Below are 56044 nucleotides of genomic sequence, written 5' to 3'. Positions count from 1 at the left end.
GCCGCTCGCTGGCCGAGGGCAACGGCAGCCAGATCCACGGCATCGAGCGGGCGCTGGGCATCGACATCGAGCACGCGGTGAACCACGCCGTCGTGAACACGCCGTGGCTGGAGGCGTTCTTCAACTTCTACTACACTTCCTTCCACTTCGTGGTCCCGCTGACGATCCTGGCGGTCCTGTACTGGCGGCGCCCCGGCGACTACCGCTGGGCCCGCGCCTCCCTGGGCCTGGCCACCGTCCTCGCGCTCGTCGGCTTCTGGCTCTACCCGCTCGCCCCGCCGCGCCTGATGCCCGGACTCGACTTCATCGACACCGTGCACGGACCGCAGGACCTGGCCAACCCGTCGTACGGGGCGATGACCGCGATCTCCAACCAGTACGCGGCGATGCCCTCGCTGCACTTCGGCTGGTCGCTGTGGTGCGGGATCGTGATCGTCGTGCTGGCACCGAAGGGCTGGCAGAAGCTGCTCGGGGCGCTGCACCCGCTGATCACGGTGTGCGCGATCGTCGCCACCGCGAACCACTGGGTGCTGGACGCGGTGGGCGGGGCGGTCGTCGTGACCGCCGGCTTCGGGCTCGTGTACGCGCTGTCGGGGCCGCGGGGGCTCCAGGTGAAGCTGCCGGTGCAGCGGGCCGCCGCGGGTGCGGAGGAGGAGCCCGCCGTACGGGTTCCGCCGGCGCGCGTCAGCTCGTAGCACCCCGGTCCTGAATGGCGCGGCACATCCGCCGCGCGCATCATGGGATGGGCGCGCCAAGGCCGTTCCCCGGTTCGGGGAGCGTGCGGACCAGGCCTCGGGGAGAGATGAGAATCTCCATGAGGAAGCGCACTCGCAGCACTCACACCCGTACCGGGCGCATCCGGCGTACCCGCACGCCGTACGTCCGGGCCGCGTTGTCGGTCGCCGCGGCGGGCGTGCTGACCGTCTCGCTCGTCCCGGTGGCCACGGCCACGGCTGCGGCCGTCGCCCAGCCGTGGCCGCACTGCGCGGAGGCGAGCGCCGACTCGTACGACAAACCGCCCCCCGCCGACCCGGGCCGTTTCGGGTACGGGGTGCTGCCCGCCACCGAGGGCATCACCTGCCTCATCAACCAGGAGCGCCAACGGCTGGGCCTCCAGCCGCTCTCGGACTCCGCCGAGCTGAGGGAAGCGGCGAACAAGCACGTGACCGCCGCGCTGGCCCAGAAGTGGTGGGGCGACGGCAAGGATCCGCACCAGAACCCGCAGGTCTCCGGTACCGGTCAGGAGCAGATCGTGGCCCGCATCAGGGCCGCCGGGTACTGCGCGAACGGCACGTCGTGGAGCGGCCACGAGATCGCCTACGACGGGTGGGGCGGAAACGGCACTCCGCGAGCGGCCGTCAAATGGTGGCTGGAGAGCCCGCCCCACGCCGAGATCATTCGCAATCCCTCGCTGACCGAGTTCGGCATCGCACCGAGGGGCGGCGCGGCCGAGCCGGCGGGGGCGGGGGCGGGCGACGCGGGGACCTACGTGGTCACCCTCGGCCGATGCGAGAAGTGACGGTGAGGACGGCTGAGCGAAGCCGTGGCCATGCCTTCAGGTTACGGCCGCAACGGCCGGTCCACTCGTCTGGCCGACGAAACCGCCCATCACTCTGTGTCACCGTGGTGGTGCGCCGTGGAGCGGAGCGCGCGGCGCCACCTCGGGTTCCCGGCCATACAGGAGTGGTGGACGATGGCGCAGAGTAACCAGGTTGAATCGACGGGCGACAGCGGGGGAGAGGTCGAAGCCCACCGGAGAGGCTTTCGGCTCCTGCTCGCTGCGAACCCCAACTACTTCGACACCTTCCCCGACATCGGCATCGAGCCGGTGTTCCCGCTCAAGGGCAACACGTCCTACGAGTCGCTGTCCTGCGTGGCCTACAGCCCGGAGCGCGACCGGCTGGAGGCGACGGTCGAGCTGCGCCGCCCCTCCGGCTACTCGGGCGGGCTGTGCACTCCCGGCTCCTACGAGTACGTCCGGTTCTTCGTCAGCTACGACGAGGGCGCCACCTTCGCCGACGCGGGCCTCGCCGCCGTGAACGTGCACGACCTGCCGGTCGAGCCGGACTGCCGCGACAAACCGTCGCACCCGCTCTCGTACACCGTCGGAGTGGACTACACGCCGCACCGGAACTTCTGCGGGCTGCCGGTGCTGCCGCTGGTCCGGGCCATCCTGTCCTGGGAGCAGGTGCCCGACCCGGGCAACCCGGACTTTCCCGTGGTCTGGGGCAACCGCCTCGACTGCCACGTCCAGGTCCGCCCGCGCCGCTTCTTCCTGCCGGACATCATCCCGGAGCTCCCGAAGGACATCGTCAAGAAGCTCCCGCCGCTGGTCGTGCACGAGGTTCCGGACCCGAAGCCGGATCCCGGGCCGTTCACCGAGCTCACCCTGAGCGAGCTGGCCCGGGAGTACCGCCAGGTGAAGGTGCCGGAGCACCGCTTCGCCCTGCCGCACCTGCTGGCTTCGGCCGGGGCGCCCGTGCTGACGGCGTCCTCCATGACCGGACCGGCCGTCATCGCCAAGGACCTCGGCATCGACCTGGGCAAGATCATCGGCGCGCTGGAGGAGACCAGCGGCGACGTCACCTACGAGGAACTGCGCTGCGTCGGGCTCGACGGGAACGCGGGGCAGCTGGTCGCCAGCTTCCAGGTGAAGCAGTCCAGCGGCTACTCCGGCGGGCCCTGCACCAAGGGCAGCGTGGAGTACGTCGCCTTCTGGGCGGACTTCGGTACGGACTGCACGTACAGCTATCTCGGTACCGCGCAGGTGAGCACGCACGATTACGAGGAGATCCCCCGTGGCGGGCTTCGTTACGCCGCGATCCTGCCGGTGGATCTGGCCGACTTCCGTGAGGAGTGCGAGATCCCGGTCTACGGGCGGATCCGGGCCGTGCTCTCCTGGGGCACGCCGCCGTCGACCACCGATCCCGACGCGCTGCCGGTCTGGGGCAACCGTGTCGACACCCATGTGCAGCTGGCGCCCGGGCCCGTCTACGACGGCAACGCGCGGTTCACGATCGTCGGTGGTGTGGAGGCCGCCAAGGTGAACGCCACCACCGGCGTCACCGACCCGGGCGGTCACCTCAACAGCGGTCCCGTGCCGGACGGGTGCCCGTTCGCAGGTCAGGTGAACCTGCACGGTCCGAGCGACCCGGCGCTGGCGGGGTTCTCGTACCGGATCTCGGTCCGCAACCTCACCTTGGGCACCCCGTTCGTGCCGCTCACCGACTCCTTCGTCAAGGTGGACGCGGGCGGCTTCGCGACGACGGTCACCCCGGCACCCGACGGCCAGTTGCCGTGGCCGACCTGGGCCGACAACACCCTTGGCCAGCTGGGCCGGTTCACACCGGGCGGGAACGACCTGTGGCAGCTCCAGCTCGAACTCATCGGCATCGGTGTGGTGGAGACGCGCAACGTCCTGATGGACAACCTGGTGCGCGGGGTGGTCGACCCCGCCGACCCGCTCAACGCCGGTGATCTGCACCTGGACACGGGCGGGGCGTGCCGGGTGCCTCGTGGCACGCTGACCGGCCGGTTCGTGGCGCGCGACGAGCACTTCCTCGCCTGGGGCATCTCGGTCCACGGCGGGCCGTCCTCCACGGTTCCGCCCACTCCGCTGACCGTCGCGATCAGCCCGACCACTCAGACCGGCCTGGCCGGTGAGTCCTTCTCGCTGGATACCAGCGCGCTCGAAGCGTGCGGCTACGTCGTCAGGCTCACGGTCACCGACCGGGCGATCGTGAACAGCGGGACTCTCGGCCACGGGGTCGCGATCGAGCGGGGTGTGTGCCTCGAGTAGCGTCGCAGCCTCGCAGCCTCGCAGCCTCCGTGCAGGCCGAAGGGGCGCCGGGCACAGGTGGCCCGGCGCCCCTTCGGGGGGATCGTCGCTGACTGTCAGGATCACCCGGTTCGGGGTGGGCCGCCACTCGAATGGGTGCCGCGCCGTGGCCGGGGGCTCTGCCCCCGGACCCCCGCGCCTCAAACGCCGGCGAGGCTGAAAGAGCGCCTCAAACGCCGGCGGGGGCTGGGAGCGCACCTGGCGGGGCCGGGAGTGTGCCGGGCGAGGCTGGAGGAGCGGCCGGGAACGGGTTTTTTGGGCCAGCGGGCGGCAGGGGCCGGGGGCGTGGGAGGAAGGCGGCCCCTGCCGCCCTGGGTCGCGGGTCAGCCGTGGCTGACCCGGAGTTCCTTGATGCCGTTGAGCCAGGCCGCGCGCAGGCGGCGCGGGGCCTCGCCGGACAGGCGCAGGTCGGGCAGGGTGTCGGCCAGCGCGTTGAAGATCAGGTCGATCTCCATGACGGCCAGGGACTTGCCGAGGCAGAAGTGCGGGCCGCCGCCGCCGAAGCCGAGGTGCGGGTTCGGGTCGCGGGTGATGTCGAAGACGTCCGGGTTCTCGAAGACCTCGGGGTCGTGGTTGGCGGAGGAGTAGAACATCCCCACCCGATCGCCCGCCTTGATCTTCTGGCCGCCCAGTTCGGTGTCCTGGGTGGCGGTGCGCTGGAAGGACACCACCGGGGTGGCCCAGCGCACGATCTCCTCCGCGGCGGTGGAGGGCCGGGTGCTCTTGTAGAGCTCCCACTGGTCGGGGTGGGTGAGGAAGGCGTGCATGCCGTGGCTGATGGCGTTGCGCGTGGTCTCGTTGCCCGCGACCGCCAAGAGGAGTACGAAGAAGCCGAATTCGTCGGACCCGAGGTTGCCCTGGCCCTCGGCCGCCACCAGCTGCGTGACGATGTCCTTGGCCGGGCACTCCTTGCGCTGCGCCGACAGGTTCATCGCGTAGCCGATGAGCTCCATCGCCGCGTTGGAGCCGACCTCCTCGGTGATCGCGTACTCCGGGTCGTCGTAGGCGATCATCTTGTTCGACCAGTCGAAGATCTTGGCGCGGTCCTTCTGCGGTACGCCGATCAGTTCGGCGATGGCCTGGAGCGGGAGCTCGCACGCCACCTGCGTGACGAAGTCGAAGCTGCCGTCGGCGGCCGCCTCCGAGGCCTCCTCGGCGATCTTCCGGGCCCGGTCGCGCAGCGCCTCCTCCAGCCCGCGGATGGCCCGCGGGGTGAATCCGCGCTGCACGATCTGGCGTACGCGCGTGTGTTCCGGCGGGTCCATGTTCAGCATGATCAGCCGCTGGGCATCAATGGCATCACGCGGGATGTGCTCGTTGAAGCGGATGATCGCCGTGTTGGTGGTGGAGGAGAAGAGTTCGGGGTGCGTGGAGACGTACTTGACGTCCGCGTGCCGGGTCACGGCCCAGTAGCCCTCGTCGTCGAAGCCGGTGACGCCGCGCCGCTGCGGGCACCACCACACGGGTGCCGTCTGCCGCAGTTGCGCGAACTCCGGTAGCGGGACCCGGCTTTGGAGCAGGTCGGGGTCAGTGGCGTCGAAGCCTTCGGGCAGCGCGGGGCAGGACATCGGGCGACTCCAAGGTCTGACGGCCCATCAGATGTTGGCTTGAAGGTAGTAACGAGTTCTAGAAGTGACAAGGGCCGCAGCGCCAACTGTTGCGTGTGGAATCCGTGCAGGCCGCGTGCAAGACCCTTGCGTGCCGGGGCGTGAGGTCATAAGACTGCGGGGAGAACTAGAACGCGTACTAGTTCGGGCGGGGCGCCGGGACGGCCCGCCGCGCCGGCACAGTGCAGGAGAGGACGAGCTCATGGCCGCGGAACCCGTCATCGTCGAAGCCGTACGCACCCCCATCGGCAAGCGCGGGGGCGCGCTCGCCAACCTCCATCCCGCCTACCTGCTCGGTGAGACCTACCGCGAACTGCTGGCCCGTACCGGAATCCAGCCCGACTGCGTCGAGCAGATCGTCGGCGGCACCGTCACCCACGCCGGCGAGCAGTCGATGAACCCCGCCCGCAACGCCTGGCTCGCCATGGGACTCCCGTACGAGACCGCCGCGACGACGGTGGACTGCCAGTGCGGCAGCTCGCAGCAGGCCAACCACATGGTCGCCAACATGATCTCCGGCGGCGTCATGGACATCGGCATCGCCTGCGGGGTCGAGGCCATGAGCCGCGTGCCGCTGGGCTCGGGATCCAAGCACGGCCCGGGCAAGCCCTTCCCGGACGAGTGGAACGTCGACCTGCCCAACCAGTTCGAGGCCGCCGAGCGGATCGCCCGCAACCGGGGCCTCACCCGCGAGGACGTCGACAGGCTGGGCGTGCTCTCGCAGGAGCGGGCCAGGGCCGCCTGGGCCGAGGAGCGGTTCAAGCGCGAGACCTTCGCCGTCCAGGTGCCGACCACGGAGGAGGAGCAGGCCGCCGGGCAGGGCATGTGGCGCCTGGTCGACCGGGACGAGGGCCTGCGGGACACGAGCATGGAGGGCCTGGCCCGGCTCAAGCCGGTCATGCCCACCGCCGTGCACACCGCCGGGAACTCCTCGCAGATATCCGACGGCGCCGCCGCCGTGATGTGGGCCTCCCGCAAGATGGCGCGCGCCCTCAAGCTGCGGCCGCGCGCCCGGATCGTCGCCCAGACCCTCGTCGGCGCCGACCCCCACTACCACCTGGACGGGCCGATCGACGCGACCCGGGCCGTGCTCGGCAAGGCCGGGATGTCGCTGAAGGACATCGACCTCGTCGAGATCAACGAGGCCTTCGCCTCCGTCGTCCTCAGCTGGGCCCAGGTCTTCGACCAGGACCTGGAGAAGGTCAACGTCAACGGCGGCGGCATCGCGCTCGGCCACCCCGTCGGCGCCACCGGCGCCCGGCTGATCACCACCGCGCTCCACGAGCTGGAGCGCCGCGACAAGGAGTTCGCGCTGATCACCATGTGCGCGGGGGGCGCGCTGGCGACCGGCACGATCATCCAGCGCCTGTGAGCCCTGTGGGCGGGCGCCTCTGAACCCCGTGGGATGGGATGCAGAAGGCCCCGGTGGCCGGACCTGGGGAGGCCGGCCACCGGGGCCTTCGTATGCGTACTGCTGCTCGTGCGTACTGCTGCTCGCGGCGGCTTAGTACCAGTGGTTGGCGGACCAGAAGTTCCAGGCCTCGACCGGGCTGCCGTAGCGCTCGTTCATGTAGTCCAGGCCCCACTTGATCTGGGTGGCCGGGTTGGTCTTCCAGTCCGAGCCCGCGGAGGACATCTTCGACGCCGGCAGGGCCTGCATCAGACCGTACGCACCGGAGGAGGAGTTGGTGGCGGTGTAGTCCCAGCCACTCTCGTGCTTGACGATCCGGTCGAAGGCGGCGAACTGGGCCGGGTCCTTGATCATCTGCTGGGCGATCGCCTTGGCGCTCATCGGGGCGGCCTGCGCGGGAACCGCGGCCAGCATGGAACCGGCGACGCCCAGGGCGAGGACGGTACCCGCGAGGGTCTTCTTGGAAGCGGCGATGCGGCGGATGACGGCGTTGGACACGGATGGACCTTCCGAAGGGGACAAGGACGGTCGCGGGCATGCCGAAGACATGCGTGAGCCACTCACGCGGAGGAGAGGGGTTCGTCGGCGGCGGGTGAAGCACCCGTGCCGCCTTGCGACTCATCCAGTTCTACAGACCCCCGGACGGCCTGGCAAAGACCCCGCTTACTAGTGGTCCTCGCAGTCGGGGCCGGGCGGCCCCCCGCCGCCGCGATCAACGTCCGTGCAGGTGGGAGCCGCTCTGAGGGGGCGGATGCGGACCGCTCAGGGGCTACTAGCCCGGGTCGTATGTGACCTGGGTCCTGTGGGGCGGGTCACCGCTCAGGGCCCTGAATGTCACCCTCTGTCGCCTTCGGTACCCCGTTTGGGACAGGGTCGGGGCCGAGCGCGACCCCCGAATCGAAGGAAACGGGCGCGTCGAAGGCAGCTTTTCGAGTCGCCCGCCGCAGCGCCTTCAGCAGCGTGGCCCCGAGCGTGAGCGTCAGTACGACGGTCAGCGCGGCCCGGCCCAGATCCCAGCCCACCGAGGTCGCCAGGCAGTACGCGACGAACCGCGCGAGATTCGCCGCGACGGGGTCCCCCGGGTGGAAGGAGATGCCCTGGCCCATGCCCTGAAGGATCACCCAGCCCTGGAGATTCATGATCGTGCCGTACGCGAACGAACCCGCGAAGCCGTACGCGGCCAGCATCAGCAGCTCCGCCCGGCCCCGGATCCGCTCCGGGCCCGGCAGCAGCCCGGCGCCCAGCGAGAACCAGCCCATGGCCAGCATCTGGAACGGCATCCACGGCCCGACCCCGCCGGTCAGCAGGGCGGACGCGAACATCGTGACGGAGCCGAGGACGAACCCGAAGCCCGGCCCGAGGACGCGGCCGCTGAGCACCATCAGGAAGAACATGGGCTCCAGCCCGGCCGTGCCGGCGCCCAGCGGTCTGAGCGCCGCCCCGACGGCGGCGAGCACGCCCAGCATCGCCACCGCCTTGGCGTCCATGCCGTTGTCGGCGATGGTCGCGACGACGACGGCGACGAGGAGGGGCAGGAGCGCGGCGAAGAGCCAGGGGGCGTCCTGGGAGTGGGCGAGGCCCGACTGCCGGTCGGCGAGCAGCGGCCAGCCGAAGGCCGCGATGCCGATGAGGGTGACGAGGACCAGGGCGGCGGCGGCCCGGGGGCCGATCCGGACGGGGCGGGTGGCGCGGGCGGGGCGGACGGGGCGGCTGGCGCGGCCGGCGCGGCTGGGCCGGAGGGGGCGGCGGCTCACCGGGGTTCCGCCAGGGCTTCGGCGACCTGGCTCACGGTGAGCCAGTGGCCCGGGGCCAGGATCTTCGCCACCTGGGGCGCGAAGGCGGGGGAGGAGACGACGACCTCGGCGGTCGGGCCGTCCGCGACGATCTCCCCGCCGGCCAGGATCACCACGCGGTGGGCCAGCTCGGCGGCGAGCTCCACGTCATGGGTGGCCAGGACGATGGCGTGGCCGTCGGCGGCGAGGGCGCGGAGGATCTCGATGAGGCGGACCTTGGCGGCGTAGTCCAGGCCGCGGGTGGGTTCGTCGAGGAGGAGCAGGGCGGGGCGGCCGGTGAGGACCAGGGCGAGGGCCAGGGCCAGGCGCTGGCCCTCGGAGAGGTCGCGGGGGTGGATGTCGTCGGAGACGTCCGGAAGCAGGGCGGAGACGAGACCCCGGCAGGTGCCGGGGGCCGCGCCGGCGTCGGAGTCGGCGGCGGCGCACTCGGCGGCGACGGTGTCGGCGTAGAGGAGGTCGCGGGGCTCCTGCGGGACGAGGCCGACACGGCGCACCATCTCGGCCGGGGCCGTGCGGTGGGGGGTGCGGCCGCCGACGGTCACCTGACCGGTGGTGGGGGCGAGGGTGCCGACCAGGGTCGAGAGCAGGGTGGACTTGCCGGCGCCGTTGCGGCCCATGAGGGCGACGGTCTCGCCGGTCGCTACCGCGAGGTTGATGCCGTGTAGCACTTCGGCGCGGCCGCGTCGGAGCCCGAGGTCGCGTGCCTCGACCGGTTCCCCGCCGGGGGTGGTGGCGGGGGTCGGCTTGCGCCTGCGGAGCAGGCGCGTGAGCAGGCCGGGTGCGGCGCCGCTCCTGGGGGCTCCGCCCCCAGACCCCCGCGCCTCAAACGCCGGCGGGGCTGACATATCCAGCCCCTCCGGCGTTTGAGGAGCGGGGTCCGGGGCGGAGCCCCGGGAGACGGCGCCGCGGGCGGGCCCGGACAGCGGGTACGCGGGGTTTGGCGCGGGCGCCGGGGCCGCGCCCGAGCCCGAGGTAGCGGGGTGAGCGGGGTCCGGCGCGGGCGCCGGGGCCGAGCTCGGGGTAGCGGGGTGCGCGGGGTCCGGGGCGGGCGCCGGGGTCGAGCTCGGGGTAGCGGGGTGCGCGGGGTCCGGGGCGGGCGCCGGGGTCGAGCTCGGGGTAGCGGGGGGTACGGGGTTTCCCGGGGCCGGGGCCGGGCTCAGGGAAGTGGGGTGCGCGGGGGTCACGCCCGCGGGGTCCGCGGCGGCCGAGAGGCGGGCGTGGAGGGGGGCGGCCAGGCGGCGGGCGTCGCGGACCGACAGGGGGAGGGGGGTCCAGCCCGCGAGGCGGCCCAAGGAGACCACCGGGGGGTGGACCGGGGAGATCGCCATGATGGAGGAAGGGGGACCGAGGACAGGGGCCGCGCCCGGCGACGGCAGGAGGAGCACCTGGTCCGCGTACTGGACCACCCGCTCCAGCCGGTGCTCCGCCATCAAGACGGTCGTGCCGAGGTCGTGGACCAGGCGCTGGAGCACCGCCAGGACCTCCTCCGCCGCCGCCGGGTCGAGGGCCGAGGTGGGTTCGTCCAGGACCAGGACCTTGGGGTGCGGGGTCAGGACCGAGCCGATCGCGACACGCTGCTGCTGGCCGCCGGACAGGGTGGCGATGGGGCGGTCGCGCAGTTCGTTCAGGCCGAGGAGGTCGAGGGTCTCCTCCACCCGGCGGCGCATCACGGCCGGGGCCAGCCCGAGGGACTCCATGCCGTAGGCGAGCTCGTCCTCCACCACGTCCGTCACGAAGTGCGCGAGGGGATCCTGGCCGACCGTGCCCACCACGTCCGCGAGCTCGCGCGGCTTGTGCGTGCGCGTGTCCCGGCCCGCGACCGTGACCCGGCCGCGCAGGGTGCCGCCCGTGAAGTGCGGGACCAGCCCGGAGACGGCCCCCAGCAGGGTGGACTTGCCGACCCCCGACGGGCCGACGAGGAGGGTCAGCTCCCCTTCGGGGATCACCAGGTCGACGCCCTGGAGGGAGGGGGCGGCCGCGCCCTCGTAGGTGACCGACACCTGCTCGAAGCGGATCACTGCGACGCCTCCTTGGGCGGTACGGGTGCCACAAAGGCGGGCAGCAGGCCGATCAGGATCGCGGCGGCCGGCCACAGCGGGAGCGTGGGTGCGACGAGCGGCACCACGCCCGGATGCATGGCGGCGGGGTCGCGCGTGCCCGCGTAGATGAGGAGCGCGGCGACGGCCGCGCCCGAACCGGCGACCAGCCAGGCGCGCGGCCCCCAGCGGTCGGGCCGGTAGCGGGTCCGCACCGAGCGGCGCCCGCCGAGGCGCAGGCCCGCGAGGGCCAGGGCCGCACCGATGCCGAGCACGGGGAGCCCGTACGCGGCGCCCTGCGCGGCGAGCAGCCCGTACGTGCCCGCGCACATGCCGAGCAGACCGCCGAGAGTGAGGGCGTTGGTGGTGTGCCGGACGGCGGGCGGGACCTGCGCCGTGCGGCCGTACCCGCGGGCGTCCATCGACGCGGCGATGGCGACGGAGCGCTCCAGGGCGCCCTCCAGGACCGGCAGGCCGATCTGGAGGACGGCCTTCACCCCGCCGGTGGGGCGGCCGCGCAGCCGGCGGGCGGTCCGCAGGCGGACGACGTCGGCGACCATGTTCGGCGCGAACGTCATGGCGACGACGACCGCGACCCCGGCCTCGTACAGGGCGGCCGGGAGGGACTTCAGCAGCCGGGCCGGATTGGCGAGGGCGTTCGCGGCGCCGACGCAGACCAGCAGGGTGGCCAGCTTCGCGCCGTCGTAGAAGGCGAAGACGAGCTGCTCGGCGGTGACCTTGCCGCCGAAGCGGATGCCCTGCGCCCAGGCGGGGAGCGGGACCTCCGGGAGGGTGAACAGGGTGTGCGAGCCGGGGATGGGGGACCCGAGGAGCATGGAGAAGAGGAGGCGCAGGCCGATGACGAAGAGGCCGAGCTTGAGGAACGCCCCGTAGGAACGGGCCCAGGGGGCGGAGGTGCGGCGGGCCGCGACCACGTACCCGGCGACGCCGATGATCAGCCCGAGGAGGAGGGGGTTGGTGGTCCGGGACGCGGCGGTGGCGAGCCCGAGGGCCCACAGCCACCAGGCGCCGGCGTGCAGGGCCGTCGCCCGGCTGGCGTGCGGGGGGCTCCACCTTTTTTTGTACGTCGACCGGTGCGGGAGGTCCGACGCTGCGGGGCGGCTCCGCCCGGCCGGTGGTGTGTCGCCGGGTGCGGCGCCGTGTCCGGGGGCGCTGCCCCCGGACCCCCGCGCCTCAAACGCCGGCGGGGCTGGATGGGTCGCCGGCGGGGCTGCAAAACCCAGCCCCTCCGGCGTTTGAGGAGCGGGGTCCGGGGCGGAGCCCCGGGAAACGGCCGTCATCGGGTGCGGCGGCGGGACTGCCAGATGCCGGCCGCCGCCAGGGCCGCCACCGCCGCGATGCCTGCCAGCAGGCCCGCCGACGGGCCGCCGTCGTCCCCGGCGGGCTGCGCCGAGGGTTGTGCCGAGGGTTGTGCCGAGGGTTGTGCCGAGGGCTGTGCGGGGGCGTCCGCGATCGGTTCGCCGCAGCCCTGCTTCGGGTAGCCCGAGATCGCGCACAGCAGCGCCGCGCCGTTGTAGCGCAGCGGCTTCGCCACCGACGCCAGTGCCTCCGCCGCCGTGGCCTCCGGGGCCACCTGGGCGCAGGCCGTGCGGGGGGCCTCCTGCGGCGGGGTCTCGCCCGCCGGGGCGTCCGCCGGGACGCCGAAGTCGATGACCAGGGCCACCCGCTTCTTCCCGTCGGCCGCCGGGGTCGCCCCGCAGACCGCCGCGAAGTCCGCCGCCGCCCGCGGCTGGGCCGCCTCGGCCCCCGCGTCCTTGCTCACCGCGAAGCGGAAGCCCTGCACGGAGCCGTCCGCCGGGCGGGCCATCGAGGGGCCCATGGTGGCGTACGTCCACGTCCCGCCGCCCGCGCCGCCGTCCCAGAACGACCAGTAGCGGTAGCTCGAAGCCAGGGCCGGACCGGCCGCCAGCACGGCCAAGGCCATGCCGAGGGCCAGGGCCAGGGCCAGGGCCAGGGCCAAGGTCACGGCGGACAGGCGGCGGCGGCGCATCAGAGCTGGTTCTTCTTGCGGCGGCCGCTCAGCAGGATGCCGATGCCCATACCGGCCGCGGCGCCCGCACCGATGATCCACCAGATGTTCTGGCCGCCGGACGGCTTGTCCTTCTCGCCGTCCACGCTGGTCGCGTCCGTGTCCGCGCCCTCCGGGGCCGGGCCCGTCGCGTTCAGCGCCGCGACCAGGTCGGTGCCGCCGAAGGACTTCGGGTCGGCGCCCGTGGCGTGCGCGGCCAGGACCAGGGTGCCCAGGCCCGCCGGGCTGTCCTTGGCCCAGGCGGCAGAGTTGGCCTTGAGCCACTCCAGCGCGCCCGCCGCCGACTGCTTGTGCCCGGCCGCGGCCAGGGCGATCACCGCGTCGGCGGTGTTGCCGGTGTCCGGGGACGGCTGGTCCGCGCCCGGGGTGACGGCCGTGAGGTGGCCGTCCTTCTTCAGCGCCTCGGCCAGGTAGCCGGCCGCGCCCTGGGCGGCGGCCGCCGGGTCGGCGGGGTCCGCCGCCGGGCAGGTCAGTGCCGCGGCGGGGGTGTCCGCACCGGTCGGGACGACGGCCGCGCCCTTGCCGAGGCCGGCCAGCGCCGCCGCGGCCGTCGCGTCGGCGTTGGCGAGCAGCTTGCCGTCGACCGGCTGGTACGCGAAGGCGCCCCGGTCGGCGGCCGGCTCGGCGGTGCAGCCCAGCTGGAAGGAGAGCAGGCCCTCGTACGCCGACTTGCCGGCCTTGGACTTGACCTCGGCCGGCTTCTCGCCCGCCACGGCCAGCGCGCTGATCACCACGGCCGTGGAGTTGGCGTCGCTGGGGGAGCCGGGCACGTAGCTCCAGCCGCCGTCCTCGTTCTGGACGGACTTCAGCCAGTCCACGCTCTTCTTGACGGCCGGGTCCTGGCCGCCGAGCGCCTTCAGCGCCTGCACGGCCGCCGCGGTCGCGTTCGTGTCGTACATCGTCTTCGCGTCGCACGTCACGCCGGCGTTCGGGCGGAAGGAGGGGAAGCCGCCGGTCTCGCACTGCTGGCCGAGCAGCCAGATCACGGCCTGCCGGGCGGGCTTGACGCCGACGGTGTGCTGGGCGAGCAGCGCGAAGGACTGCCGCCACACGCCGTCGTAGGTGGGGTCGTTCTTGCCGTAGAGCCCGGAGGGGATGACCGGGGGTGCGGAGGGGGAGGGCGGCGCGGTGTCGGCGAGGGCTGCGGGGGCGGCGCCCACACAGAGCACGGCGGAGGCGGCGAGCGCGGCGGCGCTGCGGCGGACGTTCATGGGGGCGGGTGCCTCTCCTGCTGGGGAACCGGAGGCAGGCACGCACAGGCACCGGGCTCCGGCTCCGTTTACCTCGACGGTGCCGGCCGCCGGGGACCCCGGCGGCACGAGCCGCGCACTCCACTACGGGGCATTCCGGCTTCCCGCCCGGACGGTGCCGGAGTGGGTCACGGTTGCGGGTCAGCGCCGGATTCGCACCGGCTTCCCCCCGTACGGAAGTGTGGACGACGGCCTCACTGTACCGGCCCGTAGCCGGCGTGCACGGTGGCGCCGGGTGCCTGTGCCCCTTACCCCGCTCGTTGCCCCGATCCTTGCCCCGCTCCTTGCCCCACCGGTTGCCCCGCCCCTTGCCGGCGCTCTTACAAGGCCCGGTACGTCACCGGGTCGGTGCCCGGGACCGCCTCCGCGCGGCCCTGCTTCACCAGCCGGCGCAGGTGGGCTTCCGCTTCCGAGACGGCGATGTTGCGGGAGCCGTACGGGATCTGCTCCCAGGGCCGGTTCCACTCCATCCGCTCCGCCAGCCCCCACGGGGTCAGCGGCTCGGCCAGCAGGGTCCACAGCCCGGTCAGCCGCTCCTCGTGGTGGTCCAGGAGCTCCCGTACGCGGGCGGGGGCGTCGGTGAAGGCGTGCTGGTGGGCCGGGAGCACCTCGGCGGGCCCCAGGCGGCCGATGCGTTCGAGGGAGTCGAGGTAGTCGCCGAGGGGGTCGGTGACGTGGGCGTCCTCCGGGGCCTCGTACAGGCCGATGTGCGGGGAGATCCCGGGCAGCAGGTGGTCCCCGGAGAAGAGCCGGCCGTTGCCCGGGAGGTTCGCGGGGTGCTGCTCCTCCAGGTGCAGGCAGACGTGGCCGGGGGTGTGGCCGGGGGTCCAGATCGCGCGCAGCCGGCGCCCGGCGAGGGGGAGCAGCTCGGCGGGGACGATCTCCCGGTCGGGGACGGCGGCGCGCAGGCCGGGCAGGGTCCGCATGCGGCCGCTCGCGCGGGCGGCGCGCAGCGGCGCGAGGTGTTCCTCGGGGGCTCCGGCGGCGGCGAGCTTCGCGCTCATGTAGTCGAACCAGACGCCGGGCTCCGAGGAGCGGGTCCGTACGACGACCTCGGTGTCGGCGGCGTGCATGGCGATCCAGGCGCCGGAGGCCTCGCGGACCTGCCCGGACAGTCCGTGGTGGTCGGGGTGGTGGTGGGTGATGACCACGCCGTGGACGTCGGCGACGGGGATGCCGAGCGCGGCGAGACCGGCGACGAGGGTGTCCCAGGACTCGGGGTCGTCCCAGCCGGTGTCGACGAGGACCGGGCCGCGGTCGGTGTCGAGGACGTGGACGAGGGTGTGCCCGAGGGGGTTGTCGGGGATGGGCACCTTGATCCCCCAGACGCCTCCACCGTGATCGGTGACCTGTGCCGTGTCCTCTGGCATGCGCCGTCCCCCTGCCTCTGAAGAACCTCTACAAGAACGTGTTTCAGTAGTAGCCCAAGTCGACCACCTCCGAGGCTTTCTGACTAGTCGTTGGATCTTCCGCACTCTTGTGTCCTGTCCGTGGACTCCTCGAACTAGAACTGGTATCAGTTCTGGAACGCCAAGCCGCAGGAGGCCTCAGCCATGACCGAGCTCGTGGAACACGGACAACTGTTCATCGGCGGGGAGTGGACGGATCCGCTGGGCACCGACACGATCCGGATCGTCTCCCCCCACACCGAGCAGGTCATCGGCTCCGTCCCGCACGCCTCGAAGGCGGACGTCGACCGCGCCGTCGCCGTCGCGCGCAAGGCGTTCGACGAGGGCCCCTGGCCGCGGATGACGCTGGACGAGCGGATCGCCGTCGTCACCCGCATCAAGGACGCCATAGCCGTCCGGCACGAGGAGATCGCCCGCTCGATCAGCTCCCAGAACGGATCCCCGTACTCCTGGAGCATCCTCGCCCAGGCGCTGGGCCCGATGATGGTCTACGACGCCGCGATCACCGTCGCGCGCGCCTACCCGTACGAGGAGCACCGCGCGGGCGTCCTCGGCCCGATCCTCGTACGCCGCGAGCCCGTCGGCGTCGTCGCCGCCGTCATCCCGTGGAACGTCCCGCAGTTCGTGGCCGCGGCCAAGCTCGCGCCGGCGCTGCTCACCGGCTCGACGGTGATCCTCAAGCCGTCCCCGGAAGCCCCGCTCGACTCCTACATCCTCGCCGACATCGTCCGGGAGGCCGGTCTGCCCGAGGGCGTGCTGTCGATCCTGCCCGCCGACCGCGAGGTCAGCGAGTACCTGGTCGGCCACCCGGGCGTCGACAAGGTCGCCTTCACCGGCTCGGTCGCCGCCGGCAGGCGCGTGATGGAGGTGGCCGCGCGCAACCTCACCCGGGTCACCCTCGAACTCGGCGGCAAGTCCGCCGCCGTGATCCTGCCCGATGCGGACCTCGACACGACCATCGCCGGGATCGTCCCGGCCGCCTGGATGAACAACGGCCAGGCGTGCGTGGCCCAGACCCGCGTCCTCGCCCCGCGCAGCCGCTACGCGGAGGTGGCCGAGGCGCTCGCCGCCGCGGCCGGGGCGCTGGTGGTGGGTGACCCGCTGGACCCCGCGACGCAGCTCGGGCCGCTGGTCGCCAAGCGGCAGCAGCAGCGGTCGCTGGACTACATCCGCATCGGCCAGGAGGAGGGCGCCAAGGTACTCTCGGGCGGCGGCCGTCCGGCGGGGCTGGAGCGGGGCTGGTACGTGGAGCCCACCCTCTTCGGAGACGTCGACAACTCCATGCGGATCGCCCGCGAGGAGATCTTCGGGCCGGTCGTGTGCCTGATCCCGTACGGGGACGAGGCGGAGGCGGTACGGGTGGCCAACGACTCGGAGTTCGGGCTGAGCGGCAGCGTGTGGACGGGGGACGTCGAGCACGGCATCGACTTCGCCCGGCAGGTGCGGACGGGCACCTTCAACGTGAACACCTTCAGCCTGGACATGCTGGGGCCGTTCGGCGGCTACAAGAACAGCGGCGTGGGCCGGGAGTTCGGCCCGGAGGGCCTGGGCGAGTACCTGGAGCACAAGATGATCCACCTGCCGGCCGGGTATTCATCGGGCGCCGACGTGGCGGGTGCCGACGTGGCGGGTGCCGACCCGGTGGGTGACTGATGGGTGACCGCTGGCAGGTCGAGGTGGACCGGGGCGTCTGCATCGGCTCGGGCATGTGCGTCAACCACGCCCCGGACGGCTTCGTCCTGGACTCGGCGCGCCAGTCCCACCCCCGCGCCCCGCAGTCGGACGCGAACGAACCGATCCTGACGGCGGCGGAGGGCTGCCCGGTGGAGGCCATCCTGATCACCTTGGCCGCGACGGGCGAACCGGTCTTTCCACCGGAGGACTGACCGGGCCGCCAGCCCCCGACTCCCCTTGCGGCGGCCGCCGGAGATCGGCCACCTCGTATGGGTGAACGGGGGCTGCCGCAGGCGCGCGGGCTTCGGGGAGACGTCAGTCTGAGTGGAGGACGTCAGTGCGGCTGTGGGTGGGGAGGGGGGCTTGTGGCACGCGGTGGGGACAGGCGGAAGCGCGTACTGCGCACGCTGGCTGGTCCGTTCACTGTGTCGGCTCCTGCGGGTGCGCGGATCCGGGATCGTCTGCGCCCCTCTGCCCGTGATGGCGAGGTCTTGCGGTTCGTCGGCGAACTTCTCGGCGGGCACGCGCGTGCTGATCTGGCCGAGCGGGTGCGGATCGGGATGGTGCCGGTCAAGGCGAATCGTCGGGCGGAGCGCAAGCGCGCACTGACGGGGGTGTCGTCGTCGCGGTGGGCGGGTTCGATCACTCGTGCGTCCGAGGATCAGTACCAGCTCTCCCTGCGCTGTCTGTTCGATGAGCGGGCGTCCTTGCGCCGGTCCGTCGCGAAGATCCGTACGCGTCTGGCGGTGCCGTGCGGTCGGCGTGTGGGCGGTGTGCGCGGTTACCCGAGCCGGGCCGAGCGTGCGCAGAAGCAGTGCCGGTTGCAGGTGCTGACCGCCCGTCTGGCCGAGGTGGAGCGGCGTATCGAGGCCGGGCATCCGGCGATCGTCGTCGGCGACCGCCGGCTGGCGAAGGTGAGGCACAACCTCGCCGACGCCGGTCTCACCGAGACCGGGTGGCGCGAGCATTGGGATGCGCAGCGGATGTTCCTGACCGCTGACGGCGAGTCCGGCGCGCCACACGGGAACTACACGATCAGCGTGGACCCGGCTGACGGCGCGGTCACGATGGTCCTGCCCGAACCGTTGCGGCACCTGGCAAACGCCCCGCGCGGCCGCTACCGGCTCGCTTGCACCGTCACTTTCCATCACCGCCGCGAGGAGTGGCTGGACCGCGTCGGGGCCAACAGGTCAGTGCGCTACGACATCACCCACGACCCCATGCGTGGCCGCTGGTACCTGGATGCTTCCTGGTCCACCGAGAAGGCTGTGCTGCCCACGCCCGTCGAGCTGGCCACCGCAGGTGTCCGGCTGCTGGCCGTGGACCTCAACGCGGACCATTTCGCCGCGTGCGTGGTGGACGCTCACGGCAATCCGGTCGGCGAACCGTTCACCATCGCCACTGACCTGACCGGTCCCGCATCCCAGCGCGACGGCCGCCTGCGGGCCGCGATCACCGAGCTGATCGACCTCGCCCAGGCGAACGGCTGCGCAGGTCTGGCGATTGAGAACCTGAGCTTTGGCGACGCCCGCGCCACCGGTCGCGAAACCATGGGACGCGGGAAACGAGGCAAGGCGTTCCGGCGCACCGTCGCCGGACTCCCCACCGCACGGTTCCGGGAACGCCTGCGCGGCATGGCCTACCACCGTGGACTCGTTGTGGTCGCGGTCGATCCGGCCTACACCTCGCGCTGGGGCGGCCGGTACTGGCAGGCCCCGCTTCAGCAGCAATCAAAGACCACTGTCACTGGGCATCACGGTGCCTCGGTGGCGATCGGCAGGCGTGCCCTCGGACACGGGATACGGCGTCGGCCAGGTGTGACCCGCAGCGTCCAGAGGAACGCCGGCGGGAGAGCTACCGGCCAGACCGTCCCCCACCCGAGGGCATGCGGGACCACGAGCCCGCCAAGGACCACAGGCACGCCCCACCAGGGCACCAAGACCTGCGGGGACCGAAGTGACCAGCTCGCGCTGTTCCCAGTCTCCCAAGACCGTCCGGGGAGACAACCGGCAAGCCCGGTACACAGCGATTCGGCCAACAGTGGCCAATATCGCTAGGAACGGTTCAGGACTTTTCTGGCGACGTCAGGTCGATCAGGCGGCAGACCGTTTCGATGTCGATCTTGACCTGGGCGATGGAGGCGCGGCCCGAGAGCCACGTGATCAGCGCCGAGTGCCAGGTGTGCTCGATGACCCGGACCGCCGAGAGCTGTTGCGCCGTCGGCGGGGCCTCCAGGCCCATCGCGTCCAGGATGATCGCCGTGGTCAGTCGGGACACCGTGTCGACCTCGGGGCTCACGCTGCGGTCCGCGAAGGTCAGGGCCCGCACCATCGCGTCGGCCAGCTGCGGTTCCCGCTGGAGGGCGCGGAAGGCCCTCATCAGGGTCTCCGCGACCCGGGCCGCCGGGTCGTCCCCGGCCGGCGGGCGCTTGCGCAGCGTGGTGTGCATGTGCTGGAGCTGGTCCTGCATGGTGGCCACCAGCAGGTGCACCTTGGACGGGAAGTAGCGGTACAGCGTGCCCAGCGCGACGCTGGAGGACTCCGCGACCTCGCGCATCTGGACGGCGTCGAACCCGCCCCGGCTGGCCAGCTGGGCGCTGGCGTGCAGGATCCGGCGGCGGCGTGCTTCCTGGCGCTCCGTCAGGGGAGGCGACGCCGGTGTGGTGACGGCCTTCACTTCCGCTGTCATGTGTCCCGTTCCGTGTCGTTGCGGAGCTGGTTCCGGAGCCAGCATGGCAGGCGTCGCATCCGTGGCGCGAATCACCTGCTCCACCTCTTACGGTGTGGTTTCCGGCCGGTAGATTCAATGGTCTTCGACGGATCAAGTCTGAAACTTGTTCTACATTATCCGAGCGGTTACGCTCCGGCGAAAGTGCAGCGAAAAGGGGGCGCGAGAGTGACCGCTGAGGCCATGGTGACGAGCCCTTTCGCGGGTTCCGCCACCGACGGCGACCGCCCGCTCCGCATCGCGCTCCTCACGTACAAGGGGAACCCGTTCTGCGGCGGCCAGGGCGTCTACGTCCGCCACCTCTCGCGTGAGCTCGTCCGTCTGGGCCACTCCGTCGAGGTCATCGGCGCGCAGCCCTACCCCGTGCTCGACACCGGCGCCACGCTCACCGAGCTCCCGAGCCTGGACCTGTACCGCAGCCCGGACCCCTTCCGTACGCCGAAGCGCGACGAGTACCGGGACTGGATCGACGCCCTCGAGGTCGCCACCATGTGGACCGGCGGCTTCCCCGAACCCCTGACCTTCTCGCTGCGGGCCCGGCGCCATCTCGCCGCCCGCGCGGGTGAGTTCGACGTCATCCACGACAACCAGACCCTGGGATACGGCCTGCTCGGCGATCTCGGCGCGCCGCTGGTGACGACCATTCACCACCCCATCACCGTCGACCGGCAGCTCGACCTCGACGCCGCGAAGGACCGCAAGAAGCGGCTCTCCGTGCGCCGCTGGTACGCCTTCACCCGCATGCAGGGCCGCGTGGCCCGCCGGCTGCCGTCCGTGCTCACCGTCTCCGGATCCTCCAAGCAGGAGATCGCCCAGCACCTGGGCGTCCGCGACGAGCGCATCCACGTCGTGCACATCGGCGCCGACACGGACCTGTGGTCGCCGGACCCCTCCGTCGAAGAGGTGCCGGGGCGGATCGTCACCACCTCCAGCGCCGACGTGCCGCTCAAGGGGCTCGTCTACCTCGTCGAGGCGCTCGCGAAGCTGCGCACCGAGCAGCCCGACGCCCACCTCGTGGTCGTCGGCAAGCGCGCCGAGCGCGGGCCGGTCGCCCGCGCCATCGAGACGTTCGGGCTCCAGGACGCCGTCCGCTTCGTCAAGGGCATCACCGACGCCGAACTCGTCGACCTGGTGCGCAGCGCCCAGGTGGCCTGCGTGCCCTCGCTCTACGAGGGCTTCTCGCTCCCGGCGGCCGAGGCCATGGCCACCGGTACCCCGCTCGTCGCCACCACCGGCGGCGCGATCCCCGAAGTCGCCGGTCCCGACGGCGAGACCTGCCTCGCGGTGCCCCCGGGCGACGCGGGCGCGCTGGCCGGTGCGCTGGGCCGGATGCTGGGCGACCCGGAGCTGCGGGCCCGCCTCGGCGAGGCCGGGCGCGAGCGGGTCCTGACCCGCTTCACCTGGGCCAAGGCCGCCGAGGGGACCGCCGCGCACTACCGCGCCGCCATCGAGCAGGCCGGCGCCCGGACCCGTCGCGCGAAGTGAGCCTCCGCCCCTTGCGCTTCCTCCGCACCACCCTCTCCGTACACCACCGCGACCGCGAAGGCAGGACCCCGTGCTGACCGTCGATTTCTCCCGGTTCCCGCTCGCCGCAGGCGACCGCGTACTCGATCTGGGCTGCGGCGCAGGCCGGCACGCCTTCGAGTGCTACCGGAGAGGCGCCCAGGTGGTCGCCGTCGACCGCAACGGCGAGGAGATCCGCGAGGTCGCCAAGTGGTTCGCCGCCATGAGGGAGGCCGGTGAGGCCCCCGCCGGGGCCACCGCCACCGCCATGGAGGGCGACGCGCTCGCCCTGCCCTTCCCCGACGAGTCCTTCGACGTCGTCATCATCTCCGAGGTGATGGAGCACATCCCCGACGACAAGGGCGTGCTCGCCGAGATGGTGCGCGTGCTCAAGCCCGGCGGGCGCATCGCCATCACCGTGCCGCGCTACGGCCCCGAGAAGATCTGCTGGGCGCTCTCCGACGCCTACCACGAGGTCGAGGGCGGCCACATCCGCATCTACAAGGCGGACGAGCTGCTCGGCAAGATGAAGGCCGCCGGCCTCAAGCCGTACGGCACGCACCACGCGCACGGGCTGCACTCCCCGTACTGGTGGCTCAAGTGCGCCTTCGGTGTCGACAACGACCAGGCGCTGCCCGTCAAGGCGTACCACAAGCTCCTGGTCTGGGACATCATGAAGAAGCCGCTGGCCACGCGGCTCGCCGAGCAGGCCCTGAATCCGGTCATCGGCAAGAGCTTCGTGGCGTACGCGACCAAGCCGCACCTCCCCGTCGGCGCCGCCCTGTGACCTCGCCGGGGCGCACCGCACCCGAACACCTCGTCCTGGACGGCGTACTGACCGCCGAGCAGGCCGCCGAGACCGCCGCGGGCATCCTCGCCGGTCAGCGGGAGGACGGGGCCATACCGTGGTTCCGCGGGCACCACCTGGACCCGTGGGACCACACCGAGGCCGCGATGGCGCTGGACGCGGCCGGTGAGCACGAGGCCGCCGAGCGCGCGTACGCGTGGCTGGCGCGGCACCAGAACCAGGACGGCTCCTGGTACGCGGCCTACGCCGACCGGCCGGAGGGGGTGGACACCGCCGAGCCGCAGGACGCGAGCCGGGAGTCCAACTTCACCGCGTACATAGCCGTCGGCGTCTGGCACCACTACCTCTCCACCGGCGACGACGCCTTCCTCGACCGCATGTGGCCCGCCGTCTACGCGGCGGTGGAGTGCGTCCTGACGCTCCAGCAGCCGGGCGGCGAGATCGGCTGGAAGCGGGAGTCGGACGGCACGGCCGTCACCGACGCCCTGCTCACCGGCTCCTCCTCCATCCACCAGGCGCTGCGCTGCGCGCTGGCCATCGCCGAGCACCGCGAGGAGCCGCAGCCCGACTGGGAGCTCGCCGCGGGCGCGCTGGGGCACGCGATCCGCCGCCACCCGGAGCGGTTCCTCGACAAGAACCACTACTCGATGGACTGGTACTACCCGGTCCTCGGCGGTGCCCTGACCGGCGCCGAGGCCAAGGCGCGCATCGAGGACCGCTGGGACGAGTTCGTCGTCCCGGACCTGGGCGTGCGCTGCGTCCTGCCGAACCCGTGGGTGACGGGCGGCGAGTCCTGCGAGCTGGCGCTCGCGCTGTGGGCGACGGGGGAGTCCGACCGGGCGCTGGACGTCCTGCGGTCGATCACCCACCTGCGTGCGGACAACGGCATGTACTGGACCGGGTACGTCTTCCAGGACAAGGCGGTGTGGCCGGTCGAGCAGACCACCTGGACCGCCGGGTCCCTGCTGCTCGCCGTCGCGGCGCTGGGCGGGGACGAGGCCACCACCGCGGTGTTCGGCGGGACCTCGCTCCCGGCCGGGCTGGAGCCCGACTGCTGCCGTTGAGGTGCGGACGAGGGCCTTCCCCCACCGTGGGCGGTGGGGGAAGGCCCTTTGCCGAAGGTCAGCGGCGGTACAGCCAGCCGGCGACGGCGTGTCCGACGATGATGTAGACCACCGCGGCCAGGCCGTAGCCGATGACGACCTGGACCCATTCGCGGCTGAAGGTGAACAGGTCGTAGGACCAGCCGGCCAGCCAGGATGCGGTGTCGTGGACGAACTCCACCAGCTCGTTGCCGCGGTTGGCGTCCAGCAGGTACAGCAGGATCCACAGGACGATCACGAAGGCGAGCACGTCCGCCACCAGTGCGACGGCCCGGCCTGCCTGACTGCTACCTCGGGCGTGTACTCGGGTGTGTGTGCGCATGTCACGCGTCTTGCCGCCCGGGCGCGCCGCAAACCCGAACGGGTCCCCCCAGTGGTGGATCGGGGCGGTTCGGGTGAGGCTGCGGAAGATCTCCCAGTCCCCGGAGGAAGCCGTGTCCATGCCCACGACCGTCCGTTTCCGTCGCGCCCTCACGGCGGTGGTGCTGTCCACCGCGCTGCTGGCCGGAGCCACCGCCTGCGGCAGCAGCGGCGGCGACAGCAGCCGGCGGGAGGAGCTCTCCGCCGCCTCGATGGGGGAGCTGGCCGCCCTCGCCGCCGCGGAGCCGGCCGCCGCCGAAGCCGACGAGCTGGCCGCGTCGACGCCCTCGCCCAGCACCTCCGCGGAGCGGCAGAAGTTCGCCAAGACGCGCTTCGTGGCCAACGCGGGGCTCGCGGCCGGGGCCACCTACCAGTGGATCGTCAAGCCGTACCGCGAGGGCAAGTTCAAGAAGGGCGCCAAGGGGCGCACCTTCGCCCTCATCAAGGCGGGCCTCGCGGGCGCGTTCGCGTACAACCGGCTGAAGGCCGCCGCCGACAACGCCAAGGGCGACCCGCTGCTGTCGAAGGCGATGGTCCCGCTGACGGCGGGCATCGAGTCCCTCAAGGGCCTCGGCAGCAAGCTCCGCAAGGGCGACGCGGGGGACGCCGACATCGCCAACTTCGACAATGTGATCAAGGGCGTCAAGGAGGCCGGCAAGGGTGCGGGCGCCGAGGTCGTCGACAAGGTGCCGAGCGCTTCCCAGCTCGCCGGCTAGCGCCGGCAGGCTCGCAGGCACACCGATGCCGCCGGGGCCCCACCCGAAGGGGCCCCGGCGGCGTGGCGCGCCGCATGTCACAGCACTACCGGGCGCTGTCCCCTGGCGTGATGAGGGTGGACGCGGTGTCCTTGTCGTTGTGCTTGTGCGGGTCCTTGTCGTCGCCGTACACCGTGGCGGTGTTCTCCACGGTCGTGGGCTCCAGGACGTGGGCCGCGGTGCCGGTCACCTCGATCTCGACCTTGCCGCCCTTCGCCAGCGGACCACCCGTGCAGGACAGGAGGCCGTCGGTGATCTCGCACCCTTCGGTCGAGGTGGAGGGCGACAGGAGCTCCGCCGGGAGGTAGTCGGTCAGGGACCAGCCGGAGGAGTCGCCTGTGCCCTTGTCCTTGTCCTTGCCCTTCCCGCTGCCCTTCTCCTTCTCCTCCTTGCTCACGTTCTTCACCGTGATGCGGTAGGTGATCTCGCCGCCCGACGTGACTTCCTTCGGAGCTCGCTTGTGCACCGCGAGGTCGGCCTTGGAGTCGAGGAAGCAGGAGGTGGCGTCGAGGTTCGTGAGCTCCTGCTCAGGGACCTGGTCCTGCGTCGACAGGATCGTGAACTCGGGGTCGGCGGAGGTCGCGTTCTTCACGTGCACCCGGAAGAGCTCTCCGTTTGAATTGCGGAAGAATCCGAGATCGCCGTTGCCGTACACGAAGACGCCGCCGAAGTCCGAACCGCTCGGAAGGACACCGGGGAAGAAGTCCAGGTTCCCAGTGGCGATGTCGATGCGCGCGATCTCGCCGTTCTCGGTCGAGCCCCACAGGAATCCGTCGCGGAACGCGATGTCGAAGATGTCGAGTTGCGGGCTGTCCAGCCCAGGGACGTCGATGAAACCCTTGACCGAGTTGGACTTGACGTCGACGATGAAGATCCTGTCCGTATTGTCCGCCAGGATGTAGTAGTTGCCCTTGTCGTCGAACGTTCCCGAGATGTAGAGCGCGGGATCGAGACCTTCAATCTGACCGAGGTTGGTGAAGTCGCCATTGCGGTCGAAGCGGACCAGGTCGTTGTTCGCGTTGCCGAACGTGGTCCCGTAGAGGAAGCGGTCGCGCGGGTTCACGCCGATGGCGTTGTAGAGGAACGGCGTCGGGTTGCCCAGCGGCGTGAACTGGTACGTTCCGGGCCCTCTGTCGGCGGTGTAGAGCTGGTCCTCCGGGTTGCCGAACGAGGCGTAGACCTTCCCGTCGCACTCAACGCCGTTCTTCCCGTGGTGCGGATTCTGTGCGACAGCCGCCGCGGGGGCCTGGACGGCGCCGGCCGGTGATGCCGGCAGGCTGGTAGCGAGTCCTGCGACGATACCCACCGCACCCAGTGCGGAAAGCGCGCGCAGCCGCCGCTTTCCGTGCTTCGGCCCATTTGTTCCTCGGATCACGAACATGCACCTTTCACGCTCAAGGCGGACAGGGCCCCATGACGGAGGCCCCCTCAGTGTGTGCCGGATGTGACGGACAAGGATCAGCACAATGCATGTCGGGTCGAATATCGCGGCTCGGGATATGGGGAAGGAGTTCGCTCCAATGCACCAGGGAAATACCCGGGCATCTTTCGGATCATCGGAACGTCTGCCTGGCCGTGTCGTTGACCGGCGTACCGGCCTGTTTGAATGGGGCTGGTGAACGTGATCGAGATCGTGGTGGTCGTCCTCGGCGCCGTGGGAGCCGGGTGGCTGCTGCGGCGCAAGCACCTCGCGCGGGTGGCCGCCGGGCCCGTGGCCGGGATTCCCGGCATGGCGCGGAGACCGGCCGGTGAGGGGCGCTGGCGGGCGGGCCGGCTGTACGCGGACCAGGGCGAGGGCGCGGCCCGCTGGGTCCCGGCGCGCGGCGAGCCCCTGCCGCTGCCCGGCGGCCGCGCCACCGGCGTGCGGGTCCCGTCCGTGAAGGAGGGCATCTCCATCAACCCCGGCTCGCGGATCGTGACGTGCACCTATGAGGGCGGCGGGAGCATCGAGATCGCCGTCATGCCGCTGGACGTGCGCGAACTGCTGGCGGCGGTGCCGCAGGCGGTGGCCGACGACGACACAGCCTGAGGCTCCTGGAAGCCCTGGAAGCCCTGGACGCAGGTCGCCGGGCGGGGGACGGCCGCACTCAGCCGTTCCCCGCCCGGCGCCGGCGCCTCCTAGCCGATGACCGTGATGTCGTCGCAGCCGTAGAAGCTGAGCGGTCCGTTCGGGCCGCGGTAGCGCCCGAAGACGCAGCCGCTGGTATCGGCCGGGGTCAGAGCGAGGTCGCGGGGCCGGTAGTGCGTGAGCGCGTCCAGGTCGCCGTCACGCCTCACCTCGTCCCGCTCCAGGCTGTCCTCGGGATGGATCCTGTTGTGGATCTCGGGTACCCCCCTGCCGAGCAGCAGCAGGCTCGGGGATCCGAAGCGCAGCGAGGCCGCGTCGATCCTGGTCGCGTCGAAGGCGAGCGGGTTGCCGTACTCGCCCGCCGTGGTGGTCAGCACGGCCACCGGCAGGGTGCTGCCATTGAGGTTGACCGGGTTCCTGGTGCTGCCCGGCTGGACGTTGATGGTGACCGGGACGGCGCAGTCGACCGTCAGCCGTTCGGTGCGCCGGTTGTTGGCGGCGTTGGGATCGATCACCGAGGCACGCTTGGCCGCCACGGACGTGGTGAAGTCCAGGGTGTGCGCACCCGGCTCGGTGCAGGTGACGGAGTAGCTCTTCTCCAATCGCTGCGGTGTGCCCACGGCCAGGGCGACGTCCGTCGTCTCCGCCGCGGTGGGGGTGACGGTCACGCCCGCCCCGGCGACCACCGTGCGCTCCACCCGGGCGTCGGTCGGGCCGTCCGGTCCGGCGTTGGAGACGGTGCTGGCGACGGTCACGGTGACGGGCTTGCCCAGCACCGCGAACAGCGGGGCGGTCGGCGCCACGGCGTCGACCGACAGGTCGCTCTCCAGGCAGTCGGGATCGTCGGGGTGGGCCACGCAGAAGTCGCGGATCGCCGGCTTGACGTCCACCGTGAGGACGTCCCGGTTCAAGGCCACGTCGTTGATGGTGATGGTGGAGAGCGCCGGCGAGAAGGGCACGATGAAGCTGCCCGATCCGCTCTGCTTGATGTCCATGCGCTCTTGGTCGCCGTGCGAGAAGACCCACAGGGGACTCCACGCGTTCAGCCGGTCGGTCACGGTGCCGTCCACGTCCGTGAGGTTCAGCTTCAGGATCGGCGGGTCGCCGATGTGCGTGTGGGCCCGCTGAAGGCTGACCGACGTACGGTCGACGGTGGCTTGGGTGCGGCTGCCGAAGGTGACCCGTGCGACGACCGCTTTCGCGGGGTCGTCGTTGTCGAGGACGGGCAGCGGGACGGTGGCCGGATCGGGGTCGTCACTGGGAACGGCCGAGCCGCGCAGCGGGGCGATCACCAGGGTGAGCACCACCATGACGAGCACCGCGAACAGTGAACGGTAACGGTGACGGTGACGGTTCATCGTGGCCCCCTTCAGCATTTCGCCGACGAGCAGTCGTCGTAGATCAGCTTGTATCTCCTGAGGTCGGCGGCGTTCGCCGGACCGGTGTTGTTGAACATCACGTCGTTGGGGGTGGGTTCAGAACTGAACCAGTCCGGGTCGGGCCACCAGTCGGTCGTCCGCTCCCACTGGTGGCAGGCGGTCGCCTCACGGTTCAGGGCGGGCGCGTCGACGATGCAGCTGGCCATGTCCTCGTAGACGTTGGGCGCGACCTCCTGCTGCCAGTAGCCGCCGATCAGGGGGTACTCGTCCGCGAGCCCGAAGGGCTGGTGCCCGGTCTCGTGGGTGACCACCTGGAGCGCGTCCGACCGGACCGCCGGGTCGACCACGCCGGAGAAGATGCGGTCTCCGCGCAGGGCGCAGTCGCGTTGGTTCTTGCGGTGCAGGATGGCACCGGCGTCCGCGAAGGCGAACGCGTCGTCCCAGTTGTCGGGGAGGTCGTGGTCGCAGTCTCCGTCGGTGAAGTCGTCGGCCCGTGCCTGCGCACGCGCGATCCAGAAGTTGAACTTGTCCTGGTTGGCGAGGAAGTTGTCGAAGCCGTAGTAGGAGGTGTCGATGACGGAGCGGACGTCGGTCAGGAACTGCGGGTCGTCGGGGCCCGTGTAGCTGTCGCGGTCCGCGATGAACACGATGTCGAGCCGGCTGGAGCGGGGGCCGCTGTAGGAGATCGGCCGCGGCTCGGCCGAGCTGCCGGGATTGACGTCCACGCGGCGCCAGCCGGTGAAGAGCCCCGTGGTGCCCTCGCGTAGACGGCAGCCGTAGAGGAGGTCCCCGCCTTCGCCGGGAGTGAACGTGACGGACGTACTGTTCGCGCCGGACACCCTCCGGTCGGCCACCGGCACGCGTTCCGAGGTGCCCGAGACGTTCCGCACGGCCACGATCTGCAGCTCGTCGGCGATCACGGTGGGCATCAGCGCACCGTCGAGCGCGGTGGCCGTGATCGTCACGGGGTTGCCCACGGTGGGCGAGATGGGGTTGGTGGTGCACCTGATGCGCAGGCCCGGGGCGCTGGGCGGATCATCCGCCTCCACCCTGTACGTCACTTCGGCCCGGTCCTCCGCGGTGCCGGAGGAGACGCGGGTGCCCGCGCAGGCCTCTCCGTCGCCCGGGCCGAAGAACACCCGGCACGGGGAGACGCCCATCGAGAAGTTGATGCCCCGTCCCACCACGGGCGACGCGTCGTACTGGTCGTCGCCGGCGCAGAAGCCGCCGTCCTCGTCCCACACCTCGATGGTGACGGGGAGCTTCGCGACGCCGCTGCTCTGATCGAGGGTGGCGACGTCGACCTCGGTGGAGAACTCCCAGCCGCCCGGCGGGCTGATGTCGGTCTGGCCCTCCAGCTCGTCCTGTTCCTCGGTGTCCTCGTTGTTGAACGCCACGCCGTTGATGAAGACCTTGGCGTACCAGTCGACCGACCCGCACGCCCCTTCCTCGGAGCTGTTCAGCGCCCTGATGCGGTCGAGCGTGACCGTCACCTTCACGTTGGGCGCGGCGCTGGCCGTCGGCGTCAGCACGGCGAGAAGCCCCGTGCAGACGGCGAGAACCAGGATCAGGCTCAGACAGTGCTGCTGCACCGTCTTCCTTCCGTGGGGTGGCCTCTCAAGGCCGCCAACCGTATTTCCCACCCGTATGCCCCTCTGTTCGACCATATCCGGGGAAAACGGAGCGTAACCACACGGTCGGCGCGTCGTTCAATTGCCGCGCCAGCAAGGTCTCTTGAGGGGGATAAGAGGGCTCACCCGATAATGGAGGAACCCCGATGATCGGGTCGGTCGCTAGGGGGTGTCTTGTCGGTCAGGCCGGGTCAGGGAGCGGCGTCTGACGCGTGCGATCGCAAGGCGGAGGTGGGGGTCCCCCCGCCGAAGGCAGGGGGAGGAGTCGACGCGGAGCGTCGGTGAGTGACGACAACGCGGCGAGCGTGCGTGGCAGGCGTCGCGAGCCCGGCCTGATCGGCAAGACACCCCCTAGCTGTTGAGTTCGGCCAGGACGCGCAGGGTGTGGGGGTCCGGGGCCGTGAGGAGCAGGTCGGTGACGGGGCCCTTGCGCCACAGGTCCAGGCGTTCGGCGATCCGCTCGCGGGGGCCGATCAGCGAGATCTCGTCGGCGAAGGCGTCCGGGACGGCCAGTACGGCCTCCTCCTTGCGCCCGGCGAGGAACAGCTCCTGGATGCGGCGGGCCTCCTCCTCGTAGCCCATGCGGGCCATCAGGTCGGCGTGGAAGTTGCGGGCCGCGTGGCCCATGCCGCCGATGTAGAAACCGAGCATCGCCTTGACCGGCAGGAGGCCTTCCGCGACGTCGTCGCACACCTTGGCGCGGGCCATCGGGGCGATCATGAAGTCGTCGGGGAGGTCGGTGAGCGAGGCCTGGTAGACGTCCGTGCGGGTCGGCGACCAGTACAGGGGCAGCCAGCCGTCCGCGATCCGGGTGGTCTGGGCGATGTTCTTCGGGCCCTCGGCGCCGAGCAGGACCGGGAGGTCGGCCCGGAGCGGGTGGGTGATGGGCTTGAGGGGTTTGCCGATCCCGGTGCCGTCCTCGCCGCGGTACGGGTGGCTGTGGAAGCGGCCGTCCAGTGCGACCGGGCCCTCGCGGCGCAGCACTTGGCGGATGACGTCGACGTACTCGCGCGTCGCGGTGAGCGGGCTCGCGGGGAAGGGCCGCCCGTACCAGCCCTCGACCACCTGCGGCCCGGACAGGCCCAGGCCCAGCATCATCCGGCCGCCGGAGAGGTGGTCCAGGGTCAGGGCCTGCATGGCGGTGGCGGTGGGGGTGCGGGCGGCCATCTGCGCGATGGCCGTGCCGAGGCGGATGCGGGAGGTGTGCGCGGCGATCCAGGTCAGCGGGGTGAAGGCGTCCGAGCCCCAGGCCTCCGCGGTCCACACCGAGTCGTAGCCGAGGTTCTCGGCGAGGGTGGCGAGGTCGAGGTGGGTGGGGTTGGGGCCGCGGCCCCAGTAGCCGAGTGCGAGTCCTAGGCGCATGTACGGTCCCCTCCGGCGAGGTGGTTTCTGACGGGGCGTCAGATGTGCGTCAGGGTATGGCAACGGCCCCCCGCCCGGGAAGGGTGGGGGGCCGTGCGGTGGGTCCGGTGGGTGCGGCGCCGTTGCGGGGCGCTGCCCCGGACCCCGCGCCTCAAACGCCGGCGGGGCTGGATTGTGCCGGCGGGGCTGATGCTTAGCCGCGCTGGATGCCCGAGGTGTCGTTCAGGATGCCGCGGCGGCCGTCCTGGGTCTGGGCGATCAGGGTGGCCGGGCCGCGCTGTTCGACGGCCAGGTACCAGGTGCCCGGGGCGAGTTCCGCGATCGGGGTGGGTGAGCCGTCCTCCGCGAAGAGGGGGCGGGCCACCGGAACGGCGAACCAGAACGGGGTGAAGTCCGCCGCCGGGGTGGGTGCCGGAGTCGGGGTCGGAGCCGCCGCCTGGTGGGCGTCCTGCGGGGTGCCGCCGTACGGCGGGACCGGCTGCGGGGTGGAGCCGTAGGGCTGCGGCTGCTGGCCGCCCGGGTAGCCGTACCCGGCGCCGGGCTGCGGCTGGCCCCCGTACGGCGGGACGGCGGCCGGCTTCGGCTCCGGCACGAGCTGACCCGCGAGCGCCGGGACCTTGGCGCCGAAGAGGGCGACACCGGCCAGGGCCAGGGTGCCGAGGAAGGCGAGGATCGCGCCCGCGCCCAGGTCGACCCGGGACGGGCAGGTGATCAGGGCCCACAGCGCGGACCAGGCCGCCGAGACGGCGAGCACGCTGCCCCACGCCGACAGCGGCAGGCCCAGGACCTTGCGGGTCTCCGGCTGGAAACGGCCGGCGATGAGCAGGCCGACGGCGATGAAGCCGATGAGGAAGACCGTGGGGAGCACCAGGGCGTAGGAGTCGGTGTCCCACGCGTTCGGCAGGTCGGCGCCGGTCATGGAGTAGAAATCGAGGAACGAGGCGATGAACAGCAGCACCGCTGCTCCGATCACCACGCCGTCGCCTCGAGTGAGGGAGCGGATGTTCACGTCTTAGGTGTCCTTCTCGGTCTCGGTCGTCTCGTGGTGCCGCATGCGCAGACCATGCCCGGAGCGGGCGGGCGGGCACCATGGTACGGAGGTTCCGCGCGGCCGAAGGGGTCGGGGCGGTGACCAAGTCCCGGCGGGACTCCCGAGGGGACTACCCCCCGAGGAAGCCGACGATGCCGTCCGCGATGCCCTGCGCCGCCTTCTGGCGCCACTCCGGACTCGTCAGCTGCGCCGCGTCCTTGGCGTCACGCATGTTGCCGCATTCGATGAACACCTTGGGCCGGGTCGACAGGTTCAGTCCGCCGAGGTCGTCGCGGACGACCAAACCGGTGCCGCTGCCGAGGTAGTTGGCCGGCGCAGAACCGGTGGTGCGGGCGAAGTTCCCGGCGATCCGCTCGCCGAGCTCGCGGGAGGGTCCGACGATCGGCGCGGTGTCGGCGCCGCCGCCCTTGACCTTGGCCGGGAGGATCACGTGGAAGCCGCGGTTGCCCGCGGAGACGCCGTCGGCGTGGACGGACACCACGGCGTCGGCGTTCGCCTCGTTGCCGATGCGGGCGCGCTCGTTGATGCAGGGGCCCCAGGGGCGGTCGGCCTGGTGGGTGAGGGAGACCTTGAGGCCCTGGGCCTCCAGGATGGCCCGCAGGCGCTGGGAGACGTCGAGGGTGAACTCGGCCTCCATGTAGCCGGAGTTGGTGGTGGTGCCGGTGGTGTCGCACTCCTTGCGGCCCGTGCCGATGTCCACCTTCTGGTTGATCTCATCGGTGTGCTGGAAGTTGCCGGTGTTGTGGCCGGGGTCGATGACCACCGTCTTGCCCGCGAGCGGGCCCTTGGCGGGCGCGGGGGCGGCGGCAGAGGTGCTCGTACTGGGGCTCGCGCTCGGCGTGGCCGTGCCCCCCGGCTTCGCGTCCCGCTGGCCCGGCGACAGGGCCGAGTGCGAGGCGGGCAGCGGCACCAGCCTGGGCTGCTGCTCGTCCGGCCCGGCCCCGGTCAGCACCTGGGTCAGCACCCAGCCCGCCAGGCAGGCCGGGGCGACCGCGGCGACCGCGACGACCAGGGTGGAGCGACGCGTGAACCACGGCCGGTCCGGACTGACCGACGAGCCGGACTCGGGGGGCGGGGGAGTGTCGTCGTAGCGCACGCCGCGATGCTAGACCGCTGCGCGGTTGCTCGGCCGGATCCTGGGCCATCCGAGGGCGCGGTGCGCTTATCGGACAGGCCGCTTCTTTGGAGCGGGTCGGCGGGTGCGGGGCGTGCCGCCCGGGCGGTGCGGGGGCCGGTTGCGACGGGGCCGGGCGCGCGCCGGGGCGTCTCCTCGGGCGCCGAACGTGGCGAGGGGTCGGGTAGTGCGGCGGTGTTGTGTTCGGCGCCCTGCGGGGACGCCCCGGCACACACCCGGCCCCGCCGAAACCGGCGGGCAGCGGCCTGATCGGCAGGCCCTAGGCCGTCTCTTTCGGATCTTGTCGGCCGAGCCCGCGGCGTCTGGTGCCGTGCATGGCAAGGCGGAGGGGAGCGCCGCGTACTGGACGTACGCGGGCGCCCCGACAACGCGGCCAGGTGCGGTGCCAGGCGTCGCGGGCCCGGCAAGATCCGAAAGAGACGGCCTAGATGCCGGAGCCGGTGCGGCGCAGGACGCGGAGGGAGTCGGTGACCGAGATCTCATCGAAGGCACCGGAGGCGAGGGCGCGCAGGTAGATCCGGTACGGGGCCTGGCCGCCGTCGGCCGGGTCCGGGAACACGTCGTGGATGACGAGCGTGCCGCCCTCCGCGACGTGCGGGGCCCAGCCCTCGTAGTCGCCGGTGGCGTGCTCGTCGGTGTGGCCGCCGTCGATGAAGACGAAGCCGAGCTTGCCGCCCCAGGTGGCGGCGACCTGCGGGGAGCGTCCGACGATCGCGATCACGTGGTCTTCGAGACCGGCGCGGTGGAGGGTGCGGCGGAAGGTCGGCAGGGTGTCCATCAGACCGATCTCCGGGTCCACGACCGTCGGGTCGTGGTACTCCCACCCGGGCTGCTGCTCCTCGCTGCCGCGGTGGTGGTCGACGGTGATCGCGGCCACCCCGGCCTCGCGGGCGGCGTCGGCCAGCAGGATGGTGGAGCGGCCGCAGTACGTGCCGACCTCCAGCAGCGGCAGCCCGAGCGCGGCGGCCTCGGCGGCCGCCTCGTACAGGGCGAGGCCCTCGCGTACGGGCATGAACCCCTTGGCGGCCTCGAAAGCGGCGAGGGTCTCCGGCTTGGGGGTGGCGGCCATGGGTTCCTCCGGCGTTCAGCGTGTCGTGGCGGCCCATGGTGCCCTACCGCCCGGTAGGGCACCATGCCGGGGCCCGCCTCGCCCCCGCGCCGCGGCGTCAGCCGTCGACGTCCGCGCAGATCGCCTGGACCGTGAAGTCCACGGGGGCGGTGTGGCCGTTGTGGATGTACCCCTCCCAGTTGGTGGCGTCCGCCCCGGGGACCGTCCCGGACTTCACGACGTGGATGCCCGCAGCCTCGATGTTCACGAAGACGCCCCCGCCCGTCACCTTCTTCCCGGCCGGACAGGTGAGAGTGGCGCCGCACGTCGCGCCGACCGGGCACTCCAGGGTCGTCGACACCACCTCGTGGCCCGTGAACCCACCCGACCCGTTGGACGTGTCTTGTTCAGCGCTTTGGGAGCAATTGATGTTCTGGGTGCCGGTGAAGGTGTTGTGCGAGCCCACCTGCCCGGCCGGGTAACAGACGAGGGTGATCGAGGGCAGGTTGAGGACCGACAACAGCGAGTCGTCCTCTGCCTCGTGAGCGCCGCCCGCGCCGAGCAGTACCGCGGCCAGGGTGGCACCGCCGATCGCCGCCAGCCGCGTGGCGAGCCTCATCCTTCGTCTACGCAGACCGCATAGGCGACGATGACGCCGGGGCGCTCGGGATCCGCGTCACCGACGTTCGTCGCGTTCGCCGTGAAGCCGGTGGTGGGCACGTCCTCGGTCGGAAACGCGTCGTCGATGCGCATGTTCGCGGTGCCCGCGAAACCCCCGCCGGTCGTCACCTTTCCCTCCGGGCAGGGGCCGTGGCGCCGCCCGATGCCCCTGGGTCGATGACGTCGAGTTCCTGGATGACCTCCCCCGGTGATGCCGCGGCCATTGGCCGGGGGTGTCGGGTTGGTGATGTCCTGGGAGGTGCTCTGACTGCAGTTGATGTTCTGCGTGCCGTTGAAGGTGTTCCCGCTCCCGATCTGCCCGGAGGGGAAGCAGGCCGCTCCGACCGCCGGGTTGTCCCTTCGTCGACTACTTGAGCAGGCTGCCGAGGCCGGTGGCGTTGGCCGGCGCCGGAGACAGCCCGGAGGCGAGGCCGGTGATCTGGCGCTTGGCGTCCTTGACCGTCGGAGTGAGGAAGCGCAGTGACAGCAGGTTGTCCAGGCTGAGGGGACTGGCGCTCGGCCGTTCGGTGGTGGGAGCGGCCTGGGCGGCGGGAGCGGAGGCGAGCCCGACGGCGAGCGCCAGGGCTGCCCCCGACACGATGCGGGCGACGGTGAGGTGAGCCATGACGGCCCCAACGCCGCCGGTAGCGCCCGGTTATGGGCCATGGGCGGGGCAGGGCGGTTCTTTCGCTCGACTGGCGTCGTCAGTTAGGCGATTCGGGCTACCTGTGCGCGTTCGCGTGGTTACGCTCGGCTACGGAGACCAAACACGAGCTAGAGGGGGTGGCTGCCCATGGTCGGCGTCCGCGATCTCGATCCCAGCGCATCGCCGCTGGACTACTACGGCTACGAACTCCGCCGGCTGAGAGAGGGTGCCGGGCTGAAGCAGGGGCAGTTGGGCGACATCATCTACTGCACCGGCTCGCTGGTGGGCATGGTCGAAAACACGAAGCGGGTGCCGACCCGGGACTTCTCGGAGCGGGTGGACGCGGCGCTGGGCACGGACGGGCACTTCTCCCGGCTGGTGGGGTTGGTGCTGCGGAGCGTGTTGCCGACGTGGTTCCAGGCGTACGCGGAGATGGAGGCTCGGGCGGCGTACCTCTCCACCTACCAGGCGCAGTTGGTGTACGGGCTGTTGCAGACCGAGGAGTACGCGCGGGCGGTGCTGGGCGTGCGGAGCGACGGGGACCTCGACGCAAAGGTGGCCGCCCGGATGGAGCGGCAGCGCATCCTGGACCGCGAGAACCCGCCATTGATGTGGGTGGTGCTGAGCGAGGCCGTGCTGCATCAGGAGATCGGCGGCCGCGAGGTCATGCGGAACCAGCTTGCCCACTTGTTGGCCCTGCAGAGTCGGGAGTGGGTGCAGGTGCAGATTCTGCCCTTCGAGGCGGGCGCCCATGCCGGGCTGCCGGGCTCGTTCAACATCCTGCGGTTCGACGACGACCCGGACCTCGTCTATACCGAGGACTTCGTCCAGGGTTACATGACGGCCAATCCGCAGGCTCTCAGGGAGGGTTCGCTCCGATACGATCATTTGCAGGCCGCCGCCCTCTCTCTGGAGAAATCGGCGGCGCTGATCGCCCGCGTATTGGAGGAACGTTATGGAGATCATCCAGGACCTGACGGGCGCGCGGTGGCGTAAGTCCTCGTTCAGCTCAGACACCGGCGGTGACTGCGTCGAGTGCGCCCCGCTCGGCGCCGCCGCCTGGCGCAAGGCCTCGTACAGCGCTGACACCGGCGGCGAGTGCGTCGAAATCGCCACCCAGCCCTGCCTGGTCGCCGTCCGGGACTCCAAGAACCCCGACGGCCCCGCCTTCACCGTCAGCCCCACCGCGTTCGCCGCGTTCGTCAGCGCCCTGTAGCCGCGGAGCCCCTCACGCGCGGGGCTTCGCGCGGACGTGCATGCGTTCGCCCTGCCTGCCGAAGAGGCTGAGGACCTCTACGGGGCGCCCGTCGGCGCTGCTGAACCAGTGGGGCACGTGGGTGTCGAACTCGGCGACCTCGCCCGCGCCGAGGACCAGGTCGTGCTCGCCGAGGACGAGCCGTAGCCGGCCGTCGAGCACGTACAGCCACTCGTAGCCCTCGTGCGCGCGCAGGACCGGCTCGGTACCCCGGTCCGGGATGATCATTTTGTACGCCTGGAGGGGCCCCGGGGTCCGGGACAGCGGGACGAACGTGCCGCCGCTCGCCAGCTTGCCCGGGGTCGCCCGGACCCGGGGATCACCCACCTCGGGCGCGCCGACCAGGTCGTCCAGCGGTACCTGGTAGACGCCCGCGAGCGGGAGCAGCAGCTCCAGGCTGGGGCGGCGCTGGCCGGATTCCAGCCGGGAGAGGGTGCTCTTGGAGATGCCGGTCGCCTCGGAGAGCGCGGCCAGGGTGAGGCCACGCTGGGCGCGCAGCCGCCTGAGCCGGGGGGCGACCTCGTCGAGGACGGTGCGGTAGGGCGCTGAGGTGTCCGTGTCCGTGCTGGCCATGGGGGCATTCCATCCCGCCGTCCCGGAATCGGCAACAGAAGTTGCCGCCCCGAACACGGCGGGCGCACGCTCCGCGCCATGAGCCCAGACCTGAAAACAGTCACAAGCACCGAGCAGGCGCAGACGCGGACGCCGTCGGCCCGGTGGGCCCTCGCCGGCCTTTCGCTGTCCGTGCTGCTGTCCTCGCTCGGCACCAGCATCGCCAATGTCGCCCTGCCGACCCTGGCCGACGCCTTCACCGCTTCCTTCCAGGACGTCCAGTGGGTCGTCCTCGCCTATCTCCTCGCCATCACCACCCTGATCGTCAGCGTCGGACGGCTCGGTGACCTCATGGGCCGCCGACGGCTCCTGCTGGCCGGAATCCTCCTCTTCACGGCGGCCTCGGTGCTGTGCGGCCTGGCGCCCTCGCTGTGGGTGCTGATCGCCGCGCGCGCCGCGCAGGGCCTCGGGGCGGCCGTGATGATGGCCCTGACCATGGCGTTCGTCGGTGACACGGTCCCGAAGGAGAGGACGGGCAGTGCCATGGGGCTGCTCGCGACGATGTCCGCGACCGGTACCGCTCTCGGCCCGTCGCTGGGCGGTGTGCTGATATCCGAACTGAGCTGGCGGGCGATCTTCCTCGTCAGCGTGCCGCTCGGGATCCTGGCCCTCTTCCTCGCCCACCGTCACCTGCCCGCCGACCGGCCAATGTCCGGCGCCGACCGGCGGCGACCCCGCTTCGACCACGTGGGCACCCTGCTGCTCGCGCTGACGCTCGGCGCCTACGCCCTCGCCATGACGATCGGGCGCGGCAGCTTCGGTGTGCTCAACGCGGCACTGCTGGTGGCCGCAGTCCTCGGCGTCGGCCTCTTCGTGCGCGCCGAGACGCGAGCGGCGTCGCCGTTGGTGCAGCCGGCCATGTTCCGTGATCGGGGCTTGAGTTCGAGCCTGGGGATGAGTGTGCTCGTCTCCACGGTGATGATGGCCACGCTGGTCGTCGGGCCCTTCCACCTCTCCCGCGCACTCGGCCTCCAGGCGGCCGTCGTCGGCCTCGTCCTGTCGGTCGGGCCGCTGGTCGCCGCGCTGGCCGGGGTGCCGGCCGGCCGTGTCGCGGACCGGTTCGGCGCGCAGCGCATGACCGTCGCCGGGCTCGCCGCCATGGCGGTCGGCGCCGTCGTCCTGTCCGTGCTGCCGAGGAGCCTCGGCGTCCTGGGTTACGTGTCCCCCCTCGTGCTCGTCACCGCCGGGTACGCGCTCTTCCAGACGGCCAACACCACCGCCGTCATGGCGGACGTGCCGCCGGACCGGCGGGGGGTCGTCTCCGGGATGCTCAACCTCTCGCGCAACCTCGGGCTGATCACCGGTGCTTCCGTGATGGGCGCCGTGTTCGCGTTCGCGGCGGCGACGGGCGACATCACGACGGCGGGCCCCGAGGCCGTCGCCACCGGCACGCGGATCACCTTCGCCGTCGCGGCGCTGCTGATCGGCCTCGCGCTCGGCCTCGCCGTGGCCGGCCGCGCCCGGGCCGCGCGACGCGTTGAGATCTGACCTTCCGTCAGAATGGAACGTGTTCTACTCTTGCCCGCGGCCGGGGGACCGGGACGGACCGGACCGGGCGGGAGAGGGTGGGCGAGGATCCGTATGGGCATCGGAATCACGCAGGAACAAAGGGAGTTGGCTGAGGCGGTGCGCGGCTGGGTGGCGCGGGCCGTGCCGCCCGAGGAGGTGCGCAAGCTCCTCGACACCCCGCCGCAGACTGGGGTGCGGCCGGCCTACTGGGACGCGATGACCGCGCAAGGACTGCTGGAGCCGCACCTGGAGGACGGCACGCTGCTCGATCTCGCCGTGGTGGTGGAGGAGGCCGCGCGGGCCGCTCTGCCGGGAGCGTTCCTGCCGGGCGCGCCGGCCTCGGTCCTGCTGGACCGGGCCGGGGCCGAGCCCCTCTCCGGCCGGGTCGGGGCCGTCGCGCTCGTCCGGGGAGCCTGAGCGCCGTCGCCGTCGCCGTCGAGGGTGGCGGGTACCTGCTCGACGGCCTCGCACCACCCGTACTCGGCGCCGGCGAGGCCGACCTCGTCCTGCTCGCCGCCGAGGCCGCGCACGGCACGTCCTGGTTCGCCGTGGACGCGGCCGCGCTGGACATCCGTACGCACGAGAGCGCCGACCCGACCCGCCCCACCGCCGAAGTGCGGTCGCGCGGGCGCGCTCATCGGGTCGCCCGCGTTCATGTCGCCCGAGCAGGTCCTGGGGGCAGGAACTCACCCCGGCCGGCGACGTGTTCCCGCTCGGCGCGACCCACGCCATGGCCTGTACGGGGAAGGCGCGTTCGCCGGCAGCTCAGTGCCGCGGATCCTGTACGAGGTCGTGCGCGCCGCCCCCGACCTGAGCGCCGTACCACCCCGCCTGCGCGCGATCATCGCGCCGTGCCTGGCCAAGGATCCGGCCGACCGGCTGCCCCCCCCCGCGAGCTGGTGACCATGGTCGGTGAGCTGGAGCCCTCGGCGCGGCCGGGGCCGGAGGTGGTGAACACGCCGATCCACGACCAGCTGGTCGTGGATCGGCGGGCTGGTGCGCGGGGCGCCGGCTTCCGGACCGGCCACCGTGCGGCGCCGCCGATGGTCCTGGCCGCTGGCCGCTGGCCGTTGGCCGCGGCGGTGGCCGTGGCGAGCGCGGCGGCCCTGGAGCCGTCGCCGGGCTGACCGTGGGGCGGCCGTACGTCGTGGCAGCCTTCAGCCAGCTCGTACCGGAGCCCGTGCCGACGCCTGGCACGCCACCGCCGGCGCAGAGGCGGGACAGGGACCTGACGACGCCCCCGTCCTGTACGGAGGCCGGGCCCAAGGTGAGCGTGCCGGCCGACTTCGAACGTTCGCGCGAGGTCGGCCCGGCTGAGAACTCGGGCTCGATCGCGTCGTCTGCAGCTGGAACAACCGGACCGGTGATGCGATCTCGGCCGACTGGCGGCTCTTTTCGAGCGCGACGGGCGAGGGTGTGCCGGGGCCGAGCAGGCGAAGAGGTACCACGAGGTCTTCAACCAACCCGGCCGGACCCGTCGCGACCTCGCCCTCGGGTTCGCCGAGGAGGGGCTGTGGCGGCCGCCGGACGACGACGATCCGAGCTGCACGTTGCACATGCGGGACGCCAATGTGACGGCCGTCGTCTCGCTGCTGGTTCTTCGTTACCCGCCTGGCGAGTGTGAGGCCCTTCACCTGGGAGATCGTCGAGTCGGTCATGGGCATGGTGGGGAGCCGATGAGACCACTCGGGGCGTCCGCTTCCGGCGCGAGGTTGCCGCCTCGCCGCGGGTCTGTGCGGGTGCCACACACAACTGACGGGCACTCAAAAACTGACGGTCTGCCATTCAGTCCGGACAGGGCCCCAGCGGCGGAGGCAAAGCAGCCCAAAATGCAGGCCGATACGCTAATTGCATGAAGTGCAGCGACATTCGCTGTTAACCCTCGCCGTGAGCCACGGTACAGAATTTCCGGTTGCTAGGGTGAAATTGGGACGCTGAACGCTGAGGTTGGGCCGCACAACGGTGCGGGTACTAGTCATGCCCTCCGACGAAATCGGTGCGATATACCCGTGTGACCCATCAATGGGCGCACCTATGCGTATTCGCTTTCAGTGCTGCAGGAAGGTTCCACGATGAAGCGTCAGGCTTTGCGTAGATCGTGGGTCCGGACCGTCACCATGCTCTCGGCGGCGGGGACTCTTGGTTTGGCCGTAGGTCTTGCTTCGTCGACGACCGCTCCAGCGAACGCGACAGCGGCGTCCGTCGATTTCTCCCTCGGTGTGCCAGGCCCGAACGGCGCTGTGAGTGCCGATTTCAAGGCCCGTACTCAGTGGACGGCCGATGACGACGGTGACGGGCCGGGCGCGCACGAAGGTCACGGGCCGGGCGAGTACGACGGTGACTGGCCGGGCGAGGGCGAAGGTGACGGGCCGGGCGAGCACGAAGGTCATGGGCCGGGCGAGCACGAAGGTCACGGGCCAGGCGAGGGCGACGGTGACGGGCCGGGCGAGTACGACGGTGACGGGCCGGGCGAGCACGAAGGTCACGGGCCAGGCGAGCACGAAGGTCATGGGCCGGGCGAGCACGAAGGGGGCAGCGGCAAGCCTCATAAGCACCCGGGCCATAAACACCCGGGCCCCCAAGGCCCGCAGGGCCCCCAGGGCTTCCAGGGGGCTCAGGGTGACACCGGGACCGAGGGCAGTCAGGGCAGTCAGGGCAGTCAGGGCAGCCAAGGCGGTGCCGGAAGCCAGGGAAGTCAGGGCGATACGGGCAGCCAGGGTGGCCAGGGTGGCACTGGCGCGCAGGGCGCGCAGGGCGGACAGGGCGACGCGGGAACGCAAGGAAGTCAGGGGAGCCAGGGGGGTCTCGGCAGTCAGGGAAGTCAGGGCGGTCTCGGTCCGCAGGGCAGCCAGGGCGGTGCCGGCAGCCAGGGCAGCCAAGGCAGCCAAGGCGGCGCCGGAAGCCAGGGAACTCAGGGTGATGCGGGCCCGCAGGGGAGCCAAGGTAACCAAGGCGGTGCCGGAAGCCAGGGAAGTCAGGGCGATACGGGCAGCCAGGGTAGCCAGGGCGGCACTGGCGCGCAGGGCGGACAGGGCGACGCGGGAACGCAAGGAAGTCAGGGGAGCCAGGGGGGTCTCGGCAGCCAGGGAAGTCAGGGCGGTCTCGGACCGCAGGGCAGTCAGGGCGGTGCCGGTAGTCAGGGCAGCCAAGGCAGCCAAGGCGGCACGGGAAGCCAGGGAAGTCAGGGCGGTCTCGGTCCGCAGGGCAGTCAGGGCGGTCTCGGCAGTCAGGGAGATCAGGGCAGTCAAGGCGGAACCGGAACCCAGGGTAGCCAGGGCGGCCAGGGGTTCCAGGGCGACCCCGGCACGCCGGGGACCCAGGGCGGTCCCGGCGTCCAGGGTCCTTCAGGCATCCAGGGCGGTCCCGGTGTCCAGGGCAGTCAGGGCGGTATCGGCCCGCAGGGCTCGCAGGGCGCGCAGGGCAGCCCGGGTGGTTCCGGAGCTGGGCCACAGGGCAGCCAAGGCAGCCCCGGCAGCCAGGGGTTCCAGGGCAGCCAAGGCAGCCAGGGATTCCAGGGCGGCACCGGCGCACAAGGGGCCGAGGGCGGTCAGGGATTTCAGGGAAGCCAGGGGTTCCAGGGCGGCGCCGGAGTCCAGGGGAGCCAGGGCGATATCGGTACGCAGGGCAGTCAGGGCGGTATGGGCCCGCAGGGAAGCCAAGGCAACCAGGGCGATATCGGTACGCAGGGAAGCCAAGGCGGCGCCGGCGTGCAGGGAAGCCAGGGCGACGCGGGAACGCAGGGAAGCCAGGGCAGCGAGGGCAGTCCCGGTGTCCAGGGCAGTCAGGGCGGTCCAGGAGCGCAGGGCAGCCAGGGCGATGTAGGAGCGCAGGGAAGCCAGGGCGACGCGGGAACGCAGGGAAGCCAGGGGTTCGAGGGCGGCCCCGGTGTCCAGGGCAGCCAGGGCGGTGTCGGAGCGCAGGGAAGTCAGGGCACCGAAGGCGGCCCCGGCAGCCAGGGCAGTCAGGGCGGCACCGGGGCGCAGGGCAGCCAGGGCGGTACCGGAGCCCAGGGCAGCCAAGGCAGCGAGGGCGGTAGCGGCGCGCAGGGCAGTCAGGGGGGTCTGGGCAGCCAGGGAAGTCAGGGGTCCCAGGGCGACGCCGGCACGCCGGGGACCCAGGGCGGTCAGGGGTTCCAGGGCGGTCCCGGTGTCCAGGGCGGTCCTGGAGTCCAGGGCAGTCAGGGCGGTATCGGCCCGCAGGGCTCGCAGGGCGCGCAGGGCAGCCCGGGTGGTTCCGGAGCTGGGCCGCAGGGCAGCCAAGGCAGCCCCGGCAGCCAGGGGTTCCAGGGCAGCCAGGGCACCCAGGGCGAAACCGGTGTGCAAGGGAGCCAGGGCAGCCAGGGGTTCCAGGGCGGCCAGGGGTTCCAGGGCGGCGCCGGAGTCCAGGGCAGCCAGGGCGACATCGGTACGCAGGGCAGTCAGGGCGGTATCGGCCCGCAGGGCAACCAGGGCAGCCAAGGCGACGCCGGAGCCCAGGGCAGCCAGGGCGATTCGGGCAGCCAGGGTAGCCAGGGAAGCCAAGGCACCGCCGGAGCTCAGGGCAGCCAGGGCGACATCGGCAACCAGGGAAGCCAAGGCAGCCAGGGCGACGCCGGCACGCAGGGCAGCCAGGGCAGCTCCGGGCCGCAAGGCAATCAAGGCGGTACTGGAGCCCAGGGCAGTCAGGGCGACGCGGGAGCGCAAGGCAACCAGGGCTCCGCCGGCAACCAGGGCACTCAGGGCACCCAGGGCACCGCGGGGGTTCAGGGCAGCCAGGGTGACGCGGGTGCGCAGGGGACGCAGGGGTTCCAGGGCAACCAGGGCACCGCTGGCGCTCAGGGCAACCAGGGTGACGCGGGCGCGCAGGGCACACAGGGGTTCCAAGGCAACCAGGGTAACCAGGGCACCGCGGGGGCTCAGGGCAACCAGGGTGACGCGGGTGCCCAGGGCACGCAGGGGTTCCAGGGCAACCAGGGCAACCAGGGCACCGCTGGCGCTCAGGGCGACGCGGGTGCGCAGGGGACGCAGGGGTTCCAGGGCAACCAGGGCACCACGGGCGCTCAGGGCAACCAGGGCGACGCGGGCGCTCAGGGCAACCAGGGTGACGCGGGCGCGCAGGGCACACAGGGGTTCCAAGGCAACCAGGGTGACGCGGGTGCGCAGGGCTCGCAGGGGTTCCAGGGCAACCAGGGTAACCAGGGCACCGCGGGCGCTCAGGGCAACCAGGGTGACGCGGGCGCGCAGGGGACGCAGGGGTTCCAGGGCAACCAGGGCAACCAGGGCACCGCCGGGGCACAGGGCAACCAGGGTGACGCGGGCGCGCAGGGGACGCAGGGCTTCCAGGGCAACCAGGGCAACCAGGGCACCGCCGGGGCACAGGGCAACCAGGGCGACGTGGGCGCTCAGGGCACGCAGGGTTTCCAGGGGACGCAGGGCAATCAGGGCACCGCAGGGGCACAGGGCAACCAGGGCGACGCGGGCGCTCAGGGCACGCAGGGTTTCCAGGGCACGCAGGGTAACCAGGGCACCGCTGGCGCTCAGGGCAACCAGGGCGACGTGGGTGCGCAGGGCACGCAGGGGTTCCAGGGCACGCAGGGCAATCAGGGCACTGCGGGTGCGCAGGGCAATCAGGGCACCGCTGGCGCTCAGGGCAACCAGGGCGACGTGGGCGCGCAGGGCACGCAGGGCTTCCAGGGCAACCAGGGCAATCAGGGCACCGCCGGGGCGCAGGGCAACCAGGGCACCGCGGGTGCGCAGGGCACGCAGGGCTTCCAGGGGACGCAGGGCAACCAGGGCACCACCGGGGCCCAAGGCACGCAGGGCAACCAGGGCAACCAGGGCTTCCAGGGCAACCAGGGGTTCCAGGGCGCGAGCCCCGGGTCGCAGAGCACGGTCGTCACCAACAGCGCCACAACCCAAGCCACTGTCTTGTGCCCCGCCGGTACATTCGCCGTCGGCGGCGGCTACCAGACCACGTCGGTCCTCAACCTCCAGATGCTCAGCAGCCGTCCAATCGGGGGTTCCCCGGCTACTGGCTGGCAGGCCGTCTCCAACGGCGTGGGCACGGTCACCGTCTACGCGGTATGCGCACCGTGAACCCCGGCACCGTGAACCCCGGCACCGTGAACCCCCGCGCCGTGAACCCCCGCGCGGTGACGCCCCATGCTCGGCAGGCCGGCGCTCACGGCCGCACCGGGCGACGGCCCCCGGGAGCATCGTCCGCACAGCCAACGGCGCTGGCCCCTGCCGCCCGGCCCAGTCGTGTCACCGGATCGGCGAGGTAAACCCCCGTGAGAAAGCGGATCGTACTGTGGACCGGACTCGCCGCAGCAGCCGTGGTCGCCAATGTGGCCACCGGTTGGGTCCAACTGCTCACAGGGGACCCCAAGATCACGTCTTCGACTGGTTCCGGGCCCGAAGCACCTGCGGCCAAGCTTGTCGCGAGGGCGGAGGGACTGCTCCAAGCAGGCATCAAGCAGGGCGAGAACCAGGATTTTTCTGGGGCGGCGCGTAGCTTCCGACAGGTCCTGGACCTGAACCCCGCCAACAAATTCGCCTGGTACAACCTCGGCGTCATCGACCAGCACGACAACAGGACAGCCGACGCGCGCGCGGCTTACGACAACGCCCTCAAGATCGATCCGAATTTCGAATCGGCCCTTTACAACAAGGCGATCCTGATCGAGTCGAGCGACACCGATCAGGCGATCGCGATCCTGCACCGCATCGTGGGCGCCGACCCCAAGGCTGCCACGGCCTATCTGCACCTCGGACAGGCCCTGGCGAAGACGGGCCGTGACGGGGAGGCCGAGGACGCCTTCGGCCTCGCCGTCCGCGCCGACCCGTCGCTCCAACAGCTCGTCCCGGAACAGTTCCGGGATTCCGTGAGCGCAGCACCGACAGCCACTCAGGCAGGTACCAAGAGATGAATTCTTCCCCGAGCCCGAGGTTCTCCGTATTCACCCCCAGCCACCGACCGCGTTTCCTGGACGAATGCCTTGCGACCCTGCAGGCGCAGACCCGCTCCGATTGGGAGTGGATCGTCCTTCTCAACAACGGCGCGCGATGGAGGCCGGAATACCCCGACGACCGTGTCCGGCTAGAGGTCGCGGACGACATCCGGGGGGTCGGAGCCGCCAAGCGCCGTGCCTGTGAATTGGCACGCGGAGAGATCCTCGTCGAGCTCGACCACGACGACCTGCTGGCAACGGACTGCCTGGCGGAACTGGCGAAAGCCTTCGACGAGAATCCCGACATCGTCTTCGCCTACAGCCATACCGCTCAGATCGCCGAGGACGGAAGCCGGGACGACACGCGGTTCAACGAGGCGCACGGCTGGCAGTACGAGGAGGTGGATGTAGACGGTCGCCGGCTATTGCAGGCCATCGCCATGGCGCCGACGCCGCACAACGTGTCGTACATCTGGTACGCCCCCAACCATGTGCGGGCGTTCCGCAAGAACAGCTATGAGCAGGTCGGCGGGTACGACGCCACGCGCACGGTGCTGGACGACCAGGACTTGATGTGTCGTCTCTTCCAGGTCGGTGACTTCCACCGGATCCCTCGCTGCTTGTACCTCCAGCGGATGCACCCCGACAACACCCAGCGCGACACCGAGATCAACGCGCACATCCAGCGCGAGACGGTCGCCCTGTACGACAAATACATCGAGGTCGCCGCGCTCGCCTGGACCAAGCGGCGCGGGTTGCTCGCGTTGGACCTTGGTGCTGCCCACCGCAAGCCGCCCGGCTACCTGGGAGTGGACCAATACTCGAGGGACGGCGTCGACATCGTTGCGACGCTGCCCGAGCCGTTGGACCTTCCTGACAACTCGGTCGGCCTGCTCCGGGCGGTGGACTTCCTGGAGCATGTGCCCGCGAAGATTCCCCTGATCAACGAGCTGTACCGCCTACTGGCACCAGGAGGCATGCTCCTCAGCCAGACTCCCAGCTCCGACGGCCGGGGTGCCTACCAGGACCCGACGCATGTCGCCTACTACAACGAGAACTCGTTCTGGTACTACACCGACAACCAATACCGCGCCTTCGTTCCGGAGATCCGGGCCCGGTTCCAGAGTTCACGGTTGGTCACCTACTACCCGACTGACTGGCACTCCAGAAACCACATCTCCTACGTACAGGCCAATTTGATTGCGATGAAGGACGGCGCCGAACGGTGCGGAGGTCCCCTGCTGGTGTGACGCCCTGACCGAGGCTCACGATGGGCAGGGTGACTCTGCAATCCGCCCATGCCTGCCCAAGCCGCCGGCGGCCATGCCGCACCGGTGACGGGATCCTGCTGTGCCCTGCCGAGCGGTCGAAGAACACCTTCATCTGACCTTCCGTCAGATTGGAACGTGTTCTAGTCTGCCGCGCATGGGCATCGGAATCACGCAGGAACAACGGGAGTTGGCCGAGGCGGTGCGCGGCTGGGTGGCGCGGGCCGTGCCGCCCGAGGAGGTGCGCAAGCTCCTCGACACCCCACCGCAGACCGGGGCCCGGCCCGTCTACTGGGACGCCATGACCGCGCAAGGGCTGCTGGCCCCGCACCTCGACGGCGGGACCCTGCTCGACCTCGCCGTCGTCGTCGAGGAGGCCGCCCGGGCCGCGCTGCCCGGGGCGTACCTGCCGAGCGCGCTGGCCTCCGTACTGCTGGACCGGGCCGGCGCCGAGCCGCTCGGGGGCCGGGTCGGCGCCGTCGCGCTCGGCCCGGGGACCCTGAGCGCCGTCGCCGTCGAGGGCGGCGGGTACCTGCTCGACGGCCTCGCACCACCCGTGCTCGGCGCCGGCGAGGCCGACCTCGTCCTGCTCGCCGCCGAGGCCGCGCACGGCACCCGCTGGTTCGCCGTGGACGCGGCCGCGCTGGACATCCGTACGCACGAGAGCGCCGACCCGACCCGCCCCACCGCCGAAGTACGGGCGCGCGGGGTCGTCACCACCCCCGACCGGCTGCTGGAGGTGGACGCGGCCCTGGTCCGCGACCTGGCCTGCACGCTGTTCGCCGCCGACGCCTGCGGCACCGCCGCCTGGGCCCTGCACACGGCCGCCGAGTACGCCAAGGTGCGCGAGCAGTTCGGCCGGCCCATCGGGCAGTTCCAGGGCGTCAAGCACCTGTGCGCCGACATGCTGGTCCGGCTGGAGCAGGCCCGGGCACTCGCCTGGGACGCCGCGCAGGCCATGGACGAGCCGGCGGAGGTGCGCTCGCTCGTCGCGGCCCTCGCCGCCGGGACCGCGCTGGACGCCGCGTGCTCCTGCGCCAAGGACTGCATCCAGCTGCTCGGCGGGATCGGCTTCACCTGGGAGCACGACGCCCACATCTACCTGCGCCGGGCGATCGTCGCCCGCCAGCTCCTCGGGCCCGGCGACGGACACCGCCTGCGGGCCGTGCGGAGCGCCGCGGGCGGCGCGCGGCGCGAGCTGCGCCTGGAACTCCCGGCGCGGGCCGAGACGTACCGGGCGAAGGCCCGTACCGCCATCGAGGACGCGCGCGGGCTGGACCCGGCCGCCGCCCGGCGGATCCTGGCCCCCACCGGCTACACCGCCCCCTACCTCCCGCCGCCCTACGGGCTCGGCGCCGGGCCCGTGGAACAGCTCGTCGTCCAGCAGGAACTGCGCGCGGCCGGGATCAAGGTCGCCGACCTCGGGATCGCCACCTGGGTCGTGCCCTCACTGATCGCCTACGGCACGCAGGCGCAGCGGGAGGCCTACGTACTGCCGACCCTGCGCGGGGACATCACGTGGTGCCAGCTCTTCTCCGAGCCGGGCGCGGGCTCCGACCTCGCCTCCCTGCGGACGAGGGCGGAACGGGCCGAGGACGGCTCCTGGAAGGTCAACGGACAGAAGGTGTGGACGAGTTCCGCGCACAGCGCCGACTTCGGGATCCTGCTGGCCCGCACCGACCCGGACGCGCCCAAGCACAAGGGGCTCGGCTACTTCGTCGTCGACATGAAGAACACCCCCGGCATCGACGTCCGGCCGCTGAAGGAGATCACCGGCGAGGCCCTCTTCAACGAGGTCTACTTCGACGACGTGGTCCTTCCCGCGGACGCGCTGGTCGGGGCCGCCGACGGCGGGTGGAAGGTCGCGCGCAACACCCTCGGCAACGAACGCGTCCACATGGCCGACCAGATGAGCTTCGACACGGGGCTGGAGGCGCTCCTCGCGTGCTCCGCAGACCTGGACGGCACGTACAGGGCGCGGATCGGCGCGCTGGCCGCCGAGGCGCACGCGCTGGCCTGCATCGGGCTGCGCACCACCCTCCAGCAGGTGTCGGGGCTGGAGCCGGGCGCGGGCGCCTCCGTACGCAAACTCGTCCAGACCCCGCACCAGCAGCGGACCGCCGAGCTCGCGCTCGAACTGCTGGGGCCGGTGGGCGCGGTACGGGAGGGGGTGGGGGAGCGGGCGGTGCACGGGATGCTCATGTCCCGCTGCCTGACCATCGCCGGGGGCACCACGCAGGTCCAGCTCAATGTCGTCGCCGAGCGGATTCTCGGCCTTCCCAGGGACTAGGAGTTGTCGGGCATGAAGTCGTACATCGTGGGCGTCGGCATGACGAAGTTCGAGAAGCCGGAGTCGAGGGACTGGCAGTACTGGGACATGGCGAAGGAGGCCGGGACCGCGGCGCTCGCCGATGCGGGGGTGGACTACGGGCTGGTGGAGCAGGTGCCGGTGGGGTACTGCTTCCAGGCGTCCACGGCCGGTCAGCGGGCGGCGTACGAGCTGGGGCTGAGCGGGGTGCCGGTCTACAACGTCAACAACAACTGCGCGACGGGCTCGACGGCGCTGATGATGGCGCGGCAGTTCGTGCAGGGCGGACTGAGCGACTGCGTGCTGGCGCTGGGCTTCGAGAAGATGAAACGGGGGGCGCTGGGGGGCGGCGCTGATGGAGGGGACTTCAAGACGTCGCCGGTCGCGCGGCACTACGGGATCATGGCGGCGGGGCACGGCTTCGAGATGTCCCCGCCGACCGCGCAGATCTTCGGGAACGCGGCGCGGGAGCACATGGAGCGGTACGGGACCACGGCCGCGCAGCTGGCGGCGGTGGGCGAGAAGAACCACCGGCACTCGGCGAACAACCCGAACGCGCAGTTCCAGGACGTGTACTCGGGGGCGGAGATCCTGGCGGCGAAGGAGATCCACGCCCCGCTGACGAAGCTCCAGTGCTCGCCGACGTCGGACGGGGCGGCGGCGGCGCTGGTCGTCTCCGAGCGGTTCGTGGTGCGGCACGGGCTGCACGACAAGGCGGTGGAGATCGTCGCCCAGTCGATGACGACGGACACGGAGGAGTCCTTCGCGTCGGGCTCGTGCATCGACGTGGTCGGCAAGCCGATGACGGCGGCGGCGGGGCGGAAGGTCTACGAGGCGTCGGGGCTCGGGATCGAGGACGTCGACGTCATCGAGCTGCACGACTGCTTCTCGATCAACGAGCTGCTGACGTACGAGGCGCTGGGCATGTGCGGGGAGGGCGCCGCCGGGAAGCTGGTGGAGTCGGGCGCGACCACGTACGGGGGGCGGTGGGTGGTCAACCCGTCCGGGGGACTGATCTCGAAGGGGCATCCGCTCGGGGCGACGGGGCTGGCGCAAGCCGCGGAGCTTGTCTGGCAGCTGAGGGGTGAGGCCGGGCCTCGGCAGGTCTCCGGTGCGCGTGTCGGGCTGGCGCACAACATCGGGCTGGGGGGTGCGGCGGTGGTGACGCTGCTGCGGAGGTAGCCGGCGCGGGCCGGTGTGGGTGTGCTGGGGCGCCGCCCCAGACCCCGCGCCTCAAACGCCGGCGAGGCTGGAGGTGCGGCGGGGCTGGAGGGTGTGGCGGAGCTGCAAGATCGGGGCTCCGCCCCGGACCCTGCGCCTCAAACGCCGGCGAGGCTGGATTGTGCCGGCGGGGCTGGATTTTTGGCTGAGCTGCGCTCGAAGGTGCTGCCCCGGCGGGCTGGATTGCCGCGCAGCGGCAATTTCAGCCCCGCCGGCGTTTGAGGCGCGGGTCCGGGCGGAGCCCGGGGCTCCGCGCAGCGGAGTGGGGGCTAGGGCCCCGCTACGAGCTCGCACCGGCCGTCCACGCACTCGCGGCGGAGGCGGCCCCGGGAGAGGGTTTGGACCAGGCCGATCGTCCAGCACATCGGGCAGCCGCGCAGGGCGAGCACGCCGATCGGGGCGAGCAGGAGGCTGGCCGGGCCCACCGTCGGGAGGAGGGCGAAGGCGCCGATCAGTGCGCCGAATCCGACCGCGCCGCGCACCAGGTGGCGGGGCACGGACGCGCTCGCGAAGTTGGGGCCGTCAGTTTTCATCGGTCGCTCCGAGCGTGGAGTCGGGTGTGGTGCGCAAGGTGTGCTGGACCGCCGCGCGGGCCCTGTGCAGGCGGGACTTCATCGCGGCCGAGCTGAGACCGAGCGCGTCGGCGGTCAGGCGTCCGCTGTAGCCCTGGATGTCCCGCATGATCAGCACGTTCCGCTGGTCCTCGGGCAGCGCGGAGACCGCCTTCGCCACCCGGGCCGCCTCCAGGCGCAGCACCACCTCGTCCTCGGCCGACATCGCGGCGGTGTCCGGCAGCGGCGCGCGTTCCCGCGGCATCAGCCGCGCCCGCCGCAGGCACTCGTTGCGGACGATGCGGAACATCCACGAGGCCAGTGCGCCGGAGGCCCTCAGCATTCCGATCTTGCGGTACAGGATGATCAGCGCTTCCTGCGCCGCGTCCTCGGCGTCCTCGGGCGAGGCGCACAGCGCGTGCGCGAACCGGCGTACGTGCGGGTGCGATCCGGACACCAGCGCGGTGATCGAGTCGAGGTCGCCGCCCTGTGCGGCGACGACCAGCGACTCACCGGGCCAGGCCGCGTCAGCCACGGGACCGACCCCGCTTGCGCAGGACGAGGAACGTACAGGTGCAGAGCATTACGACGGCGGCGGCACCGGCGATGAGAGCGGTCACGAGAACCTCCAGGTCATGTCCCGACGTTATTGCCGGAACACGTATAAGAGGCGGGGGCGGCGGGAAAGGATTCACCTCAGGCTGGGGTCGATCACCGTTTCGCCCATCGAGGCGCGGCGGATCGCGTCCGCCAGGTCCTCGATCGGGCCGTCCCGCAGGATCAGGCCCGCCGCACCCGCGTCGAGGGCGGCGTCGGCCAGGCCCGGGTGCGCGGACCCGGTCAGGACCAGCACCCGGCATTCCGAGTCGTCCTCCAGCAGGGCGGCCACGGCCGCGACCTCCTCCACCAGCGCCACCACAGGCCGGGCCGTCAGGTCGCGCACGACCTCGATGTCCGGCTGGAGGCCGAGCTGGAGCGCCAGGGCCGGGTTCTGCGGATCCAGCAGGACCCGTAGCGCACGGGCCTGACGGTGGTCAACGGGCATTTCGGTCACCGGCGCAGCATATCTGACGTGAAGTCAGGAGTCTTTCCGTGCGTCTTCCCAAGTGCCGGGGCGTGCGTTATACATTCCCTCACCGGCCGGACCTAGAACGCGTTCTAGAACCGGCCGCCCCGCATACGACCTCGGTGCGGCCGACGGTGCGGACGGCCGCACCGAGGTCTTCCAAGAACGAGCAAGAGCTCACAGCCCGGAGCACGAGCCCAGAACAGGGAGCAGCATCCTCATGCCGATCGATGCCGCCAAGGCCCTCGCCGCAGAACCCCGCCAGGGGGACATCGGCTGGGACCACAAGGACATCCAGCTCTACCACCTCGGCCTCGGCGCCGGCCTGCCGGCGACCGACCCCGACGAGCTGCGCTACACCCTCGAATCCAAGCTGCACGTGCTGCCCAGCTTCGCGACCGTCGCCGGCGCCGGCATGGCCATGCTGGGCGGCCTGTCCGCACCGGGCATCGACGTCAACCTCGCCATGGTCCTGCACGGCGGCCACTCCATCGAGCTGCACCGGCCCATCCCGGTCAAGGGGCGGGCCACCTCCAGCTCCAAGGTCGCCGCCGTCTACGACAAGGGCAAGGCGGCCGTCATCGTGCTGCGCTCCGAGGTCGCGGACGCGGACGGGCCGCTGTGGACCAGCGACGCGCAGATCTTCGTACGGGGCGAGGGCGGGTTCGGTGGCGAGCGCGGACCCTCCGTCACGTCCGAGCAGCCCGAGCGCGCGCCCGACCGTACCGAGGAGCGGCGCATCCGCGACGAGCAGGCGCTCCTCTACCGCCTCTCCGGCGACTGGAACCCCCTGCACGCCGACCCCGAGTTCGCCAAGATGGCCGGCTTCGACCGGCCCATCCTGCACGGCCTGTGCTCGTACGGGATGACCCTCAAGGCCGTCGTCGACACGGCCCTGGGCGGGGACGTGTCCCGGGTCCGCGCCTACCGCACGCGCTTCGCCGGGATCGTCTTCCCCGGCGAGACGCTGCGCATCCGGATGTGGCAGGAGCCCGGCCGCGTCCTGGTGTCGGTGACCGCCGTCGAACGGGACGACGCGCCGGTCCTCGCCGACACCGTCGTCGAACACGCGTAATCCACCCTGTAGAAGGAGCCGCACCGTGCGCGCAGCACTGCAGAGCGAGATCGGCCAGGACAAGCTCGAAGTCGTCGACGACATGGAGGCCGTGGGCTTCGGCCCCGGCAAGGTCAGGATCCGGATCAAGGCCACCGGCCTGTGCCACTCGGACCTCTCCGCGATGAGCGGCGTACTGCCCCAGCCCGCCCCCTTCATCCCCGGGCACGAGGGCTCCGGCGTGATCGTGGACGTCGGCGACGGGGTCACCAGCCACAAGATCGGCGACCGCGTCCTCGTCTGCTGGCTGCCGCCGTGCGGGCACTGCCCCTCCTGCAAGCGCGGCCAGGGCCACCTGTGCCTGGAGGCCTTCGGGAACGTCGCCACCCCCAACTTCAAGCGGGCGGCCACCGACATCTTCGGCTTCGCCGGCACCGGCACCTTCTCCGAGGAGATGGTCGTCCCGGCCCCCTGCGCCATCCCGATCCCCGACGACCTGCCCTTCGACATCGCGGCGCTGATCGGCTGCGGCGTCACCACCGGGCTCGGCGCGGCCATCAACACCGCCAAGGTGGAGGCCGGTTCCTCGGTCGCCGTCATCGGCTGCGGCGGCGTCGGCATATCCGTCATCCAGGGCGCCAAGGTCCAGGGCGCGGCTCAGATCGTCGCCGTGGACCCGGTCGCCTCGCGACGGGAGGCGGCGCTGCGGTTCGGCGCCACCGAGGCGGTCTCCCCGGAGGAGTTCGCCGACGCCAAGAACCGCATCACGGCAGGCGAGGGTTTCGACTACGTCTTCGAGGTCGTCGGCAAGTCCGCGACCGCGCACAAGGCGTACGAGATGACCCGGCGCGGCGGCAGCGTGGTCATCGTCGGCGCGGGCGCCCTCGACGACAACTACCAGATCAACATGTTCTCGCTGTTCTTCGACGAGAAGAAGATCCTGCCGTCGATGTACGGGGGCGGCGACGTGCTCCGCTCGTACGAGCGCACCATCGCGCTGTGGCGGGCCGGCCGGATCGACCTGGAGAACCTGATCACCCACCGGGTGCAGCTCACCGAGATCAACGACGCACTCGACCAGATGCGCACGGGCGTGGCCCTGCGCACCTGCATCGAACTCTGACGCTCCGCCGACCAGTTGTGAGGGGAACCGTACGGATGTCACTGCCACTTGAGGGACTCTCCGCCATCGTCACGGGCGCGGGCCGCGGGCTCGGCCGGGCCGAGGCGATCGAGCTCGCGCGGCTCGGCGCGAGCGTGGTCGTCAACGACTTCGGCCAGCCCGGGCGCGACGGCTCCGGGGAGGCCTCGGCCGCCCCGGCCGAGGAGGTGGCCGCGGAGATCCGCGCCGCGGGCGGCCGGGCGGTGGCGCACCTGGGCGACGTGGCCGACTTCGAGCAGGCGCGCGAGCTGATCGAGCTGGCGGTGAGCAGCTTCGGGAAGCTCGACATCCTGGTCAACAATGCGGGCATCCTGCGCGACCGGATGGTCTTCTCGATGTCGGAGGCGGAGTGGGACTCGGTGATCCGGGTCCACCTCAAGGGTCACTTCAACACCACGCACTTCGCGTCGGTGCACTGGCGCGAGCGGTCGAAGGCGGCGGGCGGCCCGGTCTACGGCCGGATCGTCAACACCTCCTCCGAGGCCTTCCTCGGCGGCTCGGCCGGCCAGCCCAACTACGCGGCGGCCAAGGGCGGCATCGTGGGACTGACCACCTCGACCGCCCTGGCCCTCGGCAAGTACGGGGTGACGGCCAACGCCATCTGCCCGCGCGCCCGCACCCGGATGACCGAGGACGTCTTCGCGGGCTTCCAGGTCCCGGAGGAGGGCAAGCTGGACGCCCTCGCCCCCGAGCACGTCTCCCCGCTCGTCGGCTACCTGGCCTCACCCGCCGCCGCGAAGGCCAACGGCCAGCTGTTCGTCGTGCACGGCGGCATCGTGGTCGTCATGGAACGCCCGAAGGTGGCGGCCAAGTTCGACACCGGCAAGGAAGCCTTCTCCTACGAGGAGCTCGACGAGGTCCTCACCCCGCACTACGACTCCCGCCCGGCGAACGAGACCTTCGCCGCGACGGAGGTCCTGGGCCTCAAGCACGGCTGAGCGGAGCCTGCTGCAGCGGTACGGGCCGGGCGGCCGGAGCCGGATGCGGCTCCAGCCGTACCGGCGGGGGAGGGGCGACCGGCTGGGTCAACCCGACGATCCCGCAGGGCACTTGCCCGGTCGCGTACGGGAGGTGCAGGCGGCCCTGCGGACTCCACAGGCCCGTACCGAGCCAGCCCGCCGGGGCGCCCAGCCGGAAGACGTGCCGGTCGGCGGGGCGCCACAGCGCGATCCCGCCATCGGCCGTCCGCAGCGCCACCCCGCAGGTCTCCGGCATCAGCGCCTGGCCCGGCTGCACCGCGAAGGGGGTCGCGTCCGCCGGCCGCAGGCACTCCGGGAAGCGGACCGGCAGCGAGCTGCCCAGCACCCCCCAGCCGAGCCGCGGTTCGCCCGGCGCGTCCGAGCGGATCAGCAGCAGCCCGCTGTCCGGGTCGGCCAGCAGCAGCCGGTCGTCGCTGCCCTCGGCGATCTGGAGCAGCGGGGACACCTCGCCGCCGCGCCCCAGGTCCACGGCGACCGCCTTGACGATGCCCTCCAGCTCACGGTCCAGGGCCAGCAGCCGGCCCGCCCGGTCCAGCCAGACGCCGCCGGAGCACCGCCCCGGGATCCGGGCGACCGGCTGCGGCCCGAAGGAGCCCCCGGCCACCTGCCAGACCGTGGTCACGGTGTCCGCCGTGGCCAGGGCGAAGGCCGCGGCCCCGTCCGGGGACGGCGGGAGCAGGCGGACCCGTACGCTCTCCTCCGCGTCGACCGCGCCCAGCGGGAGCTCCCCGGTGCGCGGCCCGTCGGCGGCGCCGCCCGTCGGGTACAGCAGCGCGAAGGCGTGCCGGTCCGCGACCCGCCGGTGGATCAGCACCCGCCCGTCGGT

The 56044-nt window shown here is 71.7% G+C and carries 52 protein-coding genes and 1 riboswitch (2 of these 53 cut by a window edge); of the genes, 25 read left to right on the top strand and 27 right to left on the bottom strand.

The window, feature by feature from the left end; genetic code table 11:
• The 3 genes from ACZ45T_RS22115 to ACZ45T_RS22105 form a co-directional block, all read left to right on the top strand.
• Positions 1-695: the end of a bifunctional glycosyltransferase 87/phosphatase PAP2 family protein gene (locus ACZ45T_RS22115; RefSeq protein WP_468443814.1), read on the top strand. 1333 nt of this gene lie to the left of the window's left edge; 695 of the gene's 2028 nt are visible here — the last part of the coding sequence; the start codon falls outside the window, past its left edge; it ends in the stop codon at positions 693-695.
• Positions 696-814: 119 nt separating this feature from the next.
• Complete coding sequence (locus ACZ45T_RS22110) at positions 815-1519, top strand: CAP domain-containing protein (RefSeq protein WP_468443812.1); 705 nt, start codon at positions 815-817, stop codon at positions 1517-1519.
• Between the two features lie 174 nt (positions 1520-1693).
• Positions 1694-3799, top strand: a complete 2106-nt coding sequence (locus ACZ45T_RS22105) for a hypothetical protein (RefSeq protein ID WP_468443810.1) — start codon at positions 1694-1696, stop codon at positions 3797-3799.
• A gap of 362 nt (positions 3800-4161) precedes the next feature.
• Here the strand turns inward: ACZ45T_RS22105 and ACZ45T_RS22100 are convergent, their stop codons facing one another.
• Complete coding sequence (locus ACZ45T_RS22100; RefSeq protein ID WP_468443808.1) at positions 4162-5406, bottom strand: cytochrome P450; 1245 nt, start codon at positions 5404-5406, stop codon at positions 4162-4164.
• Between the two features lie 241 nt (positions 5407-5647).
• On the opposite strand from ACZ45T_RS22100, the gene ACZ45T_RS22095 reads away from it, so the two are divergent.
• Positions 5648-6817 (top strand): steroid 3-ketoacyl-CoA thiolase, encoded by a 1170-nt coding sequence (locus ACZ45T_RS22095; protein ID WP_468443805.1) that lies wholly within the window; start codon positions 5648-5650, stop codon positions 6815-6817.
• A 132-nt stretch (positions 6818-6949) separates the two neighbouring features.
• On the opposite strand, the gene ACZ45T_RS22090 is transcribed toward ACZ45T_RS22095, so the two are convergent.
• From ACZ45T_RS22090 to ACZ45T_RS22060, 7 genes are all read right to left on the bottom strand, one after another.
• On the bottom strand, positions 6950-7354 hold the full coding sequence (locus ACZ45T_RS22090; RefSeq protein ID WP_468443803.1) for an aggregation-promoting factor C-terminal-like domain-containing protein: 405 nt from the start codon (positions 7352-7354) through the stop codon (positions 6950-6952).
• A 314-nt stretch (positions 7355-7668) separates the two neighbouring features.
• Positions 7669-8526, bottom strand: coding sequence for an ECF transporter S component (locus ACZ45T_RS22085; protein ID WP_468443843.1), 858 nt, complete (start codon positions 8524-8526; stop codon positions 7669-7671).
• Positions 8527-8606: 80 nt separating this feature from the next.
• A complete protein-coding gene (locus tag ACZ45T_RS22080; RefSeq protein ID WP_468443801.1) occupies positions 8607-10667 on the bottom strand; it encodes an ABC transporter ATP-binding protein in 2061 nt (686 codons plus the stop codon).
• Positions 10664-12010, bottom strand: coding sequence for an energy-coupling factor transporter transmembrane component T (locus ACZ45T_RS22075; protein WP_468443841.1), 1347 nt, complete (start codon positions 12008-12010; stop codon positions 10664-10666). Before ACZ45T_RS22075 ends, ACZ45T_RS22080 begins: the two co-directional genes overlap by 4 nt.
• On the bottom strand, positions 11983-12696 hold the full coding sequence (locus tag ACZ45T_RS22070; protein WP_468443799.1) for an SCO2322 family protein: 714 nt from the start codon (positions 12694-12696) through the stop codon (positions 11983-11985). The genes ACZ45T_RS22075 and ACZ45T_RS22070 overlap by 28 nt, the downstream gene beginning before the upstream one ends.
• Positions 12696-13946, bottom strand: a complete 1251-nt coding sequence (locus tag ACZ45T_RS22065; RefSeq protein ID WP_468443797.1) for a prenyltransferase/squalene oxidase repeat-containing protein — start codon at positions 13944-13946, stop codon at positions 12696-12698. Before ACZ45T_RS22065 ends, ACZ45T_RS22070 begins: the two co-directional genes overlap by 1 nt.
• A 110-nt stretch (positions 13947-14056) precedes the next feature.
• Positions 14057-14152: riboswitch (cobalamin riboswitch) on the bottom strand.
• Between the two features lie 153 nt (positions 14153-14305).
• Positions 14306-15355, bottom strand: a complete 1050-nt coding sequence (locus ACZ45T_RS22060; RefSeq protein WP_468443795.1) for an MBL fold metallo-hydrolase — start codon at positions 15353-15355, stop codon at positions 14306-14308.
• A gap of 183 nt (positions 15356-15538) precedes the next feature.
• On the opposite strand from ACZ45T_RS22060, the gene ACZ45T_RS22055 reads away from it, so the two are divergent.
• The 3 genes from ACZ45T_RS22055 (at position 15539) to ACZ45T_RS22045 (ending at position 19125) form a co-directional block, all read left to right on the top strand.
• Positions 15539-17047: an aldehyde dehydrogenase gene (locus ACZ45T_RS22055; protein ID WP_468443793.1), complete on the top strand. Its 1509-nt coding sequence runs from the start codon at positions 15539-15541 to the stop codon at positions 17045-17047.
• The gene (locus ACZ45T_RS22050; protein WP_468443791.1) at positions 17047-17280 is read left to right on the top strand and encodes a ferredoxin; all 234 of its coding nucleotides are present in this window, start codon (positions 17047-17049) and stop codon (positions 17278-17280) included. Before ACZ45T_RS22055 ends, ACZ45T_RS22050 begins: the two co-directional genes overlap by 1 nt.
• A gap of 279 nt (positions 17281-17559) precedes the next feature.
• The gene (locus ACZ45T_RS22045; RefSeq protein WP_468443789.1) at positions 17560-19125 is read left to right on the top strand and encodes a nuclease/transposase family protein; all 1566 of its coding nucleotides are present in this window, start codon (positions 17560-17562) and stop codon (positions 19123-19125) included.
• 7 nt (positions 19126-19132) lie between these two features.
• Here ACZ45T_RS22045 and ACZ45T_RS22040 read toward each other — a convergent pair whose 3' ends face one another.
• Positions 19133-19756 (bottom strand): TetR family transcriptional regulator, encoded by a 624-nt coding sequence (locus ACZ45T_RS22040; RefSeq protein WP_360897798.1) that lies wholly within the window; start codon positions 19754-19756, stop codon positions 19133-19135.
• A gap of 207 nt (positions 19757-19963) precedes the next feature.
• Here ACZ45T_RS22040 and ACZ45T_RS22035 point away from each other — a divergent pair, with 207 nt between their 5' ends.
• From ACZ45T_RS22035 to ACZ45T_RS22025, 3 genes are all read left to right on the top strand, one after another.
• Positions 19964-21280, top strand: coding sequence for a glycosyltransferase family 4 protein (locus ACZ45T_RS22035; RefSeq protein ID WP_468443787.1), 1317 nt, complete (start codon positions 19964-19966; stop codon positions 21278-21280).
• Positions 21281-21350: 70 nt separating this feature from the next.
• On the top strand, positions 21351-22085 hold the full coding sequence (locus ACZ45T_RS22030; protein ID WP_468443785.1) for a class I SAM-dependent methyltransferase: 735 nt from the start codon (positions 21351-21353) through the stop codon (positions 22083-22085).
• A complete protein-coding gene (locus tag ACZ45T_RS22025; RefSeq protein WP_468443783.1) occupies positions 22082-23170 on the top strand; it encodes a prenyltransferase/squalene oxidase repeat-containing protein in 1089 nt (362 codons plus the stop codon). The genes ACZ45T_RS22030 and ACZ45T_RS22025 overlap by 4 nt, the downstream gene beginning before the upstream one ends.
• Before the next feature lie 58 nt (positions 23171-23228).
• Here the strand turns inward: ACZ45T_RS22025 and ACZ45T_RS22020 are convergent, their stop codons facing one another.
• Positions 23229-23531, bottom strand: a complete 303-nt coding sequence (locus tag ACZ45T_RS22020) for a hypothetical protein (RefSeq protein ID WP_468443839.1) — start codon at positions 23529-23531, stop codon at positions 23229-23231.
• 118 nt (positions 23532-23649) lie between these two features.
• Here ACZ45T_RS22020 and ACZ45T_RS22015 point away from each other — a divergent pair, with 118 nt between their 5' ends.
• On the top strand, positions 23650-24285 hold the full coding sequence (locus ACZ45T_RS22015) for a hypothetical protein (RefSeq protein WP_468443782.1): 636 nt from the start codon (positions 23650-23652) through the stop codon (positions 24283-24285).
• A gap of 85 nt (positions 24286-24370) precedes the next feature.
• Here the strand turns inward: ACZ45T_RS22015 and ACZ45T_RS22010 are convergent, their stop codons facing one another.
• The gene (locus ACZ45T_RS22010) at positions 24371-25630 is read right to left on the bottom strand and encodes a DUF6923 family protein (protein ID WP_468443781.1); all 1260 of its coding nucleotides are present in this window, start codon (positions 25628-25630) and stop codon (positions 24371-24373) included.
• Between the two features lie 309 nt (positions 25631-25939).
• Here ACZ45T_RS22010 and ACZ45T_RS22005 point away from each other — a divergent pair, with 309 nt between their 5' ends.
• Positions 25940-26353: a hypothetical protein gene (locus tag ACZ45T_RS22005; RefSeq protein ID WP_468443779.1), complete on the top strand. Its 414-nt coding sequence runs from the start codon at positions 25940-25942 to the stop codon at positions 26351-26353.
• An 89-nt stretch (positions 26354-26442) separates the two neighbouring features.
• On the opposite strand, the gene ACZ45T_RS22000 is transcribed toward ACZ45T_RS22005, so the two are convergent.
• The 9 genes from ACZ45T_RS22000 to ACZ45T_RS21960 all read right to left on the bottom strand — a co-directional run bounded on the left by ACZ45T_RS22000 (position 26443) and on the right by ACZ45T_RS21960 (position 35283).
• Complete coding sequence (locus ACZ45T_RS22000) at positions 26443-27750, bottom strand: hypothetical protein (RefSeq protein WP_468443777.1); 1308 nt, start codon at positions 27748-27750, stop codon at positions 26443-26445.
• An 11-nt stretch (positions 27751-27761) separates the two neighbouring features.
• Positions 27762-29363: a hypothetical protein gene (locus ACZ45T_RS21995; protein WP_468443775.1), complete on the bottom strand. Its 1602-nt coding sequence runs from the start codon at positions 29361-29363 to the stop codon at positions 27762-27764.
• 390 nt (positions 29364-29753) lie between these two features.
• Positions 29754-30764, bottom strand: a complete 1011-nt coding sequence (locus ACZ45T_RS21990; protein ID WP_468443773.1) for an LLM class F420-dependent oxidoreductase — start codon at positions 30762-30764, stop codon at positions 29754-29756.
• Between the two features lie 193 nt (positions 30765-30957).
• Positions 30958-31773, bottom strand: a complete 816-nt coding sequence (locus ACZ45T_RS21985) for a hypothetical protein (RefSeq protein WP_468443771.1) — start codon at positions 31771-31773, stop codon at positions 30958-30960.
• Positions 31774-31924: 151 nt separating this feature from the next.
• Positions 31925-32911, bottom strand: coding sequence for an N-acetylmuramoyl-L-alanine amidase (locus tag ACZ45T_RS21980; RefSeq protein ID WP_468443769.1), 987 nt, complete (start codon positions 32909-32911; stop codon positions 31925-31927).
• A gap of 463 nt (positions 32912-33374) precedes the next feature.
• The gene (locus tag ACZ45T_RS21975; RefSeq protein WP_468443767.1) at positions 33375-34019 is read right to left on the bottom strand and encodes a class I SAM-dependent methyltransferase; all 645 of its coding nucleotides are present in this window, start codon (positions 34017-34019) and stop codon (positions 33375-33377) included.
• Positions 34020-34116: 97 nt separating this feature from the next.
• Positions 34117-34617 (bottom strand): hypothetical protein, encoded by a 501-nt coding sequence (locus ACZ45T_RS21970; RefSeq protein ID WP_468443765.1) that lies wholly within the window; start codon positions 34615-34617, stop codon positions 34117-34119.
• Entirely contained in the window at positions 34614-34787 is a 174-nt protein-coding gene (locus ACZ45T_RS21965; protein ID WP_468443763.1) for a hypothetical protein, read from the bottom strand. The genes ACZ45T_RS21970 and ACZ45T_RS21965 overlap by 4 nt, the downstream gene beginning before the upstream one ends.
• Positions 34788-35025: 238 nt before the next feature.
• A complete protein-coding gene (locus tag ACZ45T_RS21960) occupies positions 35026-35283 on the bottom strand; it encodes a hypothetical protein (RefSeq protein WP_468443761.1) in 258 nt (85 codons plus the stop codon).
• Positions 35284-35451: 168 nt separating this feature from the next.
• Between ACZ45T_RS21960 and ACZ45T_RS21955 the strand changes: the two genes are divergently transcribed.
• Together ACZ45T_RS21955 and ACZ45T_RS21950 are read left to right on the top strand one after the other, a co-directional pair.
• Entirely contained in the window at positions 35452-36300 is an 849-nt protein-coding gene (locus ACZ45T_RS21955; RefSeq protein ID WP_468443759.1) for a helix-turn-helix domain-containing protein, read from the top strand.
• Positions 36260-36520 carry a DUF397 domain-containing protein gene (locus ACZ45T_RS21950; RefSeq protein WP_468443757.1) on the top strand — a complete coding sequence of 87 codons (261 nt, stop codon included), beginning with the start codon at positions 36260-36262 and terminating at the stop codon, positions 36518-36520. Before ACZ45T_RS21955 ends, ACZ45T_RS21950 begins: the two co-directional genes overlap by 41 nt.
• Before the next feature lie 12 nt (positions 36521-36532).
• Here the strand turns inward: ACZ45T_RS21950 and ACZ45T_RS21945 are convergent, their stop codons facing one another.
• Positions 36533-37132, bottom strand: a complete 600-nt coding sequence (locus ACZ45T_RS21945) for a helix-turn-helix domain-containing protein (RefSeq protein WP_468443755.1) — start codon at positions 37130-37132, stop codon at positions 36533-36535.
• Between the two features lie 78 nt (positions 37133-37210).
• On the opposite strand from ACZ45T_RS21945, the gene ACZ45T_RS21940 reads away from it, so the two are divergent.
• The 3 genes from ACZ45T_RS21940 (at position 37211) to ACZ45T_RS21930 (ending at position 39807) form a co-directional block, all read left to right on the top strand.
• On the top strand, positions 37211-38659 hold the full coding sequence (locus ACZ45T_RS21940) for an MFS transporter (protein WP_468443753.1): 1449 nt from the start codon (positions 37211-37213) through the stop codon (positions 38657-38659).
• A 93-nt stretch (positions 38660-38752) separates the two neighbouring features.
• Positions 38753-39097: an acyl-CoA dehydrogenase family protein gene (locus ACZ45T_RS21935; RefSeq protein WP_468443751.1), complete on the top strand. Its 345-nt coding sequence runs from the start codon at positions 38753-38755 to the stop codon at positions 39095-39097.
• A 434-nt stretch (positions 39098-39531) separates the two neighbouring features.
• A complete protein-coding gene (locus tag ACZ45T_RS21930; RefSeq protein WP_468443749.1) occupies positions 39532-39807 on the top strand; it encodes a hypothetical protein in 276 nt (91 codons plus the stop codon).
• Between the two features lie 921 nt (positions 39808-40728).
• Here ACZ45T_RS21930 and ACZ45T_RS21925 read toward each other — a convergent pair.
• Positions 40729-41928, bottom strand: coding sequence for a hypothetical protein (locus tag ACZ45T_RS21925; protein ID WP_468443747.1), 1200 nt, complete (start codon positions 41926-41928; stop codon positions 40729-40731).
• Between the two features lie 96 nt (positions 41929-42024).
• Positions 42025-43002, bottom strand: a complete 978-nt coding sequence (locus ACZ45T_RS21920; RefSeq protein ID WP_468443745.1) for a hypothetical protein — start codon at positions 43000-43002, stop codon at positions 42025-42027.
• Here ACZ45T_RS21920 and ACZ45T_RS21915 point away from each other — a divergent pair.
• From ACZ45T_RS21915 to ACZ45T_RS21895, 5 genes are all read left to right on the top strand, one after another.
• A complete protein-coding gene (locus tag ACZ45T_RS21915) occupies positions 42997-44754 on the top strand; it encodes a beta strand repeat-containing protein (protein ID WP_468443743.1) in 1758 nt (585 codons plus the stop codon). The two genes, ACZ45T_RS21920 and ACZ45T_RS21915, sit on opposite strands and share 6 nt — an antisense overlap.
• Positions 44755-44948: 194 nt before the next feature.
• Positions 44949-45587, top strand: a complete 639-nt coding sequence (locus ACZ45T_RS21910) for a tetratricopeptide repeat protein (RefSeq protein WP_468443741.1) — start codon at positions 44949-44951, stop codon at positions 45585-45587.
• A complete protein-coding gene (locus tag ACZ45T_RS21905) occupies positions 45584-46858 on the top strand; it encodes a glycosyltransferase (RefSeq protein WP_468443739.1) in 1275 nt (424 codons plus the stop codon). Before ACZ45T_RS21910 ends, ACZ45T_RS21905 begins: the two co-directional genes overlap by 4 nt.
• A gap of 175 nt (positions 46859-47033) precedes the next feature.
• Positions 47034-49166 (top strand): acyl-CoA dehydrogenase, encoded by a 2133-nt coding sequence (locus ACZ45T_RS21900; protein WP_468443737.1) that lies wholly within the window; start codon positions 47034-47036, stop codon positions 49164-49166.
• 12 nt (positions 49167-49178) lie between these two features.
• On the top strand, positions 49179-50366 hold the full coding sequence (locus tag ACZ45T_RS21895; RefSeq protein WP_468443735.1) for a lipid-transfer protein: 1188 nt from the start codon (positions 49179-49181) through the stop codon (positions 50364-50366).
• 308 nt (positions 50367-50674) lie between these two features.
• Here the strand turns inward: ACZ45T_RS21895 and ACZ45T_RS21890 are convergent, their stop codons facing one another.
• The 3 genes from ACZ45T_RS21890 to ACZ45T_RS21880 all read right to left on the bottom strand — a co-directional run bounded on the left by ACZ45T_RS21890 (position 50675) and on the right by ACZ45T_RS21880 (position 52001).
• Positions 50675-50938 carry a hypothetical protein gene (locus ACZ45T_RS21890; protein WP_468443733.1) on the bottom strand — a complete coding sequence of 88 codons (264 nt, stop codon included), beginning with the start codon at positions 50936-50938 and terminating at the stop codon, positions 50675-50677.
• On the bottom strand, positions 50928-51491 hold the full coding sequence (locus tag ACZ45T_RS21885) for an RNA polymerase sigma factor (protein ID WP_468443731.1): 564 nt from the start codon (positions 51489-51491) through the stop codon (positions 50928-50930). The genes ACZ45T_RS21890 and ACZ45T_RS21885 overlap by 11 nt, the downstream gene beginning before the upstream one ends.
• Before the next feature lie 156 nt (positions 51492-51647).
• Positions 51648-52001 (bottom strand): response regulator, encoded by a 354-nt coding sequence (locus ACZ45T_RS21880; protein ID WP_468443837.1) that lies wholly within the window; start codon positions 51999-52001, stop codon positions 51648-51650.
• Between the two features lie 241 nt (positions 52002-52242).
• Here ACZ45T_RS21880 and ACZ45T_RS21875 point away from each other — a divergent pair, with 241 nt between their 5' ends.
• Genes ACZ45T_RS21875 through ACZ45T_RS21865 form a run of 3 tightly spaced genes read left to right on the top strand, consistent with a single transcriptional unit; the run spans position 52243 to position 55176 of the window.
• Positions 52243-53097 carry a MaoC/PaaZ C-terminal domain-containing protein gene (locus ACZ45T_RS21875; protein ID WP_468443729.1) on the top strand — a complete coding sequence of 285 codons (855 nt, stop codon included), beginning with the start codon at positions 52243-52245 and terminating at the stop codon, positions 53095-53097.
• Positions 53098-53122: 25 nt separating this feature from the next.
• Positions 53123-54199 (top strand): Zn-dependent alcohol dehydrogenase, encoded by a 1077-nt coding sequence (locus ACZ45T_RS21870; RefSeq protein ID WP_468443727.1) that lies wholly within the window; start codon positions 53123-53125, stop codon positions 54197-54199.
• A 35-nt stretch (positions 54200-54234) separates the two neighbouring features.
• Positions 54235-55176 (top strand): 3-oxoacyl-ACP reductase, encoded by a 942-nt coding sequence (locus ACZ45T_RS21865; protein WP_468443725.1) that lies wholly within the window; start codon positions 54235-54237, stop codon positions 55174-55176.
• Here the strand turns inward: ACZ45T_RS21865 and ACZ45T_RS21860 are convergent.
• Positions 55163-56044, bottom strand: partial view of a hypothetical protein gene (locus ACZ45T_RS21860; RefSeq protein ID WP_468443723.1) — the 3' portion only. It continues 195 nt past the right edge of the window; only the last 882 of its 1077 coding nucleotides appear in the window; the start codon falls outside the window, past its right edge — the gene reads right to left on this strand; the stop codon is at positions 55163-55165. The two genes, ACZ45T_RS21865 and ACZ45T_RS21860, sit on opposite strands and share 14 nt — an antisense overlap.

This window comes from Streptomyces sp. NPDC030995, assembly GCF_055571215.1.
The sequence above is the reverse complement of the archived record's forward strand: the minus strand, read 5'-3'. Positions and strand labels throughout refer to the sequence as shown.

Excerpts from the sequence above, each read along its gene's own strand:
- ACZ45T_RS21905 (WP_468443739.1), top strand. The coding sequence starts at position 45,584 with ATGAATTCTTCCCCGAGCCCGAGGTTCTCCGTATTCACCCCCAGCCAC.
- ACZ45T_RS21945 (WP_468443755.1), bottom strand. The coding sequence starts at position 37,132 with ATGGCCAGCACGGACACGGACACCTCAGCGCCCTACCGCACCGTCCTC.
- ACZ45T_RS21970 (WP_468443765.1), bottom strand. The coding sequence starts at position 34,617 with ATGAGGCTCGCCACGCGGCTGGCGGCGATCGGCGGTGCCACCCTGGCC.
- ACZ45T_RS22050 (WP_468443791.1), top strand. The coding sequence starts at position 17,047 with ATGGGTGACCGCTGGCAGGTCGAGGTGGACCGGGGCGTCTGCATCGGC.
- ACZ45T_RS22060 (WP_468443795.1), bottom strand. The coding sequence starts at position 15,355 with ATGCCAGAGGACACGGCACAGGTCACCGATCACGGTGGAGGCGTCTGG.
- ACZ45T_RS22070 (WP_468443799.1), bottom strand. The coding sequence starts at position 12,696 with ATGCGCCGCCGCCGCCTGTCCGCCGTGACCTTGGCCCTGGCCCTGGCC.
- ACZ45T_RS22065 (WP_468443797.1), bottom strand. The coding sequence starts at position 13,946 with ATGAACGTCCGCCGCAGCGCCGCCGCGCTCGCCGCCTCCGCCGTGCTC.
- ACZ45T_RS21960 (WP_468443761.1), bottom strand. The coding sequence starts at position 35,283 with ATGGCTCACCTCACCGTCGCCCGCATCGTGTCGGGGGCAGCCCTGGCG.
- ACZ45T_RS21975 (WP_468443767.1), bottom strand. The coding sequence starts at position 34,019 with ATGGCCGCCACCCCCAAGCCGGAGACCCTCGCCGCTTTCGAGGCCGCC.
- ACZ45T_RS22040 (WP_360897798.1), bottom strand. The coding sequence starts at position 19,756 with ATGACAGCGGAAGTGAAGGCCGTCACCACACCGGCGTCGCCTCCCCTG.
- ACZ45T_RS22055 (WP_468443793.1), top strand. The coding sequence starts at position 15,539 with ATGACCGAGCTCGTGGAACACGGACAACTGTTCATCGGCGGGGAGTGG.
- ACZ45T_RS21900 (WP_468443737.1), top strand. The coding sequence starts at position 47,034 with ATGGGCATCGGAATCACGCAGGAACAACGGGAGTTGGCCGAGGCGGTG.
- ACZ45T_RS22020 (WP_468443839.1), bottom strand. The coding sequence starts at position 23,531 with ATGCGCACACACACCCGAGTACACGCCCGAGGTAGCAGTCAGGCAGGC.
- ACZ45T_RS21890 (WP_468443733.1), bottom strand. The coding sequence starts at position 50,938 with ATGAAAACTGACGGCCCCAACTTCGCGAGCGCGTCCGTGCCCCGCCAC.
- ACZ45T_RS21935 (WP_468443751.1), top strand. The coding sequence starts at position 38,753 with ATGGGCATCGGAATCACGCAGGAACAAAGGGAGTTGGCTGAGGCGGTG.
- ACZ45T_RS21990 (WP_468443773.1), bottom strand. The coding sequence starts at position 30,764 with ATGCGCCTAGGACTCGCACTCGGCTACTGGGGCCGCGGCCCCAACCCC.
- ACZ45T_RS22095 (WP_468443805.1), top strand. The coding sequence starts at position 5,648 with ATGGCCGCGGAACCCGTCATCGTCGAAGCCGTACGCACCCCCATCGGC.
- ACZ45T_RS21940 (WP_468443753.1), top strand. The coding sequence starts at position 37,211 with ATGAGCCCAGACCTGAAAACAGTCACAAGCACCGAGCAGGCGCAGACG.
- ACZ45T_RS22100 (WP_468443808.1), bottom strand. The coding sequence starts at position 5,406 with ATGTCCTGCCCCGCGCTGCCCGAAGGCTTCGACGCCACTGACCCCGAC.
- ACZ45T_RS21950 (WP_468443757.1), top strand. The coding sequence starts at position 36,260 with ATGGAGATCATCCAGGACCTGACGGGCGCGCGGTGGCGTAAGTCCTCG.
- ACZ45T_RS22000 (WP_468443777.1), bottom strand. The coding sequence starts at position 27,750 with ATGAACCGTCACCGTCACCGTTACCGTTCACTGTTCGCGGTGCTCGTC.
- ACZ45T_RS22015 (WP_468443782.1), top strand. The coding sequence starts at position 23,650 with ATGCCCACGACCGTCCGTTTCCGTCGCGCCCTCACGGCGGTGGTGCTG.
- ACZ45T_RS22110 (WP_468443812.1), top strand. The coding sequence starts at position 815 with ATGAGGAAGCGCACTCGCAGCACTCACACCCGTACCGGGCGCATCCGG.
- ACZ45T_RS21865 (WP_468443725.1), top strand. The coding sequence starts at position 54,235 with ATGTCACTGCCACTTGAGGGACTCTCCGCCATCGTCACGGGCGCGGGC.
- ACZ45T_RS21955 (WP_468443759.1), top strand. The coding sequence starts at position 35,452 with ATGGTCGGCGTCCGCGATCTCGATCCCAGCGCATCGCCGCTGGACTAC.
- ACZ45T_RS21895 (WP_468443735.1), top strand. The coding sequence starts at position 49,179 with ATGAAGTCGTACATCGTGGGCGTCGGCATGACGAAGTTCGAGAAGCCG.
- ACZ45T_RS21880 (WP_468443837.1), bottom strand. The coding sequence starts at position 52,001 with ATGCCCGTTGACCACCGTCAGGCCCGTGCGCTACGGGTCCTGCTGGAT.
- ACZ45T_RS21875 (WP_468443729.1), top strand. The coding sequence starts at position 52,243 with ATGCCGATCGATGCCGCCAAGGCCCTCGCCGCAGAACCCCGCCAGGGG.
- ACZ45T_RS22105 (WP_468443810.1), top strand. The coding sequence starts at position 1,694 with ATGGCGCAGAGTAACCAGGTTGAATCGACGGGCGACAGCGGGGGAGAG.